This is a genomic window from Trichocoleus sp. FACHB-6 (assembly GCF_014695815.1).
Taxonomy (GTDB): Bacteria; Cyanobacteriota; Cyanobacteriia; order Cyanobacteriales; family FACHB-T130; genus Funiculus; species Funiculus sociatus.
Genome location: NZ_JACJOY010000029.1, coordinates 1 through 57,671 on the forward strand (window position 1 = coordinate 1; position 57,671 = coordinate 57,671).

General features: G+C 44.2%; 47 protein-coding genes and 3 pseudogenes. 25 read left to right on the forward strand and 25 right to left on the reverse strand.

Going from position 1 to position 57,671, the window contains the following annotated elements; all coding sequences use genetic code 11:
- Nucleotides 1–153: 153 nt before the first annotated feature.
- Together H6F66_RS27960 and H6F66_RS27965 are read left to right on the forward strand one after the other, a co-directional pair.
- Nucleotides 154–396, forward strand: a pseudogene (locus H6F66_RS27960) (pentapeptide repeat-containing protein); the annotation flags it as partial.
- Nucleotides 397–465: 69 nt separating this feature from the next.
- Nucleotides 466–699: pseudogene (locus H6F66_RS27965) on the forward strand (catalase); the annotation flags it as partial.
- A gap of 345 nt (nucleotides 700–1,044) precedes the next feature.
- Here the strand turns inward: H6F66_RS27965 and H6F66_RS06105 are convergent.
- From H6F66_RS06105 to H6F66_RS06125, 5 genes are all read right to left on the reverse strand, one after another.
- Nucleotides 1,045–1,788 carry a glutathione S-transferase family protein gene (locus tag H6F66_RS06105; RefSeq protein ID WP_242019079.1) on the reverse strand — a complete coding sequence of 248 codons (744 nt, stop codon included), beginning with the start codon at nucleotides 1,786–1,788 and terminating at the stop codon, nucleotides 1,045–1,047.
- Between the two features lie 248 nt (nucleotides 1,789–2,036).
- Nucleotides 2,037–2,381 (reverse strand): type II toxin-antitoxin system RelE/ParE family toxin, encoded by a 345-nt coding sequence (locus H6F66_RS06110; protein ID WP_190419280.1) that lies wholly within the window; start codon nucleotides 2,379–2,381, stop codon nucleotides 2,037–2,039.
- The gene (locus H6F66_RS06115) at nucleotides 2,378–2,632 is read right to left on the reverse strand and encodes a hypothetical protein (RefSeq protein ID WP_190419282.1); all 255 of its coding nucleotides are present in this window, start codon (nucleotides 2,630–2,632) and stop codon (nucleotides 2,378–2,380) included. The genes H6F66_RS06110 and H6F66_RS06115 overlap by 4 nt, the downstream gene beginning before the upstream one ends.
- 236 nt (nucleotides 2,633–2,868) lie before the next feature.
- The gene (locus tag H6F66_RS06120) at nucleotides 2,869–3,066 is read right to left on the reverse strand and encodes a hypothetical protein (protein ID WP_190419389.1); all 198 of its coding nucleotides are present in this window, start codon (nucleotides 3,064–3,066) and stop codon (nucleotides 2,869–2,871) included.
- Entirely contained in the window at nucleotides 3,053–3,244 is a 192-nt protein-coding gene (locus tag H6F66_RS06125) for a hypothetical protein (RefSeq protein ID WP_190419284.1), read from the reverse strand. The genes H6F66_RS06120 and H6F66_RS06125 overlap by 14 nt, the downstream gene beginning before the upstream one ends.
- A gap of 214 nt (nucleotides 3,245–3,458) precedes the next feature.
- On the opposite strand from H6F66_RS06125, the pseudogene H6F66_RS29215 reads away from it, so the two are divergent.
- Nucleotides 3,459–3,539 (forward strand): annotated as a pseudogene (locus H6F66_RS29215) (transcriptional regulator); the annotation flags it as partial.
- 52 nt (nucleotides 3,540–3,591) lie between these two features.
- Here H6F66_RS29215 and H6F66_RS06130 read toward each other — a convergent pair.
- Nucleotides 3,592–4,623, reverse strand: a complete 1,032-nt coding sequence (locus H6F66_RS06130) for a hypothetical protein (RefSeq protein WP_190419286.1) — start codon at nucleotides 4,621–4,623, stop codon at nucleotides 3,592–3,594.
- A gap of 106 nt (nucleotides 4,624–4,729) precedes the next feature.
- Here H6F66_RS06130 and H6F66_RS06135 point away from each other — a divergent pair, with 106 nt between their 5' ends.
- Nucleotides 4,730–4,861, forward strand: coding sequence for a VIT domain-containing protein (locus tag H6F66_RS06135; RefSeq protein ID WP_347269344.1), 132 nt, complete (start codon nucleotides 4,730–4,732; stop codon nucleotides 4,859–4,861).
- Here the strand turns inward: H6F66_RS06135 and H6F66_RS06140 are convergent.
- The 3 genes from H6F66_RS06140 to H6F66_RS06150 form a co-directional block, all read right to left on the reverse strand.
- Entirely contained in the window at nucleotides 4,858–5,124 is a 267-nt protein-coding gene (locus tag H6F66_RS06140) for a hypothetical protein (protein ID WP_190419288.1), read from the reverse strand. The genes H6F66_RS06135 and H6F66_RS06140 overlap by 4 nt on opposite strands.
- Nucleotides 5,111–5,383, reverse strand: coding sequence for a BrnT family toxin (locus H6F66_RS06145; RefSeq protein WP_190419290.1), 273 nt, complete (start codon nucleotides 5,381–5,383; stop codon nucleotides 5,111–5,113). The genes H6F66_RS06140 and H6F66_RS06145 overlap by 14 nt, the downstream gene beginning before the upstream one ends.
- Before the next feature lie 124 nt (nucleotides 5,384–5,507).
- The gene (locus H6F66_RS06150) at nucleotides 5,508–7,754 is read right to left on the reverse strand and encodes an FdhF/YdeP family oxidoreductase (RefSeq protein WP_190419292.1); all 2,247 of its coding nucleotides are present in this window, start codon (nucleotides 7,752–7,754) and stop codon (nucleotides 5,508–5,510) included.
- A gap of 463 nt (nucleotides 7,755–8,217) precedes the next feature.
- Here H6F66_RS06150 and H6F66_RS06155 point away from each other — a divergent pair, with 463 nt between their 5' ends.
- On the forward strand, nucleotides 8,218–8,517 hold the full coding sequence (locus H6F66_RS06155; protein ID WP_190419294.1) for a hypothetical protein: 300 nt from the start codon (nucleotides 8,218–8,220) through the stop codon (nucleotides 8,515–8,517).
- A gap of 203 nt (nucleotides 8,518–8,720) precedes the next feature.
- Here H6F66_RS06155 and H6F66_RS06160 read toward each other — a convergent pair whose 3' ends face one another.
- The 7 genes from H6F66_RS06160 to H6F66_RS06190 form a co-directional block, all read right to left on the reverse strand.
- Nucleotides 8,721–9,152, reverse strand: a complete 432-nt coding sequence (locus H6F66_RS06160; protein ID WP_190419296.1) for an aspartyl protease family protein — start codon at nucleotides 9,150–9,152, stop codon at nucleotides 8,721–8,723.
- Nucleotides 9,145–9,360 (reverse strand): hypothetical protein, encoded by a 216-nt coding sequence (locus H6F66_RS06165; protein WP_190419298.1) that lies wholly within the window; start codon nucleotides 9,358–9,360, stop codon nucleotides 9,145–9,147. The genes H6F66_RS06160 and H6F66_RS06165 overlap by 8 nt, the downstream gene beginning before the upstream one ends.
- 119 nt (nucleotides 9,361–9,479) lie before the next feature.
- On the reverse strand, nucleotides 9,480–10,010 hold the full coding sequence (locus H6F66_RS06170; RefSeq protein ID WP_199295044.1) for a methylated-DNA--[protein]-cysteine S-methyltransferase: 531 nt from the start codon (nucleotides 10,008–10,010) through the stop codon (nucleotides 9,480–9,482).
- A gap of 393 nt (nucleotides 10,011–10,403) precedes the next feature.
- Nucleotides 10,404–12,878 carry an ATP-dependent Clp protease ATP-binding subunit gene (locus H6F66_RS06175; RefSeq protein ID WP_190419300.1) on the reverse strand — a complete coding sequence of 825 codons (2,475 nt, stop codon included), beginning with the start codon at nucleotides 12,876–12,878 and terminating at the stop codon, nucleotides 10,404–10,406.
- 304 nt (nucleotides 12,879–13,182) lie between these two features.
- Nucleotides 13,183–19,569: a translocation/assembly module TamB domain-containing protein gene (locus H6F66_RS06180; RefSeq protein WP_190419302.1), complete on the reverse strand. Its 6,387-nt coding sequence runs from the start codon at nucleotides 19,567–19,569 to the stop codon at nucleotides 13,183–13,185.
- Between the two features lie 526 nt (nucleotides 19,570–20,095).
- Nucleotides 20,096–21,628 carry a glycosyltransferase family 39 protein gene (locus H6F66_RS06185; RefSeq protein WP_199295043.1) on the reverse strand — a complete coding sequence of 511 codons (1,533 nt, stop codon included), beginning with the start codon at nucleotides 21,626–21,628 and terminating at the stop codon, nucleotides 20,096–20,098.
- A gap of 25 nt (nucleotides 21,629–21,653) precedes the next feature.
- Nucleotides 21,654–21,803 carry a hypothetical protein gene (locus H6F66_RS06190; protein WP_190419306.1) on the reverse strand — a complete coding sequence of 50 codons (150 nt, stop codon included), beginning with the start codon at nucleotides 21,801–21,803 and terminating at the stop codon, nucleotides 21,654–21,656.
- Between the two features lie 138 nt (nucleotides 21,804–21,941).
- Here H6F66_RS06190 and H6F66_RS06195 point away from each other — a divergent pair, with 138 nt between their 5' ends.
- The gene (locus H6F66_RS06195) at nucleotides 21,942–23,459 is read left to right on the forward strand and encodes a glycosyltransferase family 39 protein (protein ID WP_199295042.1); all 1,518 of its coding nucleotides are present in this window, start codon (nucleotides 21,942–21,944) and stop codon (nucleotides 23,457–23,459) included.
- A gap of 276 nt (nucleotides 23,460–23,735) precedes the next feature.
- Nucleotides 23,736–26,120 (forward strand): polysaccharide biosynthesis tyrosine autokinase, encoded by a 2,385-nt coding sequence (locus H6F66_RS06200; protein ID WP_190419308.1) that lies wholly within the window; start codon nucleotides 23,736–23,738, stop codon nucleotides 26,118–26,120.
- A gap of 427 nt (nucleotides 26,121–26,547) precedes the next feature.
- Here the strand turns inward: H6F66_RS06200 and H6F66_RS06205 are convergent, their stop codons facing one another.
- Complete coding sequence (locus tag H6F66_RS06205; protein WP_190419310.1) at nucleotides 26,548–27,558, reverse strand: NAD-dependent epimerase; 1,011 nt, start codon at nucleotides 27,556–27,558, stop codon at nucleotides 26,548–26,550.
- 313 nt (nucleotides 27,559–27,871) lie between these two features.
- On the opposite strand from H6F66_RS06205, the gene H6F66_RS06210 reads away from it, so the two are divergent.
- Nucleotides 27,872–30,031, forward strand: a complete 2,160-nt coding sequence (locus tag H6F66_RS06210) for a glycosyltransferase family 39 protein (protein WP_190419313.1) — start codon at nucleotides 27,872–27,874, stop codon at nucleotides 30,029–30,031.
- A 272-nt stretch (nucleotides 30,032–30,303) separates the two neighbouring features.
- Here the strand turns inward: H6F66_RS06210 and H6F66_RS06215 are convergent, their stop codons facing one another.
- Nucleotides 30,304–31,794, reverse strand: coding sequence for an SLBB domain-containing protein (locus tag H6F66_RS06215; protein WP_190419315.1), 1,491 nt, complete (start codon nucleotides 31,792–31,794; stop codon nucleotides 30,304–30,306).
- Between the two features lie 216 nt (nucleotides 31,795–32,010).
- Here H6F66_RS06215 and H6F66_RS06220 point away from each other — a divergent pair, with 216 nt between their 5' ends.
- From H6F66_RS06220 to H6F66_RS06285, 14 genes are all read left to right on the forward strand, one after another.
- Nucleotides 32,011–33,735 (forward strand): S-layer homology domain-containing protein, encoded by a 1,725-nt coding sequence (locus H6F66_RS06220; protein ID WP_190419317.1) that lies wholly within the window; start codon nucleotides 32,011–32,013, stop codon nucleotides 33,733–33,735.
- Between the two features lie 82 nt (nucleotides 33,736–33,817).
- Complete coding sequence (locus H6F66_RS06225; RefSeq protein ID WP_190419319.1) at nucleotides 33,818–34,369, forward strand: hypothetical protein; 552 nt, start codon at nucleotides 33,818–33,820, stop codon at nucleotides 34,367–34,369.
- A gap of 83 nt (nucleotides 34,370–34,452) precedes the next feature.
- Nucleotides 34,453–35,427: a glycosyltransferase family 2 protein gene (locus H6F66_RS06230; RefSeq protein ID WP_190419321.1), complete on the forward strand. Its 975-nt coding sequence runs from the start codon at nucleotides 34,453–34,455 to the stop codon at nucleotides 35,425–35,427.
- Nucleotides 35,428–35,438: 11 nt separating this feature from the next.
- Nucleotides 35,439–36,377: a class I SAM-dependent methyltransferase gene (locus H6F66_RS06235; RefSeq protein ID WP_190419323.1), complete on the forward strand. Its 939-nt coding sequence runs from the start codon at nucleotides 35,439–35,441 to the stop codon at nucleotides 36,375–36,377.
- Nucleotides 36,378–36,394: 17 nt separating this feature from the next.
- Nucleotides 36,395–37,102: a class I SAM-dependent methyltransferase gene (locus H6F66_RS06240; protein ID WP_190419325.1), complete on the forward strand. Its 708-nt coding sequence runs from the start codon at nucleotides 36,395–36,397 to the stop codon at nucleotides 37,100–37,102.
- 49 nt (nucleotides 37,103–37,151) lie between these two features.
- Nucleotides 37,152–37,868, forward strand: a complete 717-nt coding sequence (locus H6F66_RS06245; RefSeq protein ID WP_190419327.1) for a class I SAM-dependent methyltransferase — start codon at nucleotides 37,152–37,154, stop codon at nucleotides 37,866–37,868.
- The gene (locus H6F66_RS06250) at nucleotides 37,865–39,019 is read left to right on the forward strand and encodes a glycosyltransferase family 4 protein (RefSeq protein WP_190419329.1); all 1,155 of its coding nucleotides are present in this window, start codon (nucleotides 37,865–37,867) and stop codon (nucleotides 39,017–39,019) included. The genes H6F66_RS06245 and H6F66_RS06250 overlap by 4 nt, the downstream gene beginning before the upstream one ends.
- Before the next feature lie 9 nt (nucleotides 39,020–39,028).
- Nucleotides 39,029–40,495 carry an oligosaccharide flippase family protein gene (locus H6F66_RS06255; RefSeq protein ID WP_190419331.1) on the forward strand — a complete coding sequence of 489 codons (1,467 nt, stop codon included), beginning with the start codon at nucleotides 39,029–39,031 and terminating at the stop codon, nucleotides 40,493–40,495.
- Nucleotides 40,496–40,614: 119 nt separating this feature from the next.
- Nucleotides 40,615–42,153 carry a hypothetical protein gene (locus tag H6F66_RS06260; protein ID WP_190419333.1) on the forward strand — a complete coding sequence of 513 codons (1,539 nt, stop codon included), beginning with the start codon at nucleotides 40,615–40,617 and terminating at the stop codon, nucleotides 42,151–42,153.
- Complete coding sequence (locus H6F66_RS29220) at nucleotides 42,150–43,325, forward strand: glycosyltransferase (protein ID WP_190419335.1); 1,176 nt, start codon at nucleotides 42,150–42,152, stop codon at nucleotides 43,323–43,325. The genes H6F66_RS06260 and H6F66_RS29220 overlap by 4 nt, the downstream gene beginning before the upstream one ends.
- A gap of 11 nt (nucleotides 43,326–43,336) precedes the next feature.
- Complete coding sequence (locus tag H6F66_RS06270; RefSeq protein ID WP_190419337.1) at nucleotides 43,337–44,440, forward strand: radical SAM protein; 1,104 nt, start codon at nucleotides 43,337–43,339, stop codon at nucleotides 44,438–44,440.
- Entirely contained in the window at nucleotides 44,406–45,293 is an 888-nt protein-coding gene (locus H6F66_RS06275) for an FkbM family methyltransferase (RefSeq protein ID WP_206755771.1), read from the forward strand. Before H6F66_RS06270 ends, H6F66_RS06275 begins: the two co-directional genes overlap by 35 nt.
- A 111-nt stretch (nucleotides 45,294–45,404) precedes the next feature.
- Nucleotides 45,405–46,253, forward strand: coding sequence for a glycosyltransferase family 2 protein (locus H6F66_RS06280; protein ID WP_190419341.1), 849 nt, complete (start codon nucleotides 45,405–45,407; stop codon nucleotides 46,251–46,253).
- Nucleotides 46,254–46,268: 15 nt separating this feature from the next.
- Nucleotides 46,269–46,877, forward strand: a complete 609-nt coding sequence (locus H6F66_RS06285; protein ID WP_190419344.1) for a YdcF family protein — start codon at nucleotides 46,269–46,271, stop codon at nucleotides 46,875–46,877.
- Here the strand turns inward: H6F66_RS06285 and H6F66_RS06290 are convergent.
- Nucleotides 46,844–48,433, reverse strand: coding sequence for a hypothetical protein (locus H6F66_RS06290; RefSeq protein ID WP_190419346.1), 1,590 nt, complete (start codon nucleotides 48,431–48,433; stop codon nucleotides 46,844–46,846). The two genes, H6F66_RS06285 and H6F66_RS06290, sit on opposite strands and share 34 nt — an antisense overlap.
- Nucleotides 48,434–48,786: 353 nt before the next feature.
- Nucleotides 48,787–51,081, reverse strand: a complete 2,295-nt coding sequence (locus H6F66_RS06295) for a polysaccharide biosynthesis tyrosine autokinase (protein ID WP_190419348.1) — start codon at nucleotides 51,079–51,081, stop codon at nucleotides 48,787–48,789.
- A 445-nt stretch (nucleotides 51,082–51,526) separates the two neighbouring features.
- On the opposite strand from H6F66_RS06295, the gene H6F66_RS06300 reads away from it, so the two are divergent.
- On the forward strand, nucleotides 51,527–52,957 hold the full coding sequence (locus H6F66_RS06300) for a glycosyltransferase family 4 protein (RefSeq protein ID WP_190419350.1): 1,431 nt from the start codon (nucleotides 51,527–51,529) through the stop codon (nucleotides 52,955–52,957).
- On the opposite strand, the gene H6F66_RS06305 is transcribed toward H6F66_RS06300, so the two are convergent.
- Entirely contained in the window at nucleotides 52,938–53,399 is a 462-nt protein-coding gene (locus H6F66_RS06305; protein WP_190419351.1) for a TspO/MBR family protein, read from the reverse strand. The two genes, H6F66_RS06300 and H6F66_RS06305, sit on opposite strands and share 20 nt — an antisense overlap.
- Before the next feature lie 272 nt (nucleotides 53,400–53,671).
- Between H6F66_RS06305 and H6F66_RS06310 the strand changes: the two genes are divergently transcribed.
- Together H6F66_RS06310 and H6F66_RS06315 are read left to right on the forward strand one after the other, a co-directional pair.
- Nucleotides 53,672–53,977 carry a hypothetical protein gene (locus H6F66_RS06310; protein WP_190419353.1) on the forward strand — a complete coding sequence of 102 codons (306 nt, stop codon included), beginning with the start codon at nucleotides 53,672–53,674 and terminating at the stop codon, nucleotides 53,975–53,977.
- Nucleotides 53,949–54,113 carry a hypothetical protein gene (locus H6F66_RS06315; RefSeq protein WP_190419355.1) on the forward strand — a complete coding sequence of 55 codons (165 nt, stop codon included), beginning with the start codon at nucleotides 53,949–53,951 and terminating at the stop codon, nucleotides 54,111–54,113. Before H6F66_RS06310 ends, H6F66_RS06315 begins: the two co-directional genes overlap by 29 nt.
- Nucleotides 54,114–54,388: 275 nt before the next feature.
- On the opposite strand, the gene H6F66_RS06320 is transcribed toward H6F66_RS06315, so the two are convergent.
- The 4 genes from H6F66_RS06320 to H6F66_RS06335 form a co-directional block, all read right to left on the reverse strand.
- Nucleotides 54,389–54,955, reverse strand: a complete 567-nt coding sequence (locus tag H6F66_RS06320; protein ID WP_190419357.1) for a hypothetical protein — start codon at nucleotides 54,953–54,955, stop codon at nucleotides 54,389–54,391.
- A 2-nt stretch (nucleotides 54,956–54,957) separates the two neighbouring features.
- A complete protein-coding gene (locus H6F66_RS06325; protein ID WP_190419359.1) occupies nucleotides 54,958–55,335 on the reverse strand; it encodes a mCpol domain-containing protein in 378 nt (125 codons plus the stop codon).
- Between the two features lie 107 nt (nucleotides 55,336–55,442).
- Nucleotides 55,443–56,090, reverse strand: a complete 648-nt coding sequence (locus H6F66_RS06330) for a Uma2 family endonuclease (protein ID WP_190419362.1) — start codon at nucleotides 56,088–56,090, stop codon at nucleotides 55,443–55,445.
- Nucleotides 56,091–56,388: 298 nt separating this feature from the next.
- Nucleotides 56,389–57,651 carry a SufS family cysteine desulfurase gene (locus H6F66_RS06335; protein WP_190419364.1) on the reverse strand — a complete coding sequence of 421 codons (1,263 nt, stop codon included), beginning with the start codon at nucleotides 57,649–57,651 and terminating at the stop codon, nucleotides 56,389–56,391.
- Between the last annotated feature and the right edge of the window lie 20 nt (nucleotides 57,652–57,671).

Sequence of the window (57,671 nt, forward strand, 5' to 3'; positions counted from 1 at the left end):
TTATGAGTTATTGCCAGAAACATCGGAGACTTTTATTTATCTGGCAATGATCCGTATCATGGTCAGGCGGTTGGCATAATATTTAACCCCTCACCACTTTTCAAACATCCTCTTAGGATAGGCTTGCAAAATTCTTACTTTCGGTAATTCAGGATGTGGCACAAAAAAAGTTTTTGGTGGATCTTGGGAGGATTGGGAGGAAGTGCGATCGCTATCTTTGCTTTACTCAATTTCTCCCACTGGCATCGTCTCCGTAGGTATGAGAAGATTCTTGAATTGAGGGCTGTGCAATGGAGCGGTAAAAACCTAGCCGGTGCTAATTTCTCCCGCCAAGTTTTCCGAGAGGCAAATTTATCGGAAGCGAATCTACGACGGGCAAACCTCCAAGGGACAGACTTCTCTGGTGCCGCTACTCGCCTGATTGACACCGACCTGCGCGAAGCAAATTTAACCAAAGCTTTACTCTCCTTCACGGTCACTCGTGCGATTCCTGAATACACCAAAGCCAAGTTTCTCTCGGAAGTCGGCAAGCAAACAGAAGTGTTTTTGCGTTTCTCTACGGTTGCTGGAGAAAGAGGTGCCGCTGATGGTGAGCGCGATGTACGTGGCTTTGCCGTTAAGTTTTATACCGAAGAAGGCAACTGGGATCTGGTGGGCAACAACACGCCCGTATTCTTTATCCGCGATCCGCATAAATTCGCATCCTGTATTTGGAATTAATTTCTCAGCAGTTCTCCTAAAAAGTTGGAGGGAATATTTATGGATTCTGCCAATAAGCCATGCAAACCTAAGCAACTTAGCATTTTACAAATTATTGGAATTGTACTGCTATTAGCTGCGATTAAATATAGTTTGGACGAAGTTTCACTGTTTCTGCTTAAGCATTTTATTTCGGAAGAATCTGTTGTTTACACAACATTAGTCAACGAATTTCGGCATTTTCACTAACCTTCAGCGATGGTGGCGCGCCCGATCTGCGATCGCCAGTTTTTCTGTTGATGCTCCAAACGAAGCCATACGCGAACGGGCGCAAGGAGAGCGAAGTTACGCGCACACTTTGTTCACACTCTTGAGCTTATTCACCTCATCCCACCAAGTCTTCAGTTTAGGAGTTTGAGCGGTAATTGCCTCAAACTCTGGTGTTTTTGAGAGATAGATGAAGATGGGAATTAGGTAGAAATCGGCAATGCTCAATTCATTGCCTAGCAGGTATGGGCTACCAACAGCCAGCGACTCAATCGCCTCTGCTGCTGTTTTTGCAGGCGCGATCGCATTTTTCACCGCGTCCTCATCTGTTTTGCCGCCCTGACTTGGCACAATTAGACGCTGGATGACGATTGTCCTGATTGCAGATGGATAGAAATAGCTATCAATAATTGCCATAATCTGGCGCATTCTAGCCTTAGACAGCGGATTAGACGGGCTGAATTTGCTATTTGCTACGACACTATCGAGATAGTCGGTAATGGCAGCCGTCTCATAAAGCACTTCCCCATCCACTTCGAGAGTCGGGACTTTACCAAACGGATTTTTGGCTAGGTACTCGGCTGAGGTGTTTTCACCGTTGAAAATACCGACTTCTTTGAGGTCATAGTCTGCACCTGCTTCCTCAAGCAACAACCGGACAGTACGAACGTAAGTGCTGAGAGGAATGCCGTAAACAGCGATCGCTGGCATTATCTGTAAATCTCCAATCCTTTTGTTCGACAGTGACAATAATACTAGCTGACTAACTGCCATCGCCTCAGCTAGTAGGGGGAGAACTGGCGAACTAGCTGTTTGACCCATACAAATGGGCGGTCAGACGAGTGAAAACCCCACGTTAAGCTGTCTATTGGGCAAAAAGATGGAAATGCGATCGCTCATTTCTGCTTCTGGCTGATTGCTATCTATAGCGGTTCTCAATGAGCGTGCAATATAAATGTTCCTAAGGACATGGCATTGCCGTGTCGCGGAGAGTGTCATCTATGCAACTGAGAATTGCGATAGATAGAATAACGAGGCGTAAATTGCGATCGCATAGCGTCTGCTCTAACTTAGGTTTCATCAGATTCCTGACTTTCACCGAGAGTTTGTTGTGCAGCGTGTCGGATGTGGAGAATGCGAACTGTAGCCATTTCATCACTCTCAACAAGAGTGAAAAGAATACGGTATGAATTACGACCTCGACCGTAGAGGAGTTGACGAATCTCTTGGCTGAAATACTTGTTTTCTCTTGCTAAAGGGCAACGCTTGGGCATTTGCGATAAAGATTCAATTGCCCTCAGAAATCCTTCATACCACTGTCTTGCTTTTTCAGGTGATGTAATTTGCGATAGTAGCAGGAATGCGCTGTCTGCCTCTGCCTCTGCTACGCTTGAAATCTCAATCCGATAACTCATGAGTCAACTGGCAGGTTGTACTTGCGACGTTGTTCCTCAGCAAACTCCTGAAATGAACGGGAACGCCCTGCCTCAAAAGCATCTAAGCCACGCTGAATACCTGCAACAGCTTCTTGTGAGTCTTGCAACTCCCATTCCAAAATCCGAGCTAGCAATTGGGCAGCAACAACGCTAATATCTTGCCCTTGTTGTGCAGCTTTTTCACGAAGTTGCGCTTCGACTTCTGGACTAAGAGAGATAACTATAGACATATAACTTGTTTTTTCTAATACCCGCGCCTGTGTAGGTCATTCTAGCAAACCATTGTTAATGAAATTTGTTTTAACTTCGGATTAGTTCGTCAGATAGCTAGTCTGCGACATATTCAAAGTTGCGATCGCTCATTTCTGCTTCTGACTTACTGATATCTAACTGATTTCTGCGTCCTTTTTTCTTGGTCAAGGACTCAATAAAATCAAAATATTCAATTTGAATGTTAGACTGCTTCTCAACTGCTACCCAATTTTCTTTTGAGAATTTCTTCCATTTCCCTCAAATTCTCGTCAGTCTGAGGAAATGGATATTTTGGGCTATTAGGATTCCCGCGTTTAATCAGAGCCTCAATTGCTTCATCATCTTCTCTGTGAGCCAAAACATAAGCTCTTAGTTCTTGACGGGTCATTCTGCTAAAGTCAGGCTTCGTCATCATTAAAGCTCCATTGACCGTCGGAAAAAATTAGAACTTCTAAACTCTCAGTCACACCAGCAATGATAAACACTGTCTTGGTGTTCTGGTTATACCGAAATACATGGATAGGCTGATATCCATTTGAGAGCATCTGGCATACTCTGACACAGGCAAGAGCCTGTTCTGCGGTAGGCATACGCTGTTATTGACATGATAGCGAGTATCACCATACCGTAAAAGATGTACTTGACTGGCTTGAATTGACGGAATAATCATCCTACAGACATCGCGATCGCACTCAAGCAGCGAGAGGGTCAAAGTTGTGATCGCCCAGGCGCAACAGGACATTCTTAAGCTAGCCAACCTGCAAGATATTCAAAGTTGCGGTCACCCTATTCGGCTTCAAACTAACGGTTTCTGTTAAACTCTTGATAGTTGCAATGCTGGCAACAGGTGCAACACCTCAAGAAATAGGACAAGTAATCGCTTAAGCAGGTTAATTACCTTGTTAGCCTGCTTTGTCTCTACAAGTTGTTCGTTCCATCATTTGTTCATGTAAGGAACTCGATATTGAGGAGAGACGCTATCAAGTTGAATTTCTGCATAGACCGTTACATCTCCATACCAAGTCATCTGGCGATACCCTGGAAACTCTAGAATTACCTCTGCACCCCGGTTGCTACGGTAATAAGTAACGTTTGGAGTTGCCTTAGAAAACTCATTTTCAAAAAATAAAGGCGGCAATCGACTTATCCGTTCTGCAATCTGCTCTATGTCATATCCATAAGAAACGGGTTCAGTTATTCCAGGATAAGGCAGATCTACTCCATGAGTACTACGAACAGCTTTAACGATCGCAGTCTTCAAGTGATGTCCAACACGGTAGAAGTTTGCAAAATGAAAACGTAAGTCACGATTTAGAGAGATAGCTGTCTTGCCATCTGGGTGGATATCACAGTCAGGGCCTATGCAGCCATCTGGCTGCATCCCTTCAAGAAAATAACCCACTATACGAGCATCGCGTGGAAAAAGCTTGATACCATTTTTTGAATGCTGTGCTACAACACCTCGACCCCTTGAGTACATCATGATGGCACGAAGCTGACCCCCGTTATGCTTGATCTTATTGACAATAAGCGCAAATGAATTTCTGTAGTCTTTAACTGCATCTTGAAAATGCTTGTACGTAGGATGTTTAGCTTTTTCTAGCCAACGTTCAACAAAAGTCTCTTTAATCTTGGGATCAGGTGGATGGAGAGTTTTGAGAATGCGGTAGCAGTCGTCAATATGAGATTGTAAAGAATGTAATAGTTCCTTTTGAAGATTAGTTAACTTATCCAATCTGTAACTTAGATGCCCATTAGCATCAAATAAAGTTGTACAAATTTGATCTATTTCATCTAACACTGCCTTAAAAGCTTGTATTATGCGTTGTACAGATAGATTGTAAATTGAAAGTGGATGACGTTCTCCATACTTACTATGAAAAAGAACGTTGTCAGGAAGAGAACGTAAATAATTGAATACTTCAGGATATAGGTTGCCGTCTCTGTAAGCCTTACGTTCGAGTTTCATAGTTTATCACAAATCCATAAATTTTGTAGTACGTGTAGTATACAAGTTGTATATGTAATGCGTCAATATTTGAGGTGCAAGCCAAAGTTGCGGAAAACCTCTCACGGTGGAAATAAACCAAAACTTTAAAAATCCTTTCACAACTAAGCTGGAAGCCGTCTACATTTTCCCGTTACTAGATGAGGTAGCCGTTGATGATATGGTGATTCGCATTAGTGATCGCACTAATTCGGGTTAAGGGCTTTTGTCTGTCTGCTCCAACGCAGATTTAGGCTCTCTTATAGCAGCAGAAGGGTGGTTTTCCTGGATAACTCTCATCAGAAACCGTAGAGCTTCATTCACTGCATCAGCATTAGGAAACATCTCTGCAACATCAGGTTCTAAACGAACGATTGTCTCGCCAAAACTCTTTCTTTCAGAACCTAATTTTCTGACTCGTAGACTTTTTAAGTCATATTCCGATCGCATCTCATCTTCCATTTTAAGCTCAACCTTCTTCATAGACTTCTCGCTCGGAGCGTGTAACAACTCTTGTACTAATGAGACGAATCGAGTCTCCTCTTTCCGTATAAGACACAATTAATAAGCGTCCTCGATTGGGCTCTCCCACAATAAGGTAACGCTGTTCTTCATCAGAGGGGTCTGGATCGTAGAAGTCAACATACAGTGGATCGTCGAAAACAGTTTTGGCTTCTTCAAAGGAAACTCCGTGCTTTGAGAGATTGCTTGCCGCTTTGTTTTCATCCCACTCAAACCGCATAGGAATATCTTAGCATCAGGTATTTAAGGAAACTTGATGAACGGTTAAGGCTTGAGCAGCGATCTCACTGAGCAGTCAGCCATTGATAATGTGCTGATTCAGATTGGCGATCGCTCTCCCCCTATCAGGCGTAAACTACAACCGGAACTCGCTTAAACGCAGGTATTCCCGACTGTTTATCTATACGCGCTTTAAAGATTACATTAACTTCGGGATAAAACATCATTGCGGCTCCTTGACGCACACCACCAAAGATAATTTCAACATTCTCTAACTTGCCTGCATCACCCTGCACTGTCACTTGTTGATGCTCTTGCCATCCTGCTTGTTTTGCATCCAAGGGGTTCATCAAAATACAGTTGCGGTGCGGCATTCCGCGATATTTGTCGCCTGGTTTATAAACTACCGTGTTGTGTTGCGAGTAACTGCGTCCTGTCATCAATGCTAATACAATGCTAGGGGTAGATTCAGGCACTCCAAACTCTTTTGCTTCCGGTAAATGCAATTTGGGTAATGGCGTGACAAACATATTCGCTTTACTGGACGGTGTAGCAAATTTGGGTTCTTTGAAAATGCGTCCGGCGATGGTAAATTCTTCCTTGGTTTCATCAATCGTCGCCATCTGCTCAAAACCAGGAATCGTTTTGGCAATTAGTTGGCGGACATATTTGGTGTCTTGCAGTTTGCGCCAATCAACCGGATCGCTGCCAAGAATGCGATGCGCTAATTGGGTGAGGAATTCCACCTCGGAAATCAAATCTGCATCCTTGAGATGAGTGTTCCCAACATCATTCAGCCGCACAAAGTTGTTGCCCGATTCCGTAGTAGTTTGGTGCGGATTTTCAAAGCGATTAAATACGGGAATGATGATAGTATTTTTCTGGGCTAAACCGTGAAAGTGTCCTAAATTTGGTTTGGTGGCGAGATAGATAATGGTGTCAATCTTGCCTAAAGCTCGTTTTGCTTGATTTAAGTCAGGGTTCGCTGCATACAGATTTCCACCCAGGCAAATCAACGTATCTACATTGCCCGCATCAGCCGCATCAATTAAGTCACGGGCGCGATATCCAGGGTTGCGGTTGAGCGATCGCCCCAGCAATTTCTCTAGTGCTTCTTGACTCTCTTTTTTAAGTTGGACTGTCACTCCCATCGAGCCAAAACCTTGGACGTTGGAGTGTCCCCGGATCGGCATCGTACCGCCGCCTTCTTTGCCCGCATTCCCCGTCAGCAGAGCAGTGTTAGCGATCGCATAGATGTTATCCACGCCGTTTTCTTGCTGCGTTGCACCCATCGCCCAGGCGAATACAACACCCTTGGAAGCAGCTATTATTTCTGCGGCGACTTCGAGTTCCTGTTGGGAAACACCGCAAGTTTGCGCGATCGCTTCCCAAGAAATAGAGCCAGCATAATCGACAACCGCTTCCCAACCCTCAGCGTGGGCGCAAAGATAATCTGTTTGAATTAAGTTGCGTTCAATTAGCGCTTTTTGAATGCCGATAAATAGCGCCACATCGCTACCGGGAATCGGTTGCAGATAAAGTGAGGAAATCTCCGATCCGGTAAATAGCGACTTGAGGGGAAATGCTGGGGATGCAAACTTGACCAACCCCACTTCCACGACTGGATTAACGACAATAATTTTGCCACCGCGATCGCGCAACTCAATCAATTCGTTCATCAAGCGCGGATGGTTAGCAGGTGCATTCGACCCGATCAGCACCACGCAGTCTGCCTTTTTCAGGCTATCCAGACTGACCATTGAGGTACCAGAACCGAACATCTGCTTCAGTCCCACAGTCGAGGGGACGTGGCACAAATCCGAGCAATCTGCCAAGTGATTCGACCCCAGCGATCGCATCATCAGTTGCAGCAGATAAGCCGCTTCATTCGACGATCTCCCGGAACTATAAGAGGCGACTCGTTCCGGCGACTTGCGAAAACCAGCTTCGCTAATCTCGTAAATCTCATCCCAAGAAATCCGCTCGTAATGAGATTTCCCCTCGCGCAGAATCACGGGAAAACTGAGACGACCGAGGCGATCCGCTTCTAAAGAAGTCAACTGCTGGAGTTCGGCGATACTGTGGCGCTCGAAAAAATGCGTCGATACGGCTGGTTGCAACTCGGCGGAAATTGCCTCTACGCTTTTCGCGCAGCGTTGCATCGTTTCCCCCAGCTCGTTTGCGAAGCCCCCTTTTTGTCCCCCCGTTCCCCAAGCACAGGACAAACAAGCACTTTTATGCAACAACGTTTGCCACAGTTTTGGCCCTTCCGGCGATAGGGTATGCTCTGCCCAATATTGCACGACGGGCAAACCGCCACCCATTTCTGGAGTATTGCTGGTTGCGTCTTCTAGTTTAATATCTGCGTCCATACAGCTTCCTCTTGAATGCAGCGCCACTCATCCGTCAGCCTGGAATGCGTTCTATCCCTCAGAATTTATCTTGTGCTAAATACTATCTAGAGGGACTTGAAATTAGCGTAACTCATCTAAACTTGTCTCGCACGATTGTTGTATATAGCAATTCAAGAGTTGGATAGGATACATCTGTAGGGACACATTGCCATGTCCCTAACCTTGGTGGCGAAAACAAAAGAACCGCGATATATTCCACCCAACCGAGAACCGCTATCCATGTGCAATCGCGTAGCGCTGACTTGTCAGTTCGCCTCTTATGCCTGTGAAAGCCTTTTTACTGGAAAACTAGCTTCTCAAACAGCCTCTAACCTTTTCAATCGTAGTGGGATCTCAGTCTTTAAGCAGATTTTCAGATGCTTTCCCCTAGCCTGTAACTGCTGCGTGGAATAATAGGGACACAACTGTTCCTAAAATTTTTATGACCACTTCTCACAGCCAGGGCTATCTCGTCACGATCATCTGCGAATCGGTATTGCAAGATCGCCTAGTTAAGCTGCTCAGCACAATAGGTGCTTCTGGCTACACCATTATTCCAGCCAAGGGCGCTGGTAGTCACGGTAGACGCATGGGAGATATCGCTGGCTATAACACCAACATTGAAGTCAAAACCGTTGTCACAAAAGAGATATCAGACCAATTGCTAGAAGACCTGAAGGAGTTATCGAGCAATCATGCCTTGATTGCCTTTCGTCAAAAGGTAGATGGCTTGTTTGATTAAGTAGTTGAATCTAAACTCTGACTGGGGCGATAGATTTCAATTTGTCGAGTTCTAGGAGTTATTAACTAGCGTAAGCGAGCGCAAATACTCAACACGCTATTCTTAAACTAGCGTTGTCTGCGGAATATTCAAGATTGCGCTCGCTTTAGTATCGCCCGTTAGGTTAGCACTAAAACACTTTCTCGATCCGCATCAACAAGCGGCTAAACGTCGGAAACTCCCGCTTTGGGACTGACTTCAAACTGTAGCTGCGAACGGTAGAAACAGACATCAAACTCCATGAAGAAGTTCACTTGCCCTAATATTAATGGCACACTTACAGCCTGTGTCCATGCGAATACGAGTTGCACAGGTTCAAATCGCCCAACTACTGCTTGCACAACCACTACACGCGCCTCATACTGAGCCAAATTACCTGTTAAACTCAAAGCTGTCGTTTGCTGCCCCCACTCATACCCAAGCTCAACCCCCACCGGGTAAGGTAGCACGTTTACCGTTGCTCCGGTATCTAATAAACCGGATGTGGGGACAGAACTTTTCTGATTGACTAAGGTGATAGAAAGATACGGACGAAAACCTGCCTCGCCTAATGCAGTATCAGCAGAGATAAACGGATACCGTTGGGCGTTACTCATCGTCTTCAGTTTTGGCCGCTTGTAAGACTTTTAGCATGGTATCTGCTGCTTCAAACGCATCATAGGGCGACCACACGGGGTAGGATAGATCGGGTTTAATAAGGTCTGTTTCTTGTTGAGCTAGATCGGAGATCAAAACCTGCATAACATATAACTTATCTGCACGGTTAAGCCCCCGTAAAGTAGAAAGTAATTCTGTTGATACCATGTAAACCACTCCGCTAGGTCAGGAAAGCTTTTTCATCATATCGCTGGAACCGACTGAGCCAATTGAATTATTTAATTGTATTGGAGCAAACTACAGGTGAAGGAAATACTTGATTGGATTCAATTGTTGCCCAAAACCATTGTCAATTGCCGATTAGATTTTGCGCTATGTCTACGTTCAAGTTCTAGTAAACCTTCTTTAAGACGAACTCCACCTCTAAAACCTGTAAGTGTACCGTTGCTGCCAATAATACGGTGGCAAGGCACAATAATACACAGAGGATTTTTACCGTTGGCGGCTCCCACAGCACGCGCTGCTGTTGGCAATCCTATTTTTCTCGCCAGCTCTCCATAAGATATCGTTTGACCATAAGGAATTGACTGGAGTGCTGTCCAAACCTGCTGTTGGAATAGTGTACCTTTGGGGGCAAGTGGTAGCGTGAATTGATACAATTCACCATTGAAATATGCTCGTAGCTGCTCAACGGCGTCACCGTCTAGCTTCTTTTGGAAATGCCAAGCCGCTTCTGGAGACTTTGCAGCCAGCCCTTCTTGAAAGTCTATCGCCACTAGCCCAACTGAGTTTTGCGCGATTAAGATACGTCCTAGAGGGCTATCCATGTAGGTATAGAAAATTGAGTCAGAAACCATATAAATTCCTTTTTACTTAAATTTCCCAGAACGCGATCGCCTGCAATCCTAGATAGAATTTTGGCATGGATTCACATCTGTGCATACATGGGAATGCGTTGGCGAAGCCCACCGAAAGTATCGCTCATCAGTAACCCATACCATCGTTCAACCCAACAAATATTTATAAGAGTTGGATTTGTTTCCTTAAATCCCACGTCGCAAGGGTGGGGGAACTCCCGCTTTTCGTGTGACTCCCAGCCTCTGTGGATTTTATATTTTTAGCTCTGATTGGTATATTTTGCCAGTAGCTTTTTTTGAGCAGAAACGAGTGGTTGCAAAAAAATCCCCTGGCAGAAATGCCAGGGGATAAAAGTGCTAAATCTTAGCTAATGAATTACGGAACTCATGTCCTTAGGCGACAGGAAGTAACTCTCGCTGTTCAGATTTGACTACCTGAATCTGATTGTCATCGTCAACATCAAGGATGGCGGTGTCTCCATCTTTGATTTGACCAGATAGCATCGCTTCAGCTAAGTTGTCTTCTAAGAGGCGCATGATGGCACGGCGGAGACTTCTCGCACCATAAGCAGGACTATAGCCTTCTGCAACTACGCGCTCTTTGAAGCGATCGCTTACTTCCAGAGTAATTCCTTGTTCGGTCAAGCGACTGGAAATTTCGCGAATCATAATGTCTGCAATCTGCTTCACCTCTTCCTTACTCAACTGACGGAAGACAATGATCTCGTCGAGACGGTTCAGGAACTCCGGACGGAAGTGTTGCTTGAGGTCTTCATTCACTAAAGCGCGAACCCGATTATAGTTAGACTCGGCTTGGTTGTCAGAGAACTCGAAGCCTAGACCGCCGCCACCTTTCTCAATGATTCTAGAACCGATGTTCGAGGTCATGATGATCAAAGTGTTTTTGAAGTCTACTGTACGTCCTTGGGAATCAGTCAAGCGACCATCATCCAAGAGTTGCAGCAACATATTGAAGACATCAGGGTGAGCTTTTTCGATTTCGTCGAATAGTACCACCGTGTAAGGCTTGCGACGCACAGCTTCGGTTAACTGACCGCCTTCGTCGTATCCCACGTAGCCGGGAGGCGAACCAATCAGCTTAGAAACGGTGTGGCTTTCCATGAATTCTGACATATCAAGTCGAATCATGGCTTCTTCAGAACCGAAGAAGTAAGCTGCTAAAGCTTTCGCTAATTCCGTCTTACCAACTCCGGTAGGCCCTGAGAAAATAAAGCTGGCGATGGGACGATTCGGGTCTTTTAGACCAACTCGTGCGCGGCGAATGGCTTTCGAGGCGGCTGTAACTGCTTCCTCTTGACCGATGAGACGCTGGTGCAGAGTGTCTTCCAAGTGCAGCAGCAACTCAGACTCGGATTCAGTGAGTTTGTTGACAGGTACGCCAGTCCATGAAGCAACGATTTGAGCGATATCTTCCTCGTCAACAACAGGGGCGTTTGCGGCGATAACCTCAGACTTTTTGTTGTCTTTGGTTGCTTTCAATTGTGCCTCAAGTTCCAACTCGCGATCGCGCAATACTCCCGCTTTGTCAAAATCTTGCGCCTTGACTGCTTCCTCTTTGGCTGTGGTAACTTGACGCAGTTCGCGCTTGAGTTCCCCATTTGCAGAAGGCTTAGTATTTCGCAGACGGACGCGAGAACCAGCCTCATCAACCAGGTCAATTGCCTTATCTGGTAAGTAACGGTCTGAGATGTAGCGATCGCTAAGCTGAGCGGCTGCAACTAGAGCCTCATTAGAGATTTTAACTTTGTGGTGCTGCTCGTAGCGATCGCGCAGACCAATTAAAATCTCGATAGTTTCACTCACGCTGGGCGCACCTACCATAATCGGTTGGAAGCGACGCTCCAAAGCTGCATCCCGTTCGATATGCTGGCGGTACTCATCCAGAGTCGTCATCCCCATGCACTGCAACTGACCACGCGCCAAAGCAGGTTTCATGATATTAGCAGCATCCATGCCACCTTCAGCCGAACCAGTACCAATCAAGGTGTGAACTTCGTCAACTACCAAGATAATATTTCCGGAGGCGCGAATTTCCTCAATGATTTTCTTGAGACGTTCTTCAAATTCGCCCCGGAATTTGGTTCCAGCGACAAGCGTCCCCATATCTAGGCTAATGACTTGCTTATCTTCCAGGGTATCGGGAATATCTTTATTAACGATACGCTGCGCTAAACCTTCAGCGATCGCAGTTTTACCAACTCCCGGCTCGCCGATCAATACTGGATTATTCTTGGTGCGGCGACCTAAAATCTGGATAGCACGTTGAATTTCCTTTTCCCGACCAACGACTGGATCGAGTTTACCTTCTGCTGCTAATTTGGTAAGATTAGTGCCAAACTCGTCTAATGTAGCTGTCTGGTTGGAACGCTTGGAAGACGAACGCTCTTGTCGTGCGCCAGCGGGAACAGCTGCCACTTCTCCCAGCATCTGAATTACGGCGGTGCGGAGGTTCGAGGGATCTACTCCCAGATTTGCCAAAACCTTTGCAGCAACGCCTTCACCCTCTTGAATCAGTCCTAGCAACAGGTGTTCTGTGCCAATGTAGTTGTGTCCCAGAGACTTAGATTCTTGCAGAGATTGCTCAAAAACGCGGTTTGCCTTGGGGGTGAAGGGAATTTCAGCTGGTACAAAGCGAGATCCCCGACCAATAATTTTTACAACCTCGTTGCGTGCTTTTGGGAGAGTGACACCAGCGTCAGTCAACACTTTAGCAGCTACTCCCGTGCCTTCTGCAATCAAACCAAGAAGGATTTGCTCGGTTCCCACGAGGCTGTGTCCCAGGCGACGTGTTTCTTCCTGGGCTAACATGACTACTCTAACGGCTTCTGTAGTGAAGAGTTCAAACATGGCGGGTAATCCTCTACCGAGCTGTTTTCTGCTTCAGGGAAATGGATGTTTCCCCAGGCATAAACTTTTATGTACTTCGTATTCATAATGTATCGTTACGAAGGATGCGATCGCAGTGGTAACAACCGTAAGAACTAAGCAGTAGTTGCCCCCCTGTGAGGATTAAGGAAGACATTCTCGTTCCCAGCCAACAGCCTGAGAATGCCTATTTAGAGGCTCTGCCTCATCTTAATTGACGTATTCCGGGAGGCTCTATACTCCCGGAATGCTTTCCCCGCCGGAGGTTTCGAACGAGAAATAACTTCTAGAAGCGTTTCTCATACTCCAGCACTGCCCTGTGGTCGTCAGACAAATCCGTACCACCCCGCAGCAGAATCTCATCATTCACCCGGTAACGGACGTTAAACTGGGGAGCCTGACTATTCGTCAAAACCTTAGAGACAGAACCAGAAAGCTTAGGCGTGATATCAACCCCCAACTCTGCCGCCAAGCCCAGTGTAGAAGTACGCGACTTATCATCAGTAACCTGCGTCGGGAACAAGCGAAACTCACTCAATCCCAAAGCATCCCCCACCACATTCTGGAAAGGTGTCAAAAGCGCCGAACCAGCCAAATTCGCCAGTCCCAAAGTAGCGTCCCCCCCCAGCGTATCCACAAAACTGCCGCCCAACAAAGCAACAATTTCAGTTTCGCTGCGGGACGGATTACTTGTTAATTCCAGATTACTCGGCTGATTACTCGTAGGATCGAGGTTATCTGCCAATTCACTCGCAGCTCCCGTGACTCTGGCTTGGATGCGAACAGTCCCCAAAGCGCCCAGATTGGTAGCCGGAACATCGCTAATCTCGTTGCTAGTAATACCCGTGTTGCTGATAGTAGCAATTCGGCTGCGCGTCACTTCTGGAACCGATGCCACCAGACGAACATCTAAGTTAGGGTCGAGTCCCTGACCGGGGACAAACACAGCCGTATGTTCGTAGCCGGAAGCCAACCTAAACTGAGTGGTAAACAGATTTACCTGACCGCGCTTTAGTCGAATCGTTCCACTCGGCTCAATGTCATCCAGCGTCCCATTGAGTCTCAAGTCACCCTCTGCCAAAAAGGCCAAAAGCGGTGGGCGGGAGATTTCCACACCTTCGCCCAGGTTTATCAGCAGATTATTGAATCCTGGGTTTAGAGGTTGGGCGGCTTCAGTTGCAGCACCCCCGTTGGGTGCAGAAGCCGCCCCGTTTCCACCTCCGCCTCTTGTTTCTCCTAACAGCACTCGACCATCAGCAAGCAGCACTTGACCGCCAATTTGTGGACTCAACGCCGATCCGGAAATCTGGACGTTGCCGTTGACACCGCCATTGTATAATCCCTTCAAATTCAAGGCTAGTTTTTCGAGGTTAACGGTGATTTGTTCACCATTTGTTCCTTGTGCTGCGTCTGAGAGGGGGATGGAACCGGAGACTACCACTTGACCGCCGCTAAAATTACCCCGCAGCTCTTCCACTACGTTGAGGCGGTCAAAGTTAAACCGGACTGTGCCGTTGACATCCGTAAGTGGTTCAGGTAAGGCTTGCGCTTCGATAGTTGCATTCTTGACTGTCGCGCTTCCGGCTGCCACAAGTTGGCGTTGGTTGATTCTGCCTGTGGTAGGGTCAACTGCACCGTCAACTCTGAGTTGTACCTGCCCAGTTCCATCTTTCCAAGAAACGGCAGAACGGCTAAGCAGGTTCAGCAGGGAAAGTCCCTCATTTTTTACGTTCACATCCAGGCTGATGCAGTTGTTGTCTGGGGTGACGGAAGGGAATGGCAAGTTGTAAAAGGGAATGCTGCCGCTAATTCGGGTTGCGCTTGGGGATTGGGATTGGGAACTAGCGTCACTTGATTGGCGATAGCACTGGAAACCAGAAGGGGGCGGGGTTACTACGGATGCTTGCGGACTGCTGATATTCTCGGTCAAGGTCGTCCCGGCAGCGGCTTGGCCAGTGTCAATAGTGCTGCTGAAGGTAAGGCGGGCATCGCTGTATTGGAAACTACCCCGTGCGGTTTCGACTTCGGTTTGGTTGAGTCTTGCGTCCGCTAGTCTAAGTTCGCCTTTAGCTTGGGGATTGGTGATGGTGCCTGCTATGGCTGCTGTTCCATTCAGTTGGCCCTCGATATCAAATGGTACGTTGACAAAACGCCGCAAAGGTGAAACGGGTAGATTCGCGACGCGCAACAGACCACTTTGTTCGTCTCCCCCAATTATGCCGTTGAAGGCCACCAGAGTTTCGTCAGATTCTACTCGCAGGGGCAGGAGGGTGAGAACCCCGTCTTGGAAGCTGCCTTTGGCAACGATTTGATCTGCCTTGTAGAGACGGTTTGGTTCCTCTTCTTTACCCCACTTCCAGTCAGTCCCGACCAAGTTAAAGCGTGCCTCTATCCCTTCTTGGGGAGAAGCTGTGATGATGATTGGTTCGGCGGTGAAGAAGTTGCCTGTGAGGTCTGCTAGTTCTGGTATTCCAGAAGAGTTTCTTTCCTCCTGCTGTGCCGCAAGTATGGCTTCTATTTCAGAAAATAGGCGCAGTTGGTTTTGCAGAGTGGCATTTTGTAAGCCGACGGGCTGGGGTTTGACAGCGGCGGCTCTGGCATAGGTGGGCGGTTGTCCTCCCCTGGCGAGGTCTTGTAAATCAAAGATTTGTAGGAAAGGGAGTACATCTTGGATTTTGCCTTGCTCAACATTGAGGGCAAGTTTAAATTCTGGCCCTCTGGGAGTTTGGTTAAAGTTAGCGCCAAGCGAGTATTCACTTTCGCCTTGGGTAAAGTTGGCTCTGGTGAGGGTGCCACTGCCGTTGGCATAACTGAAACTGTCTATGGTTAGTTCTGTGCCTTTAAAGGTGCCGAAGACTGGTTGCGCGATCGCTATATCATTCCCGACTACGCTAAAGTTTTCGAGATTGATGGTAATATCTCCCGATAGTTTGCCTCCGATGGGTTGAGATGCGATCGCAGCTGGCAACCGTGCCAAAACATTCTCCGGAGCCAAATCCTTCAGCAACGCCAGGGGTACATTCTCCACGTCCAGCACAAACAAATCGCCCCGCCTGTCGCCTTGCGCCACCACATCGTCACGCTTCAGCAAAAACGATAAAGGTTGATAGTTTGGCGACAGCACCAACGAAATTTGGTCATTTTGATTGCCTGTCAACTCAAAACTACTACGCTGTCCCGGCACCAAATTAACTTGCCCGGTGAGAACTGGATCAAAATCCAGCTCATATGCAACCAAATCCTCCACGCGCACCTGTCCGGTTGCTTGTATAGCCGCAGGATTGGAGGCTAGAAGCGAACCAGAAGCATTTAAAGTCCCACTTACACGTCCCTGCACATCCGGTATCGGTGACGAAGCTGGTAAGGCTTCTGCAAGTTCTTCCAGCGCCACATCATTAGCAGCAATTGTCCCCTGCCAGCGACCGTCTTGCAGTTGGATATTAGAAGCGGTGATGGTGCCACCGCCAACGTTGAGGCTTCCAGAAGCTGTCCCCGTAAGGCTTGCGGGAGTGAAAGCCGCCAGACTGCCCGACAAATTGAAGGAACCATTATTCAGCTGCCCCTGGAATTGCGACGGCAGTTGGGGAAACACCCTCGCTAACTGGACACCATCCGCCTGTCCAGAAGCTTGCCAGCGACCGTTATTTAGTTGCACATTGGCAGCGTTAACCGTGCCACCGCCCAAATTCAAGCTTCCAGAAGCGGTGCCGGTGATACTTTCCGCACCCGAAGCCGCCAAACTGCCCGACAAGTTGAAAGAACCGTTATTTAACCTGCCTTGGAATTGCGACGGCAGTTGAGGAAACACCTCTGCCAGTTGGACATTAGATGCTTCGCCCGACGCTTGCCAGCGACCGTTATTTAGTTGCACATTGGCAGCATTAACTGTGCCACCGCCCAAATTCAAGTTTCCAGAAGCGGTGCCGGTGATACTTTCCGCACCCGAAGCCGCCAGACTGCCCGACAAGTTGAAGGAACCGCTATTTAACTTGCCTTGGAATTGAGGAAACAGTCTTGCCAACTGCACATTAGACGCTTCGCCCGACGCTTGCCAGCGACCGTTATTTAGTTGTACATTGGCGGCGTTGACAGTGCCACCGCCCAAATTCAAACGTCCAGAAGCTGTACCGTTGATGGTTTCTGGGCTGGCATTTGCCAGACTTCCTGACAGATTAAAGGAACCATTTCTTAGGCGTCCTTGAAATTGCGGCGGAATTTGGGGAAATAGTCTTGCTAACTGCACATCAGTTGCTTGTCCAGATGCTTGCCAGCGACCGTTATTTAGTTGCACATTGGTGGCGGTGACACTTCCCGCGCCCAAATTCAACCGTCCAGAAGCTGTGCCGCGTATAGTTTCGGCGCTAACATTTTCTAAATTTCCGGCGAGGTTGAAGGAACCGTTATTTAACTGTCCTTGAAATTGTGGGGGGAGTTGGGGAAATAGCTTTGCTAACTGTACGCCAGAAGCTTGTCCAGATGCTTGCCAGCGACCGTTGTTTAGCTGCACATTGGCGGCGTTGACGGTGCCACCACCCACATTTAAACGTCCAGAAGCTGTGCCGCGTATAGTTTCGGCGCTGACATTTTCTAAATTCCCGGCGAGGTTGAAGGAACCGTTATTTAGCTGCCCTTGGAATTGCGGGGGGAGTTGGGGAAATAGCTTTGCTAACTGTACGCCAGAAGCTTGCCCGGAAGCTTGCCAACGACCGTTGTTTACCTTCACGTTTGATGCTGTGACGGTGCCACCAGCAATATTTACTCTACCCTGCGCGGTGCCGTCAATGGTATTGGTTGCGGAGGAACCGAAATTTCCCGATAAATTAAACGTGCCATCTATCTGTGCAGACTGCAATTGCGGCGGTACTTCGGAAAGACGCGCTAGTTGGACATCATTAGCAATACCGGAAGCTTGCCAGCGACCGTTGTTTAGCTGACCTTTGGCTTTGACTATGCCTCCTCCCACGTTAAGTGTGGTGTTGCGGAAGAAGGTGGTGTCTTCGGTAACAATGACTTCTCCGCTTCCTGGGTAAGTGGCTTGTGGTGCTTGAAATTGCACCACTGTTTGCAGGTTGCCGGGGGTGCCAAAAACTTGTGACTTGGCAGTTACGGTGCCAATTTGGATGTTTGTTGGTTTGACTCCGTAAATTTGGGCAACGGCATCCCCTGGAACTTGCTGGGCGAGGACATCAAACACGAGTCCGCCTTTTTCACCCAGCTGGATGCGACCGTTACCAGTCAGCTTACCGCCAACACTTGGCAATGCACGGATGTCTGTAATGGAGAGAGTTGAACCCGCTAGTTGAAACTGACCGCTTAGCCCTTGAAAGTTTACTTTGTCTATTTTTAGGGGTAACTGTTCGGTTGGTTTTGTGGTGACAGCGGTTCCCGACAGGATTGGCTTTTCCAGTGACCCTTTGAGTTGTAAGTCGGCGCGTACTTCTCCGCTTACTGGTACTGGGGAGTTTACTTTTAAGGTATCTAGGGCTTTGGTTAAAGTGACTGGTTTTGTTTGGGCTGCGATGTTGTAACCACCGTCAGTTTTGGTATCGATAATTCCATTGGCAACAGCGGGAACCTGACCGTAAAGTGTAGTTACATTCTCCAGTCCAATCTGATACCCGTTAAATCTCAGGATGCCGTTGGCATTGGTGAATGGTCGGGGGACGGTGCCAACTTGTGCTGTTACGTTCTTTAATCCAGCGGTTCCTTTAAATGTTGGTCGCTGTTCATCCCGCAGTTGGATTTCTAGGTTGCCATCAACAAGCCCGGCTTGTAAATATAAGGGTAGTTTGACTAAGCGATCTACATCAACTGCGCTTAGGTTCTGCCCTTGAACTAGCAGGTTTGTTTGTCCAGTTGGGGGGCGGTATTCGCCGGAAATTTTCAAGTTGCCGAGTACGGGGGTGGCAGTTGTATTGGGCTGCTGTTGTGGTGCAACTGGTACAACGGGTAGACCACTGGCATTAAAGCGAATTCGCTGGTTTTGGTCAAGAAAATTAGCACCGCCGTTGACTTGAGTAAATGCGATCGCTTCTGCCCCCTTCTTTCCCGTGGGAACCAGCTGTCCCACATCAGGGAGTGTGTTTTGAGGTGTACGCTGTTGGGTTGCAGATTGGGCATTTGTCCCCTGCTTTCCCTGGCGTTTTTTTAGTCTTGGCAACAGCAATACGTCCGCGTTTTGCACCCGAATGCTTTGCAACTCGGTTGTAATCGGCCCACTGGCGTCTTTTGACTCCAGTTGCGTTGATACCCAACGCCCTTTTTCGTCTTGTTCAATATAGACATCTGGCTTGACAAGGGTGATGTCTAGCTTTAAGGTGCGGTTAAAGAGCAACGCTAATGGGTCAAATACTACTTTTACCCCCTCTACCGAGGCGCGATCCGGGTCTGTAGGTGTCGCTGGTATTGAGGAGGAACGGAACCGCAGACTGTTGGGGGAAAAGCCTTCGACTTGCCCTAGTTGTACGGGTCGGTTCAGCGTCTGACTGAGATTTTCTTGTACTATCGGTGCTAGTCGCTGATGGACAAAAACCCACGCCCACCAAACGCCGCCGGCAATTCCAACAAGCAAAAAAAGGCCAAGGGCAATACCAGTACGGCTTAACAGTAGCAGCCATACACGTCGATTGGACGTAGTAGCTGGTTCATTACCCGGATTTGGGGAGTTAGTCATAGAAGTCTTGCTTAGTTGGCAAGGATCGTATCTTTAGGGCTGATTGACAGACTTATCGAGATGAATTTTATCGGCTTGCCGTGTGTGAGAGTCAAGTTTTACTCTTTTTTACACTAGGCACTAACAACTTTGAGTGCTGATCTTAATCAGTCTACTGATGTGCCTGCACTTTGGTAGGTGACATTAAAATCTTACACTCAGTGCATAATCAAACAGACTTGCTCGCTGCAAATATGTTTCAGCATCAGCCATAACAATTTTGGATTTTGGATTTTGGATTTTGAAGCGATTTTTGGGGAGATTGATGAGGGAGTTGAACCATTACTGGTTCTTCCCCCAACCTCCCGTTCTTCCCAAAACATCGCGTGATTTTGGATTGAACGCAATGTAACAATCTTCTAATTTAGGTAGTTTCAGTTTATTGGTAGCGTGGGCAACGAGCGCCACAAGCGTTAATTCGGTAAATTTTTATGATGTAGTGCAGGCTACCAAAACGCGAAGCCAGATGCAAGCGATCGCGCCCATCTTACCTGGAAAATTCTTTTAATACATAGTGTTCCACAGTGCCTTTCTCATTTTCATATGTTTTTGAGTAATTTTCTTTAATATAAGCGCTGATTTTTTCGTCACTTTTGAATTTCTCTGTCCACCTGGCAAACACAATCTGCTCTGGACGATATTTCTGTAATATCGTCAGTAAATCGTCGTTGGTCAAATTTCCTGAACTAAATCGTTTTTCTGATATTACCGCAATTTCTGGCGGCACGGGCAACCCCGCATAAAATGCGTATATTGGACGATCTGTGAATAGCCATTGAGTAGAGTCTTTGTATTTTAACACCAAATTCATAACTTCAATATTTCTCGCTGGTCTGCCTATAGGCTTAGTAGGAATTGCAATCATTGACAAAATTAGAATTGCTGCTGCAATTCCTGGTAAAATTAGCTTTTTTATATTCAGTGACTTGAAATTGGAGTTCCAGCCAGCGGGGAAAAAATCAATGATTAAAGCAACTCCATATGCAGCGAGCCAGGTAATCGGAATTGCCAGCAAAGTGTAGTGATGATACCAAACTGGTTTATGGTTCAGAAGAAGTAGGATAGCTGTTGCCAGCCAAACCAAAGGAAAAAATCCTTCTCTTTGTCTCTTTAAAAAAATCGCCCAGATACCGATTAAGGCTAAAAATAAATAATCCAAGTCTTGAATCATTAAATAGCGCAAATAATCAATATTGTTAAATTTTTCAAATCCAGCTTTTACGTCTTCTCCTAAATGAGCTTGAAATAGCTGTTCATAATTTAATGAGTGACACAAAATGCCAATAGTAACGTAAACTCCTAAAAGAGTACCCAGCCAAAGCAAAGGCAAATACCAGAGGTTATATTTAGACAAGATAGACTTAACTCCCGAACCCCCTTCGCTTCTAGGAGATAGAGAGAAATTGAATACCCCTCTCTTTGTCGGGGAGGGGTTGGGAGAAACCTTACCCTCTAGATTATTATTTGCCTCACAATCCATAATTTTAAAATCCCACAAATAGAGCAGCATCAGAGGGATAAGAAAGACAGTAAACAGTTTTGTTTGTAAAGATAAAGCAAACAAGCCTCCTGATAAAATAATAAATATTTTACGAGGGTGGCGTTTATAGAGGGTCAGGAAATAAATAGAAAACATCGCCAGAGACAAAGTGGGAATGCCAATCATCACGGCAATACTGAGCCTAACAAATAGCCAGGAAGTCAATAATAACAGCGTGGCTACGAGAGCTGGTACCAGCCCCAAAGAGTAGCGGATAATTTGATAAAATGACCAAACTAATAATGACGAAAAAAGCAAAATTAGCAAGCGTGCCGCAAAAACTGAATATCCAAATAAACTGAACCAATGTGATAAAGTAACCGTTAAAAGAGGCGGTTGATCGCTCCAAATTTGCGTATAAAGAGAAAAGCCTTTCGAGTATAAAAGCGCTTTAATTAAGTTCAGTCCCTCATCATAGTCAAATTCAAAGGTTTGTCTCACTGGTCTGATGGCAAGAACAAAGCCAACATAAAGAGACATTATGAATACGTTAAGAAAGACTGTTTTAAGTTTGGGCATACTTAAGGAAAAGACACACTTGATTGATACTATACTCGCTCAGGCGTTGTTTGGCATCTTGACTGCTTAAATCTGCGGTTGTAAACTGCACTTGTTGAAGAATTTGAGCCGCAGACAAATCCCAATAACGGGACATACAGCACGAGTGAGAAGAGCAATCCTCCAGCAATAACCCACCAGAACCCAGAGTTGCGATTCGAGGGTTTTTAGACTAATGCGGGATGAAGAACGACGTTATTAGCTTGTCACGAATAAAAAAACACCTTATCATTACATGAATCAAGTTAAAAATTTAAGCGGTATTGGTGAGATGAAAAAGCTTATAAAGGCTTTTCCTTTAATTTGTCTAATCTTTGTTACCCTCTGGTTAAGGCTAATCAATTTAGGATATTCAGATTATCAAGGCGACGAGATTAGGGCATTGTATCGACCCGAAGCAGGACAAGGAATATCTGAATTTTTGTTCACCCAAAAGAAGGGGCCAATTCAATATTTTATTACCTATATTATTAAAATATTTCACCCTACCTATGATAATGAGTTTTTGGTTAGACTACCTTTTGCTGTAGCAGGAATACTCGCTGTATATTTTTTTTATAAGCTCGTTAAACTCCATTTTGGAGAAAAGATCGCTTCATACTCGGCGTTTTTTATGGCAAGTAACGGTTTGTTTGTTGCTTTTGCTAGGATAGTTCAATACCAATCTTTGGTAATTTTATTTTCAATTTTAGCTTTATATTTTTTATCGCTGTATATCGAAAATGAGAAGTGGAAAATTTCCGGTTTATATTTAGGAATAACTTTTTGGGGATTTTCTATCCTTGCACATTTCGATGGGATTTTTATAGCGCCTTTCGTTTGTTACGTTCTCTATAGCTGGTATAAAGATAAAAGTATATTGTCAAAAGAAGTTAAATTTAAACATTTGAGCTTTACTCTACTTATATTGGTAGGAATAATAGGTAGTTTTTATGTACCTTTTTTCCTATCTGTCTCCGAATCTACTAAAGAATATTGGGCGAATAGAATAAGCACGAGACCAGAAGATTCAATAAGTACATTCAAGATTTACAATCCAATCTTTGTCATATACCTATATGCCATATTAGGCGCTTTGTCTCTGTCTAAGATAAAAAAGACATTTTCAGTTATAGTTTGGTTTTTGTTCCCTTTTGTTGTTATGGAAGTATTAGTTAGCCAGCCGGGAACACATATTTATACATATATATTACCTTTTTGTATTTTAATCGCCTATGGATTGGAGAGATTAGAATTTTTAGTTTACAGAAAATCTAAAGTAAATTTTAAATTTTTGTCGATAAAAGCGGTAACGTGTTTGTTACTTTTTTTACTTGCTCATGTAATGTTTGTGGATCATAGTAAAGAGTATGCTTGGGAAGATAAAAACTTCTTGATGATAGAACTTCCGAAAAAGCATAAACAAAGTGCATTCGCCTTTCCCTATTATAGGAATTGGGAAGAGATTGGGGCGTATATTAAAACATTAGATGAGCGGGGATATTACTTAACGAATGAGAAGAAAAGTATTGCTAGATATTATATACCTACAGAATTTAAAAATGTAGAATTAGAAGCGGTAGCTAATAACTTGTTGGGATATACCTATCTAATACACATCAAAAATCCCCAAACTAGGAATGAAAAGATACTAGGAAAAAAACCGAGTTATTGGGAGCAATATGAACTAGTGAAAACTTTCTCAAATAATGGAAGGATAGTAGCAAAAATTTATCGCTTATCAGGAAACGAGCTGGAAAAGATGAGACAGTAGGGTGGTGATGAAACTTAGTTTAGCAAAACAGAGAAGTTCGTAGAAACCAAACAATTCATCCAGTTTACTGCTTGGCTGGGTTAAGTAGCGATCACTAAACCTACAGATTAAGAGTAGCTGGCGGGTGTGAGGATTATCTGTAGGAATGCAACATCGTATAACAATATGACTGCTGACGTGTAGCATATTGGGCTTTCATAGTGCAAAATTAGGCAAGAACCAGAAATTTACCTGGTGGTCGGGTCAAAAAAGCATACTGATAGGGCAGGGGTCTAGATGGAAGCGGGTCAATATTCTCAACCGTCATCGTCTAACGGGAATGGCAAGCAACGTAAAGACACCGATTTATCGCGTTTGTCGCTAAACGAGGAAACCCAGTTTCCGCAAGGCGATCGCGACGAATTGAATGTGCGTCAACTGTTGATGGTGGTGCGTCGCCGCGCCTTGGTGATTTTGGGGGTGGCGATCGCAGTGACATCCGGTGTCGGGGCGTGGACATACAGCCAGACACCCAAGTATGAAGGGAGCTTCCAGCTACTGGTAGAACCAGTTACAGCTGAAAATAAGCTAAGTAAATTAACTCAAGTGCCTGGTGTCGCTCAAGATCTACAAGAGTCTAGTTTAGATTACGAAACCCAAATTAAAGTTTTACTTAGTTCGGAACGAATGGCGGGGATTGTCGAATTTCTAAAAAAACGCTATCCCGACATCAGCTATGAGTCAATGGTTGTGGAAAACCGACTCAATATTATCCAGCTGGAAAAAACGAAAATTTTAGAAGTCCGTTACCGCGATACCGATCCGGACAAAATTAAGTATGTCTTATTTGAACTAGCGAAAGTTTATCTCAGGTACTCGCTGCAAGAGAGACAAAGCAACCTCAACCAGGGAATTAAGTTTGTAGAAGGTCAATTGCCTGCTTTGCGGGAAAGAGTGGACAAACTCCAGGGACAACTGCAAACATTTCGCCAACGTTACAATATCCTCGATCCGGAAGAACAAGCAAAACAACTGGCTCAGCAAGTAACTGAGATAGAGGAACAGAAATTAGATACTCGTGTAAAACAAAATGAAGCAAGTTCGCTGTATGCAGCGCTACAAAAACAGTTAGGCATACCACCACAACAAGCGATCGCAACTGCTGCACTCTCCGAAGCACCGCGCTACCAAGACTTACTCAAAAAGTTACAGGAAGTAGAAACCAAACTCGCCACCGAATCAGCGCGGTTTTTGCCAGAAAGCCCCAATATTCAGGCACTACAAAACCAACGGCAAAATTTGCTGCCTTTATTGCAAAAAGAGGCGGCGGCGGTGCTGGGAACTACCGCTGTTACTAATGAACCTTCCCTTGCTTCTCCAAATTCAATTCGCTTAGAACTAACTCAGCAATATGTTGATGCGGCTAACCAAATGCAGGTTTTACAGGTGCGCTATCAAGCGATCGCGCGAGCCGAAAATATCTTAAATCAACAAGTAAGATTATTGCCTGTAATTGCCCGTCAATACACGGATTTACAGCGAGAACTCAACGTAGCCACTGAGAGTTTAAACCGCTTTCTCGGTGTCAAAGAAACCCTCCAGATTGAAGCAGCGCAAAAATCTCTACCTTGGCAGCTGATCTCCAAACCCCAGAAGCCAGAACAACCAATCTTTCCCAAGCCGAAGCGGAATATAATTATGGGAGCGATCGCTGGTTTAATGTTAGGACTAGCAGCCGCCATCCTCGCAGAACGACTAGACAACGTATTCCACTCCCCTGAAGAACTCAAAGAAAGCACCCGCTTGCCACTTCTCGGACTTATTCCACATCAAAAAGAACTTAAGCTATTCAAGCCAATAGTCGAGTTAGTCAACTTAACTCAAGGTGAAAGTAGTCACACCAAAGCGCAGAACCAAGCCAGGGAAACCACCGCAAGAGAGCGAGCCAACAACCGCAAAGCTAGCTGGTACAACGCTTCACCCTTCTTAGAAGCCTTCCGCTCCCTGCATACTAATGTTCGCTTTCTCGGTTCTGATACCCCCATTCACTCCCTAGTAGTTAGCTCAGCCTCCCCCGCAGACGGGAAATCTACCGTTTCCGTCCACCTAGCGCAAGCCGCCGCCGCAATGGGTCAGCGAGTCCTGCTAGTGGATGCAGATTTGCGCCGTCCCCAAGTTCATCACGTTCTGGGTTTAGAAAATAACCAGGGACTCAGCAATGTCATAGCGACTGGTTTAACCCCCAGAGAAGCCATTCAGCGATTACCTTCTTGGGATAACCTGTACGTACTCACAGCAGGACAAATCCCGCCAGATCCCACCAGGCTGCTTTCCTCTAAGCGAATGCAGTATTTAATGGAGCAGTTAAACGCCGTTTTTGACCTGGTTATCTATGACACGCCGCCTATTCTGGGTTTGGCAGATGGCAGACTTTTGGCTGTACATACCAATGGCGTGATTATGGTTGCCAGACTGGGTAAAACAGACCGTTCCGTGCTACTGCAAGCCATAGATGCGTTGAAAATTTCCAGCGCCCCTGTGTTGGGTATGGTAGCTAATGGTGTCAGGAGAGGAACCAGCGGTTCTTACTATTACTACACCCGCTACTATACTTCTGAAAATTCGGACGTAGAAAATGCCAAAAAACTCTTGCAGAAACGATTTAACGTCCGCAGTAATTAGTCATTAGTTATTAGGGTGGGAAATGCCCACCCTAATAATTGGTGTGGCGCTCAAGTTTGTTTGCTAGTTGCCCAGCATTGTAGGTGCGTGACTCTATCAGTCTGTCAGCCTCGCGCCTCTGGTATTGAACTACCTTCATGCTTGTACATGAGTCAACTCATGGGTAAGAAGTCCGCCTGATTTGTTGTTAACCTATAGGTATAGAAATTCCTTTATTAATCGTCAAAATTTCTTCCTCCGAGACGTTCTATAGAATGCCTCTACTCACCATTATCTATTTAAAACCGCTATATATCACTTAATTTTACGAGGCGTAAAATGTGAGTTATTACGAACATTTTGCACCATTTTCAATAAACAGGAAGCAGCAATCTATCCAGCTTTCGCTCCCAGACTTTTAGCCTGGAAACGAGAAAACAACTCATGACTAAGCACCGTAAAAAGAACGATACCACTCAACAAAACGGGGGATTCCCACCTCAATAGAAGTTGAGGGTTTAAAGCCAACATCTTTTTGCAAATCATCAATATTGGCATAAGTTTCTGGAACATCACCCGGTTGCATGGGCAACAACTTTTTTACAGCTTTAGTACCAAGACAATCTTCCAAAACCTCAATGAAATATCCTAATTCAACAGGCTTATTGTTGCCAATATTGTAAATTTTGTAAGGGGCGGCACTTATTCCCGGATCTGGATCGTATCCCGACCAGTCAGGATTTGGTGAGGGAATATTATCAGATACCCGCAAAACTCCTTCCGTAATGTCATCAATATAGGTGAAATCGCGCCGCATCTTACCATAATTGAAAACATCAATCGCGCGACCTTCTAAAATGGCTTTAGTAAACAAAAACAGCGCCATATCTGGACGACCCCAAGGCCCATAGACCGTAAAGAAGCGCAGTCCAGTGGTAGGTAAACTATACAAATGACTGTAGGTGTGAGCCATCAATTCATTTGCTTTTTTAGTTGCTGCATATAAACTCACTGGATGGTCTACATTGTCATGCACCGAAAAAGGCATTTTCTTATTAGAGCCATACACAGAGCTAGAAGAGGCATATACTAAATGTTTTACTCCCGAATACCGACAACCCTCTAAGATATTCATAAACCCCACCAGATTACAATCAACATAGGCATGGGGATTTGTCAGCGAGTAACGTACACCCGCCTGAGCTGCCATGTGCAACACTCGATCTGGTTTAATATCGGCAAATAACTGTGCCATACCCTGACGATCAGCTAAATCCAGTTGGTAAAACAGAAAATTATTTTTGTCCGTCAATTGAGCCAAGCGAGCCTGCTTTAAAGTGACATCATAATAATCATTGAGATTGTCGAGACCAATGACTTCTTCTCCTTGATCTAGCAACTGTTTGCACAAAAAAAAGCCAATAAAACCAGCGGCACCAGTAACAAGAATTTTGCTCATATTTTGTCTTTACTAGCTGTTAGGAGAGTAACAATCTCTGCGGGTTTATTTCCTGGTAGTGGGAATAGATCACCAACACGAGGATGTCCAAGCTAATTAATCTATCCCAAAAACCCCAGTGGATGCCATAGTTACTTTAAACTGCCTAATCATACGCGATCGCGCTCTTGCACGCTCTTGTACAATGTCAAACTGATAAAGCTCCTTGACCATATCGGTTATTAAGCTGTTCCGCAAGTCCCACAGATTCTTTCGCACCGGGAAACACAGAGCTAGTCATTATTCATTAGTTTTTTACATACACTTGACAAAAATGAAATTTACCCCACTTTGGCTCGGCATATTTCTGGTGTCGCTAGCGCTGCGTGTTGTGGCAATTACTGTCCCCATTAATTCGGACGAAGTGTTGTGGATGACTCGCGGCAGCACTTTTATCAAGCACTTGTTGGAGGGAGACTTAACTGGCACATATCTTCGTCATCATCCGGGCGTAATCAATATGTGGCTAATTGGCATCAGTATGTTGTTCAATTGTCAGCTGCACAAGGTGTTTCCAGGTTTAGATCAGCCAGCAAATTTAGATGCTTGTTTGGATACCGTCCAGTTTCCCATAGCCTTTTACGTGCTGCCTCGCCTGCTACAGGCAGCGATCGCTTCCGGTTGTATGGTGTATCTATATGTACTCACCAAAAGGCTTTTGGGGCGATCTGTAGCACTGTGTACCCTAAGTTTACTGCTACTAGAACCGTTCTTTTTAGCTTATCAGCGCTACCTCACCACAGATGCGCTAATGGCTGATTTTAGCGTTTTGGCGTTGCTGTTGTTTCTGCTTTATCTGCGGGGGGATGTCCGGCGCGATCGCAAATTACTCATCCTGTCCGGTGCGTTCATGGGGTTGGCAACGGTTACAAAAGTAACTGCGCTGTTTCTCTTGCCTGCTATTACTATCTGGCTAGTGCTGAGTGAGTTCGGAGTTTGGCGAATTCCTCAAAAAGGTTGGAAGCGTCGATTTGCGGATCTCCGGTGGTGGGGAGGCAGCATCTTAGTTACAATTATTGCGATTTGGCCTGCAATGTGGGTGTCACCCTCCTATGTTGTGAGTCAGATTTACAAAGGCGTGTTGAATGAGTCCGCTAGAGGTCTTCTTTTCTTTTTAGGGCAGATTACTGATTCGCCGGGAGTTATTTTTTATCCGCTAGTGCTGGCTTATCGTCTCTCCCCAGTGCTACAAGTGGGGTTACTGGCTGTGGGTGCAGTATTGGTGATACCCAGGCTGCAACGTACTAGAGATAAGGCAGACCTAATCCCCCTAACCCCCTTGGGGGAACCGGATTTGGGGGAGTTAGACCAGCGCCTGGCGGGGAAAAACCCCGTGGTAACGACTAGCGTGCAGAGGTTCGCCGAAAAGTTTTGCAAGCAGGAAGTTATTGCACTTGCATTAGTACCCTTGTCTGTTTTACTTATCCTCTCGGCTAGCGATAGTAAGATCGACCGTTACATTAATCTTTTCTTGCCAGTGCTAGCTATCTTGGCTGCGGTTGGCTGGTTAGAAATCGCCCGTTGGGTGCGGTTTGGCGCGGGTAAGATTAATCGAGGCGTAACGAGTGCGATCGCGCTGTTTTTATTACAACTAATCTTCCTTGTACCCTACTGCCCTTATTACTTGAGTTACTATAACCCGTTATTCGGTGGTTCGCGGGTTGCCAAAGATATATTTATGATTGGTCAAGGCGAGGGTCTTGACCTTGCCGCTAAATGGTTGAACCAGTCACCTAACGCTAAACAAATCGTAGCAGCTAGTTGGTCTGGGAGGGCTTTTGGGGCATATTTTCAAGGTCAAACTATCTCAATATACAAATTCGTCGAACCCGAACAGCCTTGGACAAAGGCTAATCGCGTTGTCTTGTACTACAACCAATTCCAGCGTCAGTTGCCAGATCCAAAGATGCTGGCTTACTTTGGGGCGCAGCAACCTTTACATACCGTGCGGCTGCACGATATTGACTATGCAAAAATCTATCCTGGTGCGGTTCCCTTAGCTGAAGATTTAAAACGCATCCAGTTTCCTCTCGACTTGTATTTTGGGGAACAAGTACGCTTGCGCGGTTATGATCTTAAGACATCAAAATCTTCTTTAAGTCAAGAGATTTTAATAACATTTTATTGGGAATTTCTGACACCATTGCCGCCAGATTTGACGATTAATATTAGTTTGCGCGATCGCGTTGCCCCAATCGCTACTCGCGAGGGAAAACCACTGGACGGCTATCTTTCCCAAGCTCAAACACCGTCAGGCTCATTATTACGCGATGTCCACAAGCTAACACTATCGCCCGGTACGCCACCCCAGCGTTACCGCCTTGAAGTGGGGTGGTTCTCGGATAGCAACAAACAAGCCTTGCCAGTACGCGATGCGGCAGGAAATTCCCCAGGAACCCAGGCGGTTATTGGCGAAGTCGAGGTCGTAAATTGACACTCCCCACGGCAATAGTTTTCGGTTAGTGCCATAAACCTCCAAGCTCCCGCTTAAAAAGGGGGATTGCAGGGTGGTTTCATTTATTAAAAGAAAATTCTGTAACGTTGATTTTGTTTAGTGGTAGGGGCATGGTATTGCCATGCCCCTACAAAATCTCGCAATTTCCGATATTTTCTAAGGGTTGTATGAAACCACCCTGCCCTTTTTAAGGGGGATTGGGGGATCAAATGTATTGCATCAAAAAAGTGAATTCGGGTAAATTCACGTTTTTACTGAAAGATCCTGAAAAAGTTAAAGAAAGTGAAAATACTCCCAACCGGACTTAAAATCGTGCCTAGAGTATCTGAGACACTAGCAAGACCGGAGCGGTTTACAACAACTACATCGTTATTCCGCAGAATGGGATTGCTTTGATCGTTGATCCCCTGAGCCAAATTTATATCCACCGTTCGTTTAGAGACGGTGCCGTTGGGGTTGAGGCGAATCAGATCAACCCGGCTCTTGCGGGCGCGATTGTTGAACCCGCCAGCTGCCAGCAGCGCTTGATTTAAAGGGGTGTTGGGTGGCACCTCCACAGACCCAGGTCTGGCGACTTCCCCAACCACATTCACTCTAATGAGATTAGGAGAAAAACTAGCTGCTGCTATTTGGGGTGCTTCCGCTGGGTCTATGTTAGTGGCTGTGGGAATTGCAATAGTATCTCCCTCTTGCAAAATTGCATCTTGAGCCAGATCCCCGCCTTGTAATAGTTGCCAGAGGTCTACGGCGATCAACTGTTCGGCGCCTGTTCTGGTGGGGCGGCGGATTTCGACGCGGCGAATGTCAGCTGAGGGTGTAATACCGCCAGCCAGTTGAATTGCCCGCGTGACTGTGGGGCGATCGCCTACAACATTTCCGGCTCCACCGGGAAGGGCGCTGGGGCCAGTGACTCCGGCGGGATTCTGAACGACGTTTCCTGACGTAACCGTATAGGGGCCAGGACGCAATACTTCACCGACAACAATAATTTTCAGCGGTACGTTTGGCTGGGATGCAAAGGTGGCATCAGCTAGTAGACGGTTTTCGGCGCTATTGAGAGTTGTGGTTGTGGGGATAAAAATTGTATCTCCATCTCGCAGAGAGATGTCTTGACTCAGGTCGCCGTTCCTGAGTAAATCAAAAAGATCGACGTTGAACTGTTGCTGGCTTCCAGGGGCGCCCCGGCGGCGGATCTGTACAGAACGGACGTTTGCTACTTGGGTAATGCCTCCAGCCAGCTGAAGTGCCTGAGTAACTGTGGGAAATGTTCTACCTTCAGTTAGGGGAACGGTGTAGGAACCGGGACGAGTGACTTCTCCGGCGACGCTGAGTTTGACGGGACGGGGCAAGAGCAGACTCACGGTGAGTACGGGGCGTTTGACAAAGCGGGCATAGAGGTTAGAAATTCTATCGCTTGCTTGTCTGATTGTCAGTCCCTCAACTTCTACGCTGCCGACGATTGGCAGGTTGAGGGTGCCATCGACTAAAACCTGATATTCGCCGCTGTATTCGGGAACGTCAAAAATATCCAGACGAATGCGATCGCCCCCTCCCAATGTGTAAGCTGTTTCTGTCGGCGCTCGATTGACATTTGGAACGTTTTGTGTACGCGGAGCGGGAGGCGGCTGGAAATTAGGAAGTTGAGCCATTACCGGAAGGGAAGCGTTCGTGGAAGCGATCGCTACCACAGAGAAACCCGCAATCGGTCGAACCAGAAATCGACGAAAACTAGCACCAGTCATAGAAAAATTACCGCTTGTGTCAGATTGTTTTTTTGCGCTTACGTTAGCACTATGTATTCAAAAACTATTGAGTTTCGTTACACAAAGTCACGCCTATGACGGATAGAATCCCAAAAAAGTTGCAATATATAGTTGAATCACAACCGTAATTTTCTCAAAGTCGTGTAACTTTGAGGTGACAATAGAAATTGCGGCAAGTAGAGGAGTGGTAAGGTCATGACACCAGCAAAGGGTAGGGGTCGTTTAAATCAAATAAACAGGAAGCTGTGGTACAGAGTACCCATCTTAATGAGTTTCTTTGTGGGCAGTGGGGGAATCTACGCGGTAAACAGTTGGGCTTCCCCGGCAGCCAATTCTAGGATAGTGGCATCAAACCCACAAAGCAGAGGGAGCGGAGCCACTGGGGAAGCACTCATGGAAACCATTATGGGGGCTGATGCTCTGCGTCCACCAACGAACCCGCCTGCTGGAGGAACCGCCACCAGATCCAATTCGGCGCGACAGAGAAAAAGCGTACAGCAACGCCCGGTGATTAAAGCGCCAGCGCGAGTGGCACAAGCAGTAAGCAGCTTCCCTGATGTTCAGGGAAACTGGGCGCAAGCTTTCATTGAAGAACTGGCAGCCAGAGAAGTTATCGTCGGCTTTCCCGATGGCACCTTCCGCCCGAATGAACCCGTTACCCGCGCTCAGTTCGCCGCCATGATCCGGAAGGCGTTCCAAACAGCTGCCACTCGCCAAGCAGTGGATTTTGTGGATGTACCTCCGAATTTCTGGGCTTATACGGCAATTCAGGAAGCATACCGGACTGGATTTTTGGAAGGGTATCCTAATCGAGTTTTCCTTCCCAATCAAAGTATCCCTCGCGTCCAAGTTTTAGTTTCATTGGTGAGTGGGCTTAACCTGCAACCGACGGAAAACGTAGCTTTAAACACCTTTTATCAGGATGCTGCCAGCATACCTGACTATGCGCGGATTGCGATCGCAGCTGCCACAGAAAATCAACTCGTTGTCAATTTTCCCAACGTTGCTCTGCTTAATCCTAATCAGGTAGCAACTCGTGCGGACGTAGCAGCGTTTATCTACCAGGCGTTAGTTAACGCGGGGCAATTGCAGCCGCTACCCGCAACCAACGTAGCTACTCGTTACATTGTCGGCTACGAACCACCAGTAGCATCAACACCCCCACTTACCGCCGAACAAGTTGCAGCCCTCAGACAGCAGTATCGACTTCCCGAACCATCTATAGTAGAAGAACTACGGCGCTTAATTGGCGGTAACTCCAGTATTGGTACACCCACAGGTTTCGGCGCTGACCGGGGACAGGCATATATCGGCGCAGGCTACCAAGAAAGAACCCGTGGCACTAATCAGGATGACGGGGTGATTGCAGCTGGTATTGGTCTTGGTGATGCCAGAAAAGCCGTTGGTGTAGAAGGCACAGTCTCAATTTATGACCTGTTCGGCGATGATAGCTTCGAGGATGGCGGCATTAGCTTCAAAGTTCACCGTCTGTTTGGCGAGGACTTAGCAGTTGCTGTAGGAGTTGAAAATTTCGATACCTTTGGAAATCCCGACCCCGGCTACAGCACCGTTTATGGTGTCGTCAGTAAAGTTTTCCCACTAGCATCTCGGACAACATCCGGCTTTACCCCTTCTGTCACCGCTTCTGTGGGCTTGGGCGGCGGTCGCTTCCGTTCTCTGGCTGATATCAGGGCTGGCAGAGATTCTGTGAATCCGTTTGGTAGCGTCGGCGTGCGGGTGGCTCAACCCATCTCTCTTATTGCAGAATGGAGTGGTCAAGATTTGAATTTGGGTGCTTCTATCGCTCCATTCCCGAATATACCGCTGATCATCACCCCAGGTGTTGCCGATGTGACGGGTAATGCTGGTAGTGGTGGAGGAAGGTTTATTCTGGGTGTAGGTTATGGCATCACCTTCTAAAAGGCAAAAGGCAAAAGGCAAAAAACTTTTTCCTTAGCCAATGTGTAGTAGGTATTTCATTTATAGAATTGGGAAAAATTGTATGGTTCTCAAACGTTTTTCTTTACATCTTGGTCTGAGTTTGGCTGTGGGCTTTTCTCTTTTGTTGGCAAACACAAAAGCTCATGCTCAAGTGGGCAACGCTTCCGATATTACTGGGCCAATTCCCACGACTAGCGACATTGTTAACGGCGCTTTCATCCCCAGTGGAGGCGGAGCATCTGGCAGAATATCATTTAGAAATTCCGATGCTGTTAATCGGGCAGCTGACTCAATTAATTCTCAGCTAGCAAATAGCAGCTTAGGGAGTGTATTGGCTGGTAGTGGAAATGTTTCCACTAACGCTAGCCAGCTTATAACCACTCTATCTAACGCTTCCGGAGGCAGCAATCCAGCGCTGGTGAGAAATCTGCTCGCCAGCTTGCAAGGACTAACATCAAATGGTACGGTCAATGCAGGTGAGTTGAGGGCAGCAATTGCCGCTTATAATGCTTTGATAAATGGCAGTGGTGGCGAGTTTTTGAACGGTCGTCCAGACGAATTGCTGACTATCCGAGCAGTTTTAGAAGCTTTAGTTAATGCTTCAGGTACCTAACAAGCGAGTTAATAGTTGGGAGTTAGTAACTCTTAACTATTAACTTAATTAGTTTTCAGCCCATCTTGGACACGTAATTAATCATGTCGCAAGAGCTAAATATTGGCATAGTAATTCCCTCCTATAATGAGGGACAAGACTTGGTCAATACGCTCAAAACCATTTTTAATCAAAGTTCTCCGTTTGCGGAAGTTATCGTTGTAGATGACTCATCCGATGGAACCGATCGCTTAGTTGCTGATACTTTTGGGGAGCGGGTAAAATTAATTCATCGCGATCGCGCTTTAGGACGATCTTCTGCACGTAATGTAGGCGTACAGCGTTCCACATCTGATGTAGTGGTAATTTTAAATGCTGATGTCAGCTTGCCACCTAATTTTTGTGAATATTTACAAAAAAAATACAAGGACGAAGATTGTGATGCCTTCGGAGTTGGTCTAACAATTACCAACACTCAGCATCCATACCCCTGTTATCGCTATGCTCTCTATTTAACCCATGTTTATCGAAGAAAAGTTTGGACAGAAGGCTTTTCTGTCCGGCGTTCAATTTTCTTCAAAACGCAGGGTTTTCCGACTGGGTATCCTCTGGCTATCCTCGCAGGGGAAGATACTGAGTTCGTTTTTGATTTACAGCGAATAGGAGCCAATATCTGTTTTGACTTTGAGTATAAAGTTAGCACAGTGATGCCAGAAGATGCAGAAACTATTGAAAGTCAATTGCGAGGTCGAGCCTCTCTACGTACCTTACACTTTGTTTATGACAAATCGTTGGGAGAATTGATACCTCGTTGCATTCTTAAGCAGATTCGGCGGCTAGTTGTTGTAGCCACAGTTCTACCATTTTGTTACCAGATAATCCGGTTATGGCTGCATTTTAATCAAGGATGGAAAGATTTAGGAAATTATGCTAAGTATGAACTGTATGACAAGTGGTTGCGATCGCATCAAGAATGGTTGGATCTGGCAAACTTTGTAAGCATATATAGAGACAAGGGGTATAACTTACGTGATATTCTGCTCAAGCGACCTTCTCAACTGCTGAAAATAAGTCAATAATTTTAAGAATTATGCTCGATGCTACCGATCTTTCACCAGTTGATTTTCGCTTCGATCCGAATCTGGGAACCTCTGTACGTGATCGCATTCGAGATGCTGCTGACAATCTAATTCGCCGCCCTTTTTATAAAATACTGTATAAAAAAAAATTTGCCCAACAACCTTATCCTATTAATTTGGTACTTCCCGCCAAAGGGATGTCCACATTAGCAAAGCGTCATTGGGTGGATCGATATCTTAAGATTCAAAATTCCCGTCTACTTGTGATTGGTTGTGGAACTGCTTGGGATTTTGGCTCTTATCTACGCTTCAAACCTAAAGAAATTGTCGGGATAGATTTATATAATTTTGAGGGCTGCTGGCAAAAAGTTCAAGCGTATGTTAATAAAGCTGGGTTGCAAACTAAAGTAAGTTTTCATCAAGCAGATATTGCGGAACTCAATCCCAAAAATATGGGAGAGTTTGACATTATTTGCAGCGATGCGGTGTTTGAACATTGCCGAGACTTAGAAAATGTACTAAAAACTCTGTATAACCTTCTGCGTCGCCAAGGCGTTATGTATGCCAGTTATGGACCACTGTGGTACTGTTGGAATGGAGACCACTTTTCGGGACGCGATCGCATTGAGGAGGGATATAACCATTTGTTACTCGATCCCGTTGCCTACAAAGATTATTACTATACCCATTTGCGAGATGCTGATTTTGAATTGCAAAATGGAGGTCGATATATAGAGTTAGATTTATTTAGTAAACTTTCGAGCCGTGAATATTTTGACCTTTATAATCAAGTAGGTTTCCGGATCAAATCAGTTATAGTTGACTTTCATGTTAAAGCTAATTCCTTGCGTTCTACCCCTCTATTTAAACAACTAATTTTCAAGTTTCCCCATTTAACAGCCGATGACTTTTTAATTAGAGGACATCTGATTATTTTAGGAAAACATTAAAATTAACACAAAACTGTATGGAGCCGATCAAATTTTACGAAAAGTATGCAATTGAGTATGGTGAAAATGCTTCGATACCTGAGCCGATAGCTTTTTCAGGAACATGGGGGAGCAAAACCAGGATTCAACTAGCTTATGAAATGCTGGCACCTTATGCACCTTTTGATAGTTTCTTTGATGTTGGTTGTGGGAATCTGAGCAATTTAGTAACTTTGCAAAATCTATTTAACAAAGGTTTTGGAATAGATATCGTAGCTTATCCAACCTGGAAACTTTTGCAAGAGAAATTTAGCACCTATCAGCACAATCTCAATTCCGCATCTCTCCCCTTTCCGGATGAAATGTTTGATGCTGTAACTATCTTAATGGTTCTAGAACACGTATTCGATCCTTTTACTGTAATCGAGGAAATTGCTAGAGTAACGAAAGCAAAAGGATATTTAGTAATTAATGTTCCCAATATTGCTTTTATTAAACATCGCATAGGACTGCTGCTCGGTAAATTGCCAGTTACATCTACAGTCAAATGTTGGGAAATGCGAGAATGGGATGGCGGACACATTCACTACTTCACCTTGGATCGTCTAACTTGGTTACTAAGTGAGTTTGGAAATTATCAAGTCTTACAGGTGCAAGGAAGTGGTAAATTAGGGAGATTGAAGCGTCTATTGCCAGGGGTATTGTGCAGTGATTTACAAATTTTGTGTCAGAAAGTAGCTGGATAAAAAGAATAAAGCTCATTTATTTTTGACGTAATATACAAAGATTATTATTATGGATGCTCAGGAATTACAAAGGCAATACTATCAAAATATTGCTTCTGATTATGAGAAAATACACTTCCAAGAGGAAGATGAACATCTTATTGCCTGCAAGTTTATTAGCTCGTTTTGCTCTGAATTAGAAGTAACTAGCGTTTTGGATACTGGCTGTGGTACAGGGAGAAATGTTGTTTATCTGAAATCTTATTTTCCACAAGCGAAAGTGATGGGTAATGATGTTTCTGCTGATTTATTGCAAGTGGCTACTGATAAACATTGTATACCGCCGGAAGATTTAGTTTGTTGTAGCAGCTATAAACTACCATTTGCTGATAACTCATTTGATATCGTGACAGAGTTTGCTATGCTACACCACGTCGCCGAGCCAGATTGTGTTGTGGCGGAAATGTTACGGGTAGCGCGTAAAGGGATTTTTATCAGCGATAGCAATCGTTTTGGACAAGGTAGTTTGTTGTCTCGCTTACTCAAGTTAATACTGTATAAAACAGGACTTTGGTGGCTGTTTCGGTGGGTAGCAAATGGAGGAAAAAGATGGAATTATTCAGAAGGAGATGGAGTCTACTATTCCTATAGTGTTTTTGATAATTTAAGACAGGTAGAAACAGCCTGTTCAAATGTTTTTGCTATACCTACACGAGCAAGCTATGGTTCAGCAGTATCGCCATTGCTTTTTGCTCCTCAAATATTACTTTGTGGCTTTAAGCAATGAAAGTCACTATCTCTGTATTTGGGCGTTTTCATGCATTTAACTTGGCGCAGCAATTGCAGCAAAAGCAATGTCTAAAGGCGCTAATTTCTACCTATCCAACTTTTATAATTAACAGGTATGGTATTGAGCATGAGCTAATTCGTTCTATCTGGCATCTAGAAGTATTAATTCGGGCTTGGCGGCGAGTACCTATCTGGCTAAGGGGTACTAATAATCTGCCATTTTTATTCCGCGATCGCTTTGATAGAGCTGCCCAAGATTATATATCATCTGGTTCTGATGTATTTGTAGGATGGTCAAGTTTGTGTCTTTACTCTTTACGCAAAGCGAAGGAATTAGGAGCCTTAACTGTAGTCGATCACGGTAGTAGTCACAGGCAGTACCAAACGCAAATTCTGCAAGAAGAATATGAACGCTGGGGACTAAATTTTAATCTTCCCTATGCCGAGATGTACGAGCGTGAGTTACAAGAATACGCGGAGGCAGATCGGATTGCAGTTCCTAGCTTATTTTCCAAGCGCACATTTGTAGAGCGAGGCATATCCGAAAAAAAGCTAATTTATGTTCCTTACGGTACTTCATTGACAGAGTTTTATCCAGTGCCAAAGCTAGATAAGATATTTCGAGTAATACACTGCGGTGGGATTATACTGCGTAAAGGCGTGCAGTATTTGGTGAAAGCTTTTTGTGAATTGAAGTTACCAGATGCAGAGTTGTGGCTGGTGGGTTCGTTGGCTCCAGAAATGAAGCCAATTTTAGCTAAGTATGAGAACGAGCGCATTATCCTCAAAGGCAAATATCCTCAAAGTCAATTACACTGGTTTTACTCTCAATGCTCCGTGTTTTGTTTGGCTTCAATTGAAGATGGATTTGGGATGGTGATTGCTCAAGCGATGGCTTGTGGTTTGCCTGTAATTCATACGACTAATACAGGCGGTGAGGATATAGTTAGAGATGGTGTAGATGGTTTTTGCATACCGATTCGGGATGTAGAAGCGCTCAAGGAGAAAATTTTGTTTTTTTATGAAAATCCCGCTGGGCGATCGCATATGGGTGATAATGCCTTAAAACAAGCCCGAAACTCTTTATCTTGGAATGACTACGGTGAAAAAATGATTGCTGCTTACTCTACTGCCTTGGCTGCAAAATAGGTAAGGTTCTTGTCAAGCGTTACTAAATTCCTCAAAGGAGGTTTACTCCTCAGTGTTGCCAGCATAGTAATGCGCCTATCGGGTGTGCTGGTGCTAGTTCCGATAGCTCGACTGCTGGGGCCTAAACATCTAGGAATCTACAGCTTGGTGTTCTCTCTAGTCCAAAGCGGCAATATATTAGGACGCTTGGGAATTGATGCCGCTATGCACCGCAATGGAGCCCACCTCTACAGCACCGATCCAGTTGCGACTGGACGTCTGCTTGGGGTGGGTAGCACCTTGATTGGACTGAGTTTTGCAGCTTTAACGACAGGGGTCTGGATAGGACGCGAACCTTTGGCAACATACTGGCTAGGGAATCCAGAGGCAGCAGCATGGTTTAGTTATGCTGCCGTTAATCTGTTTATAGAAGGAATTAGTTGTGTAGCGATGACTGGGCTGTTGAGTCTCCACAACTTTAAAGCCCATTCGCTAGCAACATCTACTGGCAGTTTGGGGCGATTGCTGTTGTCACCGTTGTTGGCATGGTGCTATGGTTTATCGGGTGCATTTCTGGGGCTAATCGTAGCATCTTTGTTGCAAGCCGGAGTCGCATTTGTCTACTTTCGCCGCAGTACCCAGCGACATCATATTTTGCTGAGGTTAGAGGGGTTCTGGCAAGAAAGTTATCAGATTATGCAATTTGGCATTCCCTTCTATGCTGGAAACGCTTTAATTGGGTTAGTATTTCTGCCGATGATGGGGGAAGTCGGGCGAGTAGCGGGATTGGAAACCCTGGGGCAGATCAGGATCGGACAGTCTCTGAGCCAAATCGTGAGCTTTTTGCCGGGAGCGATCGCCCCTGTTGCCATCTCCGTTCTTTCGGAAGCCTACAGCAGTGAAGGAGAAGATTTTCAACGGTTGCGTTCAATTCATTTGCGGAGTAGCTGGATACTTGCTTTGTCGCTAGTTACGTTCTTGAGTGTCACGAGTGCAAGCGTAATTAACCTGTTGTTTGGTAGTGCCTATGAAGCTGCTTTACCGCTCGTAATCGGTTTGAGTTGGTGGGCAGCACTGACTGTAGTTGTAGAAAGCTTTAATCTTTATAGCCTGAGTGCCGGTCACACGAGAGCGATCGCTGTAGGAGCATTACTCCAAAAAATCGTCTTCATCAGCCTCACATTTTGGTTGCTACCGCAGTGGAAAGGCATGGCTTTTATTTTTGGTTTGCTCTTAGGTAGTATCCTACAACTAATTGTGATGGTTACTACCCTGTGGTCACAACTCGAAGCACCATTAAAGCAGCAAATTGGTATGCTGTGCTTGTGGAGTCTAGCTAGTGTTGGATCAACTTATGAGGTGGAACAGTTTAATTTACCAATTTTGGTTAGCTGGTTAGTGGCATTGTTGCTATCGTTGACAATTGCCGGTTTAGGTACCTGGTCAATTTTTAGCTCAAACGAAAAGCAACAGGTGTGGGGTAGAGTTTGTAAATAAGCGATGCTCAAGCCAACCAGAAGTCTATAATTTTGCATTGAACGAAACAGCCAAATCCTATTGGTGCTTGGTTTGCCATAAAGCTAGTTGCAATTTAGTTTAAACTCAAGCGATTTTATATGCCACTTCAATCCTCTCGCTCACCTCTACTTTCTCGGCAGGCAAAAAAATATCATCTATTGATATTGCCGTTTGTATTGGTAGCAATAACTCTGCTCTGTATAGTTTTCTTTCCTAGCTCTATTCCCAGTGGCGATCGCTGGTTAATTTTTGCCGATGGGCTGGGAATATGTATTCTCTGTAGTTGGGCTTTTCTGCGTTCTCCTCTGCAATCAATAGATATTTTTAAACCCCAATTACTTTATAGAGCAATCATTTTTGTTTATTATGGCTTGCCTACGATTTTATTTGCATCTAGTGGAAGTTATGGACCAGACAAAAAATTTACTCTAATATTTGTTAGAAATGCAGAAATAGCTAAATATACTGCAACTTACCTATTTTTATTTACCCTGGTAACTTTAGTTGCGTTTGATATAGGAGTAAAAATCAGCCAAAAAAGTTTGGGGAAGATAGGGTGGCCTTTAAATATTTCTTCTTCTTACTTTAAATGGTTGTTTTCTCTATACCTATTACTAGTAATTCCTATTCGTTCCTTTCAAGTATTTAGTGGGGCTTATATTTTTGAGACAGGTGTATTTAATAAAATTCCAGCTTGGTGGGCATTGCTTAATTATCCAGCGATTCTTATAACTTTTGTCGCCGAAATGTACTGCTTAATCCTAGCTTACGCACCTCGTTACCGTACCTTTGCTCGTCTTAGCATAGCAGTATTAATGTTTAGCGAACAGTATTTAGTTGCCTTTGTATCATCATCCAAGCAATCACTGCTTTTAGTAACCCTCAACCTATTATTAGTTTTACGGATAAGCCAAGCAATATCTTTCTTTCAAATCATTTTGCTGACGACCGGAACTGCTCTGGTATTTGCACCTTTAACATTAATTGTTCGCTATATGGATGTGCGTTACCTACGTTCACTAAATCTTTTTGATGCATTATCTTTTGTGGGAAAAACTATGGTTGATACTATTAAAAGCAACTATTTTTCTATAGGAGACTATTTGGCTTTGTCGATTACCTCTTTGTCTAAAAGAACAGATGGTTTCCGCACAGCTGCTCGCTCAATAGATATTGCGATGAATCACCTAGAACCAGCGGGAGGAGCAACAGTAATGGCTGGTTTTTATAATTTAGTTCCTTCCTTTCTTTGGCCTGAAAGAAACGAACTTACTAGAAATGTAGTTCATTTTACTACTGTATTTTTTGATAGGACAGGTGAAGATGCACACATAGGAATTGCCATCAGTCAAGCTGCCGAATGGTACTATAACTTTGGATATTATGGGGGATTAATTGCCTGTGCAGTTTTTGCTCTGTCTATAGGTTTTATACTAGGAGCAATATATGGCTCTCCCGAGGAAGGCAAAAAGAATAATTTGTTCTTCTTCGGCTTGGTCATCTATTTACCAATTGCTACGCAGTTTCTATTTCTCGATCTCCCATTATTTACAAGTTTGGCAAATGGTATTCGGTATACAATTATAGGCGCTATCTTTTACTTTTTACTTTCCATAACTCAGAAAAAAACACAGTGAAAGTTCTCCACGTTATACCTTCAATTGCTCCCGTGCATGGTGGAGCAAGTCGGGCAATTTTAGAAATGACAAAAGCCTTACAAGAGCAAGGTGTAAAGGCTGAGATTGTTACGACTAACGACAATGGCTCCGATTTGCTGGATGTCCCATTGCAGAAGTGTATAGAATACGAGCAAGTTCCTGTTTGGTTTTTTCCTCGCTTTTCGCCACCCATTGCTTCAGTGCGAGGCTTCGTTTTTTCCAGTCAACTAACAACTTGGCTGTGGCGACATATAGCTGAGTACAATATTATACACGTCTATGGAATGTTTTCTTATGTATCTACGTTAGCGATGGCGATCGCACGAATAAAAAACATTCCTTATATTATACGGCCGCAGGGACAACTCGGTGAATGGGCTTTACAACAAAGGACGTTCAAAAAACAAATTTATATAACATTAATTCAACGTGCTAATTTAAACTGTAGCCGAGCTGTTCACTTCACATCTGAACAAGAGCAAGAAGAAACTTCTAAACTAAATTTTAAGTCAGCCAGTTTTGTTTTACGAAATGGCTTATTTACACCTCCTCCAATACCGGAAGCTGGTTATAAATTGCGGCAACTGCTGAAGGTTCCGGAAGATGAACCAGTCATCTTATTTTTATCTCGCTTGCATCCGAAAAAAGGTTTGGATTATCTAATTCCTGCATTGGGAAAAGTGGCAAATCGTCGCTTTACTTTCGTAGTAGCGGGGAGTGGTTCTCCTGAGTACGAGGATACAATTGATACCCTTTTAGTTTCGGCGGGAATTCGCGATCGCACTTATCGCGCTGGCTTCGTGTCTGGTGAAATGAAAGACTTGTTGCTGCAAGGCGCGGATTTATTTGCGCTGACTTCCTACTCAGAAAACTTTGGCATTGCGGTTTTAGAAGCAATGGCGGCGGGGAAGCCAGTTCTCGCAACCTCTGGCGTTGCTCTCGCTTCTGTAGTAAAACAGTATCAACTTGGTTATGTAGCACAACTGGATGTGGAAGCGATCGCGCAGTTTGTGCAAGATTTCCTTAATTCCCCTCAACAAGCTAAAGAAATGGGCGATCGCGCTCGTAAATTGATTGCCGAGCAGTATACTTGGGAGCGTATCGCTACGAAAATGGTTGAGATTTATACTGACATTCTTATACCTAAATAACAGCTAAATTTATGAAAATAAATCCCTTTAATCCAATTCACTTAAGAAAAATATCAAAAATTATCAATTATAAAATTGATGAATTTATCGGTCATTTTTATGATTTAGAAAAAACTCTGTCACAGCTTGACACCCGCCCTCCATCCTTAAACTTTGAACTCACAAATATCTGTAATGCTAAATGCGTTTTTTGTGGGTATCAGTACCAAGAAAGGGCTAAATCAATTATGTCAGAGCAAGTCTTTAATAAAGCACTTGCGGATTATATTGATCTAGGAGGGGGTGATATTTTCCTCACGCCTATTGTGGGAGATTCCCTACTAGATCCCAACTTCCTAAACCGAGTATATACATTTAGAAAAGAGCCAAAAATTAGGGATATTCGCCTGATTACCAACGGAATTTTACTAGATAGATTTGGCATAGAAGAAGTAGTGCGAAGCGGCATCAATGGGATTTTCATTAGTACCGCTGGCTTTCAAGAGGAAATGTATCAACGGGTATATCGTAATAATAGTTATCAGCGAATGCGAGACAACGTTCTAGCTTTGCTGGAGACTCGTGAAAGACTAGGGATACCACTAGATATTACCATCGGACTCAGAAGCGATCGCCCTTTAGTAGAAGTAATGAAAGATCCCGACTTTCAACCTATCTTAAAGTATAAACCGGAAATTGACTTTACCTGGTCTTTCTACGATTTTGGCGGCAAAATCAAAGAATCCGACTTGCTTGGCACTATGAAAATGCGGCAAGTTGCGGCCGACAAAAAAACACAACCGTGCAAAAATCTGTATGACGGCCCTATAGTTTTGCCTGAAGGCGTGGTGATGGCTTGCTACTGTGCCGCTGCGATGGATGCTATTGAAGATTTAAGTATTGGTAACATTATGAATGAATCTTTAAGAGAAATTTGGACAGGATACCAACGCCAGAAATTAATTGACCAGTTTGAAAAAGATGGCAATCTTAATCCCACCTGTTCTGCTTGCACAGCTTACCGAAATTTAGATTTTTATCGCAGTTCCAAAGGAAGACGGTTTGGTTCTGAAAATGAAGCCAGAGTCAAAGGAGAAAAAATTGACTCTAGTTATCACGAACGTCTTCATTATTGATTACAGTTGTAGGGAGATTAGGGTTTTGAAAATACTTTATCTAAGTCCAATTCGTTCTTGGCTGCGTCATCTAGGTTTAACAAAGTTGCTCGTTTTGCCGCGAACTATCAAAAGCCAGTTGCGTAATGCTGAATATCAAAGAAAACAGCCAGAAAAAGTAGAAGTTAAAGTAGGAGAATATACAGCAAATTTGCTGGTTGCTGATATCATAGAATATTCTCGCGTCCTCTCATTTCAGGAGGATTATCGCATTATCGAAACCCTGTTAAACCGCGTTCTCAGTGGAGATTCTTACTGGGATATAGGCGCTAATATCGGCTTGTATAGCGTACTTTTAGCAAAAGCTGTGGGTGAAAGTGGGAGAGTTTTTGCCTTTGAACCAGAGGAAAGAGCTGGCAATAGATTGCAGCAAAATGTAACTGTTAATAATCTATCAAATGTGCGAATTTTTCCGATAGCATTAGGACGCGATCGCGCTCGTCTAAAATTAAGCGTTTCTCAGCACGCCAGTTCCGGTACCCATAGTCTTGTCATCCCTGAAAATGAAGTTAGCACAACTACAACCGTAGATGTAGATGTAATTCCTGGCGATGAACTTCGCAAACAAGAACAAATTAATGTACCCACAGCTATTAAAGTAGATGTGGAGGGTGCAGAAGAGGAAGTTTTAGCGGGATTAAATGAAACTTTACGGCATCCAGATTGTAAAACTGTAGTTTGTGAAATTCATTTTTCTGTGCTGGAATCGCGGGGAATGCCTGAAGCTCCCGCTAGAATTGAACGTTATCTTCAAGAATGTGGGTTTACTCGTACATTTTGGTTAGATTATTCTCATCTGGTTGCTTACAAATGAATTAAATTCTCTCCAGTTTCTCGTTCCCTAGCGTAAGCCCGGAGAATGCCTGGAAAGATAATAAAATTCTATTTTTTTCTGTTTTCATCTACCAATTCAGTAACCAGGGTAATGTTGCTTTCGTTAATTGTTCTCACGAAAAATGAACAGGCAAATCTACCACATTGTTTAGCTAGTTTAGAAAAGCTGGGTGCAGAAGTTTTTGTGGTTGATTCTGGAAGTAGCGATCGCACAGTGGAAATCGCTAAACAATTAGGTTGTCAAGTCTTCGAGCATCCTTTCGAGAATCATGCAGCTCAAATCAACTGGGCTTTACAGAATCTACCCATCAAAACTCCCTGGATTATGCGCCTTGATGCTGATGAGCGCCTAACACCAGAATTAGTTGAAGAATTAAAACAAATTTTACCTTATACAGATGAGAAAATAACCGGATATCAAGTAAAACGCCGCGTGTTTTTCATGGGGCGCTGGATACGTCATGGCGGTTATTATCCGACTTGGTTGCTGCGAATTTGGCGCACAGATTTTGGCGTTTGCGAACAGCGGTGGATGGATGAACATATTGTTCTTAAACAGGGGAAAATTGCTAAATTTCAGCACGATATCATTGACGAAAACAAAAAAGGCTTGAGCTTCTGGATAGACAAGCACAACCGCTATGCAGATCGGGAAGTGAAAGATATGGTGAGTTTGGTAGCAGAAAAAGAAGACGATTTGTTAAAAAGCAGTCAATATTCTCAAGCTATTGGGCGGCGCTGGATCAAGAAAAACCTCTACACGCGATCGCCACTTTTCTTGCGTGCCTTCCTCTACTTTCTAATGCGCTACATTATTGGCTTAGGTTTTCTAGACGGTTTGGAAGGTTTGATCTTTCATTTTTTACAAGGTTTTTGGTATCGCTTCCTAGTCGATGCCAAAATTTATGAGTTACAAAAAAAAGAAGTGTCCAGTGGCTAAATCTTGAGTATATTGATGAATATTTTTCATCACAAGCGCAAAAAATACCGTTTTTTGTGTTTAGCAATCTCTACCTTCATCGTACTGCTAATTGGGATTATTCCGGTGCGAATAGCGATCGCTTTCTCTCAAACACCCATACCTCAAGCTATCTTTACCCTCGGCGGCGGGCCAAATCGAGAAAAATTCACTGCTCAATTTGCCCAAAACCATCCTACACTGGAAATCTGGGTGAGTTCCGGCACTCGTCCAGATATAGCTAGCAAGATTTTTCGAGAAGCCGGAATTTCCGATGAGCGCATAAATCTCGACCGCCGTGCAGTTGATACTGTAACTAACTTTACCTCTTTAGTTGCTGACTTCAAAAGTCGAAATATTCAACACGTTTATCTGGTTACTTCCGATTTTCATATGCGTCGCGCCATTGCGATCGCTACCATCGTTTTTGGTAGTCAAGGTATTGCGTTTACCCCTGTCTCTATTCCCACCAAAAATCCCCCCGAAACTTGGTTGCACATCCTCCGGGATTTTGGTCGTGCTATTCTTTGGCTGTTTACAGGTCGCACTGGTGCTAGCGCGAGAACTTTAATTCATTTATTGGCAAGCGATCGCTCTCTAGTATAAACATTCCATCCATGCAATTCGTCAACAATAATTTGCTGCGAAAATTCAGGTACATACTTCAACGTATCTTTATCCTGTGCGGTTTTTGGAAAAGCTATTAACTTAATTTGAGCAGGAATATAACGCCGAAAATGTTCCTCGTTTACTTTAAATCCAGCTCGTTCTCTATCCAACAATCCAAACGCGAAATGATAAAGCTTCCCCTCTGCCATCAGAGTTGATAATGGGTTCCAGGGAAAATAACCTTCTCCTGGGTGTTTTTTTGAATAATTATATGCTACTTCTTGGGGATTATTTAATAAATTACTAAATTGATAATCAAGATTTTTAATACTAAAAGATTTAGTGAAGATAAATGCTGTGCATAGTGCTGCAACTAATAATTTTGAAAATTGTTGCAACTTTTTAGTATCTGCACCTACAACTGACTTCAGTAACATCAAGCTACTAGCAGCACAGAGAAAGTAAGTTGTAAGGCTATAAGCATTAACATCTCCCCCTAACTTAGCTCTATTTAGCACCGAAAGCGGCATCATGTATAAGCTGACCATCAGTAACATTGACCAGCGATTATCACTTAAGTAACGTTTAATATCACTAAAATTGTTTATTTGAAATATTTTTTGTTTGTAGGTTAAGAATAATATTATAGCTCCAGGTAATATCCACTCCTTTATTAGTCCAAACCCCGATCTTGATATAGCAACTATAATATTTTCTTTCCAAGGATATTTTTTAGGGATTGTAATTATATTGAATAATAAAGGCTCTGGTTGAAAAATAACCAAGAATATTGTTGCTAACAATGCCCCAAAAACACCTAGATAAATAACATAAAGTTTGAAATTATGGCGACCATCAACAAGCAAAATATAAGTTGCCAAGGCAAATGGAAGCGGGACAACAGTCTGTTTTGTGCCAACTGCTAAAACTGCCAATAGAGAAGATAGCAGCAAACTTACATTACTATTTTTGGGCTGGCGATAGTAGAGAACGGCACAAGCCGCAGCGCTAAGACCTAGTGCAGGCGCATCTGCATGGACTGTAAAAGCTGAGTAACTCAAGGATGGCAATGCGAAGGTAAAAAAACAAAAAATAATAAAACAGCAAAGCGAGTAAACTAAACTTTTAGGATTTTTAATATTTTCGCCCAGATGTAGCCAAAGTATAGGCAAGAAGAAAAAACAACTACTAATAAATACTGCTGAAATAACTGCCCAAGTTGGAGAATTTGCGAGGGTAGCAGGTAAGTAGGCAAAGGCTGTTAAAGGATTATATACCGTACTTAGTACAGGGCCATTGTCGGCTTCATAATATAATTTGTATCCGTGAATTATTGCAAAGCTTGGGGTGAGACGGCTAGCATTCCAATCCCAAAAAGGCTGTGACAGTATGGAGTTGAGAATTAAGCCCCCAAGTATGGTGAATAATATTGGAGTAAAAGCTGCAACACATCTATCTAGCAATTTCCAATTAGATAATCGTTTGAAAATCCATAATCCAAAAGCTATGGAAATGACAATAAAGCTAGTAAGTATGAAAATTACTAAGTTCATATTTTAAAAGCCTACAGGTCTTGATAGTGGGCGAAGTATCGCCCAGATGCAGGTAGAGTGCGCCTATATCATACCGTTTCAGCAATAAATTGTAAAAAATTGAATTAGTTAGAGTTAAAAGTCTAAAACTTGTGTAGGTTGGGCCCTTGGAACCTCACCCAACCTACAGATGGAACGGGAAAATTAGTATATCCTCGTTTTTAACCTAAAACTAGGAACGCTGTTTGGGAGTCTCTGCCTCCCCCATAGGGTAGAAATTCCAAAGGCTATATGTTAGCTAAGCGCCGCTTCGCTAACAAAAAAATATTCCCAGTCAGAGACTGGGAACCAGAAATAAACACAATGAATTAGTATCAGCTATTGTTCACAGGCTGCTGTTTCCCAGGAACTTTAGTGTAGTAACGGTGATAGTAATCATAGGAGCTAGTCGTATAGCCTTTAACTCCATTCGCTACCAAACCCAAAACAGGAGCATGAGAAGTTTTTAATCCATCTAAAACTTGCCTTAGCACCGCTCGGTCTGTGCGACCCAATCCCACAACCAGGACAATACCATCGGTATGAGGAGATAAAAGTTTGGTGTCTGCAAGTCCTAAAAGTGGTGGTGTATCGTAAATAACCAGGTCAAAAGCTTCTTCAAAACGCTGGATTAAATTCTGCATTTTTTTGGATGAAAGCAGCCTGGTGGGGTCTGGGGGAATTTGACCAGCAGTTAACACAAAGAGATTGTCTTCTAAGGGCGATCGCTGGATAATATCATCCACATTCATGTCTGTGGAAATGACATGGCTGAGTCCCCAGACATTAGGCAAATCCGTCAATTTATGAACTTGCGGTAGCCTGAGATCCGCATCCACCAGTAAAACCCGCTGACCCATAGCAGCTGCGGCTTGCGCCAAGTGCGTTGAAAGAGTTGATTTTCCTTCTGCCGGAACCGAGGAACTAATAACTAGCGATCTCAGTGGCTTATCCGGGCTGAGAAAATAAATATTCGCATGAAGAGAGCGGAAGGCTTCCAAAAACGGGGAAGCATTGTAGTGTGCCAGTTGTCCCTTCACGACTGACGACTGACCACTAACAACTGACTGCTGACTATTAGCGAGTTGTTTATTGAAAGGAATTAGTCCCAAAATCGGTAATCCAGTGCTATCTTTCAACTCATCGGGAGAGTGAAACACGTTGTCCAATTTTTCGATTAACAACGCCGCTCCCATTCCTGCTAGTAACCCAGCCACCGCACCTAGCAAAATACTGCGTGGCGCATTAGGTGAAATCGGTTCTTGAGGCTGTTTAGGTTCAGAAAGCTTTTGCCAAGGAAGATTTTTTCGCGCCGCCTCAATCTGTAGGGTTTCCCGGACACCGAGAAAGCGGTTCAAGCTTTCTGTTGCGACCTGTAGCTCTCGCTGTAAATCTGTGTAATAACGAGCAGTGACAGCTAGTTGTTTGAGCTGTTGACTCATCTGATTTTCGGCAAGAGCGATCGCTTGCTGACGCCTTTCCAGCACCCGAATCTGATTAGCCGCCTCCACCATCTCCTTAGTTAGAGACAGGCGAATCGAATTTGGGGATGCACTCTCGGCATCTAAAACCACACCAGAAGAATTGCTTCCCAATACCGCCACCGCTTCTTGTCGTAACAAAGGCAGCAAATTTTCCCGCTGTTCCAGCAGTTTTTGAATGTTAGGGCTTTCTTGCGTGAACCGCGCTGACTCAGCAGCAATTTTACTTTCTACCTCAGAAAGTTGATTGAGTAACTGCTGATAGCGGGGTGCTTCCGAAAGCGCCGCCACCGCCAGCGCCTGATTCGGTTCTAACCCTAATTGTTTTTGCAAAGTTGAGTAAAGCGATCGCGTTTCGCCCAGTCTGCTTTGGGTTTCCTGTCGCTGCTGCACAATGCCGCTAACGCGATTAGTTAGCAGTTGCCCCTGAGTTTCCGGATCGATGAGGTTATATTTTTGGCGAAACTCCTGGAGTTTTTCCTGAAGTTTGTCTACTCGCTCATATTGTTTTTCTAGCTGCTTTTCAACAAATTTAATGCCTTGTTGCAGGCTATTTTGCTGTTGAGAGAGACTGTAGTCAACATAGCCATCAGCAACTTTTTCTAGAATAAATTGAATTTTTTGCGGGTCTGAATCCTGGTAACTGACTTCTAAAATTTTGGTTTCAGACAGCCGATTAATCGCCAGTTTTTGCACCAGCGTACTGTAATCAATCTCTGGATATCGCTCTTTAATTTTCTCAACGATTGGAGAAATTACTTGAGGACTCCATAAGACCTGAATTTGAGTAGCGTAATCTATGCGGGGAGCTTGAATGCTGACATTTTTGCCCAGACTTTGGTTCAATTCATCAAACTTATCTTCACCAGTTACAGAGCCTACCAACAGCTGAAACCTGCCTTCGTACTTGGGAGTGCGACTTAAAACCCAAGATACAGCTCCAGAAGTTACAGCGATCGCTACCCCCGTAATCACGATCGCCCGACGCCTGACAACAGCCAATAGCTGACGAAGATCCAGTTTATCTTCGTCAGCCTCGTTAAACCCAGTAGAACGGGGAAGGCCGCCGCCGTAGGGCGGTTTTATGGCGCTCCTCTGGTTCCCTGTACTTTGTGGCAGCAACGGCTGAAAATCTCCATCGGAACCCATAGCTTAAAAATGCCGAGTAAAGAATTCAGGAGTCAGGAGTGCCTAATGCCAGCCCAATTCCCCAATTGTGGCTCCCTTGTGGCTCCTGAATTCTAGATACAGCACTGTGCTAGCCTATCAGGATAAAATCCATGACTAGATTGCTGCGATTATATTTTAGGGATCAGCTGTAAAAAAGTGACGAAGTTACTCCCTTAGATGGGCGACACTGCTCACCCAGGAAGTCTCTAATCAGTCTTTACCAGATTATTCTGGATGCGATCCGGATAATTATAGGCAAATCTGTAGTTTTTTTAGTCCCTACACGGTTGGTAAATTTCAAAAATCAGAAAATTCTTTGTTATCAGTGGGTTTCACCTGTTTATCCAGCTACCGAATTTATCGGTAAACTCTACACGGTAGTAACATCAATTACACATTATCCCTACGAAGTCAGCGAGGCTGCATGAGCAACGGGAAGATTCCAAAACAGCATATTAGTAGGGGCGGGTTCCCAGAAACCCAGTCTTTGAAGCCAGAAGCGCTAAGTCCTTCTAACCTGCCCGTAAGACTGTCTATCATTACCCAATATTATCCGCCAGACTACGCAGCGACGGGGCAGCTGATTGAAGAACTAGCAGTTAACTTGGGTTCCTTAGGTTTGCCAGTGCAAATCTTTACCGGACAGCCGGGGTACGCCTTCCGAAAGCAAACGGCACCACCAATTGAGCGCTCGGAGCGACTTTTAGTTAAGCGATCGCGCACTGCTCGGATCTGGCCCCAGCGAATTCGCGGCAAAGCCGTCAATGGACTCTTATTCTGCCTGCGCTCCGGACTCCACCTGATAAAAACTGGCAGTCGCGGCGATATTTTGCTCCTCACCACAGCCCCGCCTTTCTTGCCAATTCTCGGCTACTTAGCTAACTTATGCTTTGATTTACCCTACGTTTGTCTCCTCTACGACCTATATCCCGATGTTGCTGTCGAACTCAATGTCGTTCCTGCCCAAAACCTATTAGTTCGATTTTGGAATTTTCTCAACAGTTGTGTTTGGAAAAATGCTAAAAGAATTATCGTCCTCAGCCCTTCAATGAAAGAGCGAGTAGTCGCCAAATGCCCAGAAGTTACTAATAAGATTTCCGTAATTCATAACTGGGCAGATCCAGGCTGGATTGTACCCATTGCCAAGCAAGATAATTGGTTCGCCCAAGAATTTAATCTAGTTGACACTTTCACCGTCCTCTACTCTGGTAACATGGGGCGCTGTCACGACATGGAGACAATTTTAGAAGCAGCTAGCCTGCTGGAAAATGAACCCATTCAGTTTGTTTTCATTGGCAACGGTGCCAAGCGCCAAACTTGCATCAATAAAATCAGCACTCTCGGCTTAAGCAATTGTCGCTTTTTGCCATACCAAAGCAAGCAGAATTTACCCTACTCCCTCACAGCTTGCGACTTATCCTTAGTCAGCATTAGCGCAGGCATGGAAGGATTAGTAGTACCCAGTAAGTTCTACGCCGCTTTAGCAGCTGGGCGTCCCATTGCTGTAATTAGCGAACAGCACTCCTATCTCCGCCAGTTGATGACTGAAGCTAATTGTGGTGCTGCCTTCAACAATGGGGATGCTAGTGGTCTAGCTAAGTTTATTCGTTGTTTAGCAACTTCCCCGCAATTGCAGACTCGGATGGGACAGGCTGGGCGTCAATATCTGGAGTCAAACTTTACCCCTGAGATTATTGCCCAGCAATACTCAAAAATCTTGCAAGAGGCAGTCAAGGAACCAATGGAACCACTCAGTTCACCTAGTTTTAAATGGCTGCGCCGATACAATTCATCTCACTTTGTCAAGAACAAGTCAGGAGGCGTTGTAAAAGTTTCTAAGCATCATCAGGATTGAGTTTAGCCAATACCCAAGTAGTGTAAGTTCCTATCGGACTCCAGAGTAAATAGGGAATTAACAACACAGATGCAACAGCCGAGATTTGTAATACAGTTAGTGCCAAAATAAAACTTAATATGAAACCAATTCCGCCTACGATGGTGCCGACTTTGAGACTGCGGAGCCTTAACATCAGAGGGTTGTAGGCAACTGTAACTAATTCTAGTAACACGTAGAAGCCCATTAGCCACCAATTTTTGGTGCGTTCCCAGACAACATAAGCTGACCAAGCACCACAAATAAAAACTACTATCCAAATCAAAGGAATAGCCGCCTCAAAAGTTAACCATCTCGGTCTTTGCAGCCGTTTGAACCACTTAACATCATTGGGCGTAATTAAGTTGCTCAAGCCAGCAACTAAAAAAGTTACGCCTCCAATCACCATCCAAGATTTAATCATGCCCCTACCCTTCGCAACACCAAACCTGCTAGCCATCTGTAGCGATTTTGTCAAGTTGAGAAGCTAATTGTAATCACCCGCTAGTCAGAATCTAAGCTTGCTGATGACTGTTGTCGCAGCTACACAAGGCCAATCTGCTGTTTTTGCTTCCTTTAGGGAGCATAGTTCCAACGCTACGGCTCTAGTGCATCCGCGCCGCTATGCTAAAGCGCTAGAACTACTTTTGACACAAGCCTTTGGGTGCTACAGTCAAAGTAGCTACAAAAAACACTATGACCGTCCAACTAGACCGAATTGAAATTCGCTTAGAGCGACTGGTAACAGTCATTGAGCAACAAGCTCAGACAGCTGAACGTCAAGCTCAGACAGCTGAACGTCAACAGCAGACCATTCAGCAGTTTGTCAATGTTTTGGCTGAACAAGCCAGAGCAATTACAGAACTTAGCCAAACTGCTAGGGAAGCTGTCTTGGCTTCACAGCGTGCGGCTCAAGCTGCTGAGGCGGCGGCGATTGTGGCTCAAAATAATCAAAATGCTATTCGTGACTTGATTGAAGAACTCGGACGAGGACGCGATTAGTGCGATCGCTTCTGTGATGTTGTGGTGGAGAATGCGCGATCTCTTAACTTATATTGTGGTGGAGAATGCGCGATCTCTTAACTTATATTGTGGTGGAGAATGCGATCCTTCTGTGATGTTGTGGTGGAGAATGTGATCGCTTAACTTATATTGTGGTGGAGAATGCAACTATTTCTGTCTATATTTCTTTTACTTAAGACGTAAAGGAAAAAATATCAGAAGAAATGATACATAAGTTAGTGCTACTCCAATCTTATCAATAACTTTAGTAATTATATGGTTCTCACCCAGTATAAAGTAAGCAGCAAGAGTTAAAAATACAAAAATCAATGAACTAATTATTGAGATAATTAAAGGAGTTGTCCTAATTAATATAGCATTTGTGCAATCTCTAAAAATAGGTGTTTCTACTTAATTAACATAATTGTATTGTTTGTCTTTCTGTAAAGCATGAATTAACATTATCCACGGATGAGTGTAGTCTTCTTTTATTTTTAATTCAAAAGTATATAAATTCTGAATATCTTCTACTAAACAGCACGCAAATATATCCCCTAAAAAAGTTTTTGATATTCCACTAACATCAAATATACTATTTTTGAATTGCTTTTTACAACTTGCAATATAAGACTTTATTTCTGTATAGTTGATAATCTTTGTTTCCCAACTAATATGATCTAACAAACATTGTTCATATTTGGTTTTCATTATTATAAGTTCAGTCTGCTGATAGATTTTATTTAAGTCTTCTGTCTCTCCTGCACGATCACCTGTATAAAACTTATAAATTACTTTGCTTAAATTATCTAGCAAATTAATTACGTTTTGCCTAAGCATATTCAGTGAAACATCGCTATCTGAAAAAGTAATTTTCACAAATACAATGCGATTTACTCCTTCATTTAAAATACAGTGTACACTTGAATTAAGATATTGATCTGGTCTATTACTGGTAACAAAAATATATAGATTTTTCAATTTTATACTCCAGATCCAACTATTCGACCCTTTCCAGAAACTTTAGCTTTTCTCAAGCATATTGATGCTACGACTGGAGTGTTGCCTATACCAAAAGACATTGTTTTTCCTGTTAATTGAAAAAATAAATCTGAGTAAAACTTTAGTTTATCTAAAACATGATTTTTCTTAGAAACTACAAAGCATATATCATCGCCCGCTACATATATTAAATTTGCTGCCATGTCTACTTGAGCGTCTTTAGCTATTCTTTCAATAGAACTTTTGACTTGAAAAGAGAAATTGCTTGCGTTATCTAAATCATTAGTAAGTAAATAAAAATCAATTACGTTACCTATATCGTCTCCATCGCCTATACATACTAATAAATCTTGAGACATATAAGCTAATTTATATAAAAAATTTTACGTTTAAAACTCTTATTTATTAGAATGGGCAATGCCACGCTAACAATCTAACTAAAGTAAAGTCACTGTATGCCATTTGACTAACTCGTTCTCATCATCACTATCTTATCTCTCAACCAAGCTCGAAATGATTTCAGCAAGGCAATTTCTCCGATGGTTTTACTTTGGTCAATGAATCTGCTTATTTCAGTTACCGATACTAGGGGAAAAGCAATGCTAAATTCGCAGTCGATATATTTTCCTTCTGTTAGCTGATAAAATTTTAAAACTCGCCCGTCATATCTCCAGAGTTCAGTGACACCCAGCGCTGAGTAGATATCAAACTTGTTAACTGAACTGCTGGTAATATCGATTTCAATAGCTAAGTCAGGCGGCGGATCGGTTTCTAAATTGAGTTTTTGCTTACCTCTTACCGCTAGTTCGTTTTGGATATAGTAGCAATTATCTGGTTCTATGCCGCAATTTGCTATTTGTCGTTTCAAAGTAGTAGAACCAGCACTCTTTATTTCAATTTCTAATTCTTCAGCTATGACTAATATTAAACGGTCAAATTGAATTTTGGGGTTTTCATGTTCAAAAAGCGGGGTCATAAGCTCTAAAGTGCTTCCGTTATAAGCAAACCGCCAGCCTCTATCTTCACCTGTTTCTCTCAACAAGGCTTCTAATGTTTCCCAGCTAATGTTGGGTAGTATGGTTCTTTGTTCGGCTGGAATAGAGGTGGTAATCATACTTTGAATTACTCAATTTTCTAGGATTACACTTGAAGGGGCGGTTGAAACCGCAGCTACACGAGACAAAACCTGCCTACACAGGTTTCAAAACTTTGAGTTTTTGTAAGTCCGCGCAGGCGGACTTAGTTTGTGTAGCCGCGAATTACATTCGCCAAGGCTTAAGGGCGGTTGAAACCGCAGCTACACGAGACTTAACTTGCCTAAGCAGGTTTCAAAACTTTGAGTTTTTGTAAGTCCGCGCAGGCGGACTTACTTTGTGTAGCCGCGAATTACATTCGCCAAGGCTTAAGTTGACTTAGCCAAAGATACTGCCAAAAAATTCGACAGCTTCTTTCAAAGATGCGATGAAAAGATCAATCTCTTCGCGGGTGTTGTAGAAATACAAACTGGCCCGTGCAGTAGATTGCACCTTCAAGTAGCGGTGTAGGGGTTGGGTGCAGTGGTGTCCGGCGCGGATGGCGATGCCAGCTTGATCTAAAATGGTGGATAAGTCGTGAGGGTGGACATCTCCAGCCGTGAACGCAGCGAGTGCAGCTCTACCTTCTCCTGTGCTGGTGGGTTGTGGCCCATAAGTTTTGATTTCTGGGATTTGCTGCAACTGTTGGAAGAGATAAGCGGTTAATTCAGCTTCGTAGGTATGGATGTTGTGCATACCAATGCCGCTGAGATAATCTACCGCTGCACCAAGCGCGATAGCTTCCCCAATTGATGGCGTTCCGGCTTCAAATTTGTGGGGCAAATCTGCATAGGTGGCATGGTCCAGAAACACATCGGCAATCATCTCCCCACCGCCTAAAAACGGAGGCATCGACCGCAATAAGTCTAGTTTGCCATAGAGGAAGCCAATCCCGGTTGGGGCGCACATTTTGTGACCGGAGGCGACTAGCCAATCGCAATCCATCGCTTGCACGTCTAGCACCATATGTGGTGCGCTTTGGCAAGCGTCAATTAAGACTTTTGCACCGTATTGGTGAGCAATTTCAATAATTTCTTCCACTGGATTTATACATCCCAAAGTGTTAGAAACGTGAACGGTGCTAACCAGTTTGGTTTTGTCGGAAATCAGAGATTTGAATTGTTCTAAGTCAAAAACTCCGTCTGGTGTCAGTTCCACAAACTTCAGGACTGCGCCAGTTTTTTGCGCTGTCAGTTGCCAAGGAATTAAGTTACTGTGGTGTTCCATCACCGACAGGATGATTTCGTCTCCCCGCTGCAAGTTGCTTAAACCCCAACTGTAAGCGACTAAATTAATCGCTTCGCTGGCGTTGCGGGTGTAGATAATTTCCTGGCGCGAGGCTGCATTTACAAAAGCAGCAACTTTGTCTCTAGCACCTTCATAAGCGTCTGTGGCTTTGGCGCTAAGGGTGTGAACGCCCCGGTGTACGTTTGAATTGTACTGCTCATAGTAATCCCGAATGGCGTTTAGCACCGCCAGAGGTTTTTGGGATGTGGCGGCGTTGTCTAGATAAACTAGGGGCTTGCCATTGACTTCTTGGTGCAGAATTGGAAAATCTGCACGGACTTTATCGGCGAGTGTTCTGTCTTTGGTAAGAGTCATTGGTAATTGGTAGTTAGTAA

Excerpts from the sequence above, each read along its gene's own strand:
- H6F66_RS06105 (WP_242019079.1), bottom strand. The coding sequence starts at position 1,788 with ATGGGTCAAACAGCTAGTTCGCCAGTTCTCCCCCTACTAGCTGAGGCG.
- H6F66_RS06110 (WP_190419280.1), bottom strand. The coding sequence starts at position 2,381 with ATGAGTTATCGGATTGAGATTTCAAGCGTAGCAGAGGCAGAGGCAGAC.
- H6F66_RS06115 (WP_190419282.1), bottom strand. The coding sequence starts at position 2,632 with ATGTCTATAGTTATCTCTCTTAGTCCAGAAGTCGAAGCGCAACTTCGT.
- H6F66_RS06120 (WP_190419389.1), bottom strand. The coding sequence starts at position 3,066 with ATGACGAAGCCTGACTTTAGCAGAATGACCCGTCAAGAACTAAGAGCT.
- H6F66_RS06125 (WP_190419284.1), bottom strand. The coding sequence starts at position 3,244 with ATGCCTACCGCAGAACAGGCTCTTGCCTGTGTCAGAGTATGCCAGATG.
- H6F66_RS06130 (WP_190419286.1), bottom strand. The coding sequence starts at position 4,623 with ATGAAACTCGAACGTAAGGCTTACAGAGACGGCAACCTATATCCTGAA.
- H6F66_RS06140 (WP_190419288.1), bottom strand. The coding sequence starts at position 5,124 with ATGAAGAAGGTTGAGCTTAAAATGGAAGATGAGATGCGATCGGAATAT.
- H6F66_RS06145 (WP_190419290.1), bottom strand. The coding sequence starts at position 5,383 with ATGCGGTTTGAGTGGGATGAAAACAAAGCGGCAAGCAATCTCTCAAAG.
- H6F66_RS06150 (WP_190419292.1), bottom strand. The coding sequence starts at position 7,754 with ATGGACGCAGATATTAAACTAGAAGACGCAACCAGCAATACTCCAGAA.
- H6F66_RS06155 (WP_190419294.1), top strand. The coding sequence starts at position 8,218 with ATGACCACTTCTCACAGCCAGGGCTATCTCGTCACGATCATCTGCGAA.
- H6F66_RS06160 (WP_190419296.1), bottom strand. The coding sequence starts at position 9,152 with ATGAGTAACGCCCAACGGTATCCGTTTATCTCTGCTGATACTGCATTA.
- H6F66_RS06165 (WP_190419298.1), bottom strand. The coding sequence starts at position 9,360 with ATGGTATCAACAGAATTACTTTCTACTTTACGGGGGCTTAACCGTGCA.
- H6F66_RS06170 (WP_199295044.1), bottom strand. The coding sequence starts at position 10,010 with ATGGTTTCTGACTCAATTTTCTATACCTACATGGATAGCCCTCTAGGA.
- H6F66_RS06175 (WP_190419300.1), bottom strand. The coding sequence starts at position 12,878 with ATGTTTGAACTCTTCACTACAGAAGCCGTTAGAGTAGTCATGTTAGCC.
- H6F66_RS06180 (WP_190419302.1), bottom strand. The coding sequence starts at position 19,569 with ATGACTAACTCCCCAAATCCGGGTAATGAACCAGCTACTACGTCCAAT.
- H6F66_RS06185 (WP_199295043.1), bottom strand. The coding sequence starts at position 21,628 with ATGTCTCTTTATGTTGGCTTTGTTCTTGCCATCAGACCAGTGAGACAA.
- H6F66_RS06190 (WP_190419306.1), bottom strand. The coding sequence starts at position 21,803 with ATGTCCCGTTATTGGGATTTGTCTGCGGCTCAAATTCTTCAACAAGTG.
- H6F66_RS06195 (WP_199295042.1), top strand. The coding sequence starts at position 21,942 with ATGAATCAAGTTAAAAATTTAAGCGGTATTGGTGAGATGAAAAAGCTT.
- H6F66_RS06200 (WP_190419308.1), top strand. The coding sequence starts at position 23,736 with ATGGAAGCGGGTCAATATTCTCAACCGTCATCGTCTAACGGGAATGGC.
- H6F66_RS06205 (WP_190419310.1), bottom strand. The coding sequence starts at position 27,558 with ATGAGCAAAATTCTTGTTACTGGTGCCGCTGGTTTTATTGGCTTTTTT.
- H6F66_RS06210 (WP_190419313.1), top strand. The coding sequence starts at position 27,872 with ATGAAATTTACCCCACTTTGGCTCGGCATATTTCTGGTGTCGCTAGCG.
- H6F66_RS06215 (WP_190419315.1), bottom strand. The coding sequence starts at position 31,794 with ATGACTGGTGCTAGTTTTCGTCGATTTCTGGTTCGACCGATTGCGGGT.
- H6F66_RS06220 (WP_190419317.1), top strand. The coding sequence starts at position 32,011 with ATGACACCAGCAAAGGGTAGGGGTCGTTTAAATCAAATAAACAGGAAG.
- H6F66_RS06225 (WP_190419319.1), top strand. The coding sequence starts at position 33,818 with ATGGTTCTCAAACGTTTTTCTTTACATCTTGGTCTGAGTTTGGCTGTG.
- H6F66_RS06230 (WP_190419321.1), top strand. The coding sequence starts at position 34,453 with ATGTCGCAAGAGCTAAATATTGGCATAGTAATTCCCTCCTATAATGAG.
- H6F66_RS06235 (WP_190419323.1), top strand. The coding sequence starts at position 35,439 with ATGCTCGATGCTACCGATCTTTCACCAGTTGATTTTCGCTTCGATCCG.
- H6F66_RS06240 (WP_190419325.1), top strand. The coding sequence starts at position 36,395 with ATGGAGCCGATCAAATTTTACGAAAAGTATGCAATTGAGTATGGTGAA.
- H6F66_RS06245 (WP_190419327.1), top strand. The coding sequence starts at position 37,152 with ATGGATGCTCAGGAATTACAAAGGCAATACTATCAAAATATTGCTTCT.
- H6F66_RS06250 (WP_190419329.1), top strand. The coding sequence starts at position 37,865 with ATGAAAGTCACTATCTCTGTATTTGGGCGTTTTCATGCATTTAACTTG.
- H6F66_RS06260 (WP_190419333.1), top strand. The coding sequence starts at position 40,615 with ATGCCACTTCAATCCTCTCGCTCACCTCTACTTTCTCGGCAGGCAAAA.
- H6F66_RS06270 (WP_190419337.1), top strand. The coding sequence starts at position 43,337 with ATGAAAATAAATCCCTTTAATCCAATTCACTTAAGAAAAATATCAAAA.
- H6F66_RS06280 (WP_190419341.1), top strand. The coding sequence starts at position 45,405 with ATGTTGCTTTCGTTAATTGTTCTCACGAAAAATGAACAGGCAAATCTA.
- H6F66_RS06285 (WP_190419344.1), top strand. The coding sequence starts at position 46,269 with ATGAATATTTTTCATCACAAGCGCAAAAAATACCGTTTTTTGTGTTTA.
- H6F66_RS06290 (WP_190419346.1), bottom strand. The coding sequence starts at position 48,433 with ATGAACTTAGTAATTTTCATACTTACTAGCTTTATTGTCATTTCCATA.
- H6F66_RS06295 (WP_190419348.1), bottom strand. The coding sequence starts at position 51,081 with ATGGGTTCCGATGGAGATTTTCAGCCGTTGCTGCCACAAAGTACAGGG.
- H6F66_RS06300 (WP_190419350.1), top strand. The coding sequence starts at position 51,527 with ATGAGCAACGGGAAGATTCCAAAACAGCATATTAGTAGGGGCGGGTTC.
- H6F66_RS06305 (WP_190419351.1), bottom strand. The coding sequence starts at position 53,399 with ATGATTAAATCTTGGATGGTGATTGGAGGCGTAACTTTTTTAGTTGCT.
- H6F66_RS06310 (WP_190419353.1), top strand. The coding sequence starts at position 53,672 with ATGACCGTCCAACTAGACCGAATTGAAATTCGCTTAGAGCGACTGGTA.
- H6F66_RS06325 (WP_190419359.1), bottom strand. The coding sequence starts at position 55,335 with ATGTCTCAAGATTTATTAGTATGTATAGGCGATGGAGACGATATAGGT.
- H6F66_RS06330 (WP_190419362.1), bottom strand. The coding sequence starts at position 56,090 with ATGATTACCACCTCTATTCCAGCCGAACAAAGAACCATACTACCCAAC.
- H6F66_RS06335 (WP_190419364.1), bottom strand. The coding sequence starts at position 57,651 with ATGACTCTTACCAAAGACAGAACACTCGCCGATAAAGTCCGTGCAGAT.